Annotated in this window: 42 protein-coding genes and 2 pseudogenes; 28 read left to right on the top strand and 16 right to left on the bottom strand. The window is 59.3% G+C overall.

Going from position 1 to position 46801, the window contains the following annotated elements; genetic code table 11:
• Nucleotides 1-557, bottom strand: a pseudogene (locus ACIQVE_RS17700) (malate:quinone oxidoreductase); the annotation flags it as partial.
• Nucleotides 558-1092: 535 nt separating this feature from the next.
• Between ACIQVE_RS17700 and ACIQVE_RS17705 the strand changes: the two are divergent.
• The gene (locus ACIQVE_RS17705; protein ID WP_402810532.1) at nt 1093-1524 is read left to right on the top strand and encodes a nuclear transport factor 2 family protein; all 432 of its coding nucleotides are present in this window, start codon (nt 1093-1095) and stop codon (nt 1522-1524) included.
• 295 nt (nt 1525-1819) lie between these two features.
• Here the strand turns inward: ACIQVE_RS17705 and ACIQVE_RS17710 are convergent, their stop codons facing one another.
• The gene (locus ACIQVE_RS17710; RefSeq protein WP_402810597.1) at nt 1820-2683 is read right to left on the bottom strand and encodes a methyl-accepting chemotaxis protein; all 864 of its coding nucleotides are present in this window, start codon (nt 2681-2683) and stop codon (nt 1820-1822) included.
• Nucleotides 2678-3478: pseudogene (locus ACIQVE_RS17715) on the bottom strand (MCP four helix bundle domain-containing protein); the annotation flags it as partial. The pseudogene ACIQVE_RS17715 and the gene ACIQVE_RS17710, both read right to left, overlap by 6 nt.
• Before the next feature lie 201 nt (nt 3479-3679).
• Here ACIQVE_RS17715 and sodC point away from each other — a divergent pair.
• From sodC to ACIQVE_RS17740, 5 genes are all read left to right on the top strand, one after another.
• Nucleotides 3680-4201 carry a superoxide dismutase [Cu-Zn] SodC gene (gene sodC, locus ACIQVE_RS17720; RefSeq protein WP_402810534.1) on the top strand — a complete coding sequence of 174 codons (522 nt, stop codon included), beginning with the start codon at nt 3680-3682 and terminating at the stop codon, nt 4199-4201.
• A 154-nt stretch (nt 4202-4355) separates the two neighbouring features.
• Nucleotides 4356-5603, top strand: a complete 1248-nt coding sequence (locus tag ACIQVE_RS17725) for a hypothetical protein (protein WP_402810535.1) — start codon at nt 4356-4358, stop codon at nt 5601-5603.
• Nucleotides 5600-6091, top strand: coding sequence for a hypothetical protein (locus tag ACIQVE_RS17730; protein ID WP_402810537.1), 492 nt, complete (start codon nt 5600-5602; stop codon nt 6089-6091). The genes ACIQVE_RS17725 and ACIQVE_RS17730 overlap by 4 nt, the downstream gene beginning before the upstream one ends.
• 125 nt (nt 6092-6216) lie before the next feature.
• Nucleotides 6217-6531, top strand: a complete 315-nt coding sequence (locus tag ACIQVE_RS17735) for a DUF2388 domain-containing protein (RefSeq protein WP_402810538.1) — start codon at nt 6217-6219, stop codon at nt 6529-6531.
• Between the two features lie 80 nt (nt 6532-6611).
• Entirely contained in the window at nt 6612-7013 is a 402-nt protein-coding gene (locus tag ACIQVE_RS17740; protein WP_402810539.1) for a hypothetical protein, read from the top strand.
• On the opposite strand, the gene ligD is transcribed toward ACIQVE_RS17740, so the two are convergent.
• The 4 genes from ligD to ACIQVE_RS17760 all read right to left on the bottom strand — a co-directional run bounded on the left by ligD (nt 7014) and on the right by ACIQVE_RS17760 (nt 12882).
• Nucleotides 7014-9614, bottom strand: coding sequence for a DNA ligase D (gene ligD / locus ACIQVE_RS17745; protein ID WP_402810540.1), 2601 nt, complete (start codon nt 9612-9614; stop codon nt 7014-7016).
• A 17-nt stretch (nt 9615-9631) separates the two neighbouring features.
• Nucleotides 9632-10585, bottom strand: coding sequence for a methyltransferase (locus ACIQVE_RS17750; protein ID WP_402810541.1), 954 nt, complete (start codon nt 10583-10585; stop codon nt 9632-9634).
• A gap of 11 nt (nt 10586-10596) precedes the next feature.
• Nucleotides 10597-11976 (bottom strand): iron-containing redox enzyme family protein, encoded by a 1380-nt coding sequence (locus ACIQVE_RS17755; protein ID WP_402810542.1) that lies wholly within the window; start codon nt 11974-11976, stop codon nt 10597-10599.
• A 156-nt stretch (nt 11977-12132) separates the two neighbouring features.
• The gene (locus ACIQVE_RS17760; RefSeq protein WP_402810543.1) at nt 12133-12882 is read right to left on the bottom strand and encodes a tellurite resistance TerB family protein; all 750 of its coding nucleotides are present in this window, start codon (nt 12880-12882) and stop codon (nt 12133-12135) included.
• A gap of 260 nt (nt 12883-13142) precedes the next feature.
• Between ACIQVE_RS17760 and pcsA the strand changes: the two genes are divergently transcribed.
• Nucleotides 13143-13865: a phosphatidylcholine synthase gene (pcsA, locus tag ACIQVE_RS17765; RefSeq protein ID WP_402810545.1), complete on the top strand. Its 723-nt coding sequence runs from the start codon at nt 13143-13145 to the stop codon at nt 13863-13865.
• A gap of 150 nt (nt 13866-14015) precedes the next feature.
• Here the strand turns inward: pcsA and ACIQVE_RS17770 are convergent, their stop codons facing one another.
• The 3 genes from ACIQVE_RS17770 to ACIQVE_RS17780 all read right to left on the bottom strand — a co-directional run bounded on the left by ACIQVE_RS17770 (nt 14016) and on the right by ACIQVE_RS17780 (nt 16544).
• Nucleotides 14016-14828, bottom strand: a complete 813-nt coding sequence (locus ACIQVE_RS17770) for a class I SAM-dependent methyltransferase (protein ID WP_402810547.1) — start codon at nt 14826-14828, stop codon at nt 14016-14018.
• 161 nt (nt 14829-14989) lie between these two features.
• On the bottom strand, nt 14990-16207 hold the full coding sequence (locus ACIQVE_RS17775; RefSeq protein WP_402810549.1) for a cytochrome c biogenesis protein DipZ: 1218 nt from the start codon (nt 16205-16207) through the stop codon (nt 14990-14992).
• Between the two features lie 73 nt (nt 16208-16280).
• Complete coding sequence (locus ACIQVE_RS17780) at nt 16281-16544, bottom strand: DUF2790 domain-containing protein (protein WP_402810550.1); 264 nt, start codon at nt 16542-16544, stop codon at nt 16281-16283.
• A 296-nt stretch (nt 16545-16840) separates the two neighbouring features.
• Here ACIQVE_RS17780 and ACIQVE_RS17785 point away from each other — a divergent pair, with 296 nt between their 5' ends.
• Together ACIQVE_RS17785 and ACIQVE_RS17790 are read left to right on the top strand one after the other, a co-directional pair.
• Entirely contained in the window at nt 16841-17581 is a 741-nt protein-coding gene (locus tag ACIQVE_RS17785; protein WP_402810551.1) for a response regulator, read from the top strand.
• On the top strand, nt 17578-18879 hold the full coding sequence (locus ACIQVE_RS17790; protein WP_402810553.1) for an ATP-binding protein: 1302 nt from the start codon (nt 17578-17580) through the stop codon (nt 18877-18879). The genes ACIQVE_RS17785 and ACIQVE_RS17790 overlap by 4 nt, the downstream gene beginning before the upstream one ends.
• A gap of 256 nt (nt 18880-19135) precedes the next feature.
• Here the strand turns inward: ACIQVE_RS17790 and ACIQVE_RS17795 are convergent, their stop codons facing one another.
• Entirely contained in the window at nt 19136-19885 is a 750-nt protein-coding gene (locus ACIQVE_RS17795; protein WP_402810555.1) for a DUF2063 domain-containing protein, read from the bottom strand.
• On the bottom strand, nt 19878-20717 hold the full coding sequence (locus tag ACIQVE_RS17800; protein WP_402810557.1) for a DUF692 domain-containing protein: 840 nt from the start codon (nt 20715-20717) through the stop codon (nt 19878-19880). The genes ACIQVE_RS17795 and ACIQVE_RS17800 overlap by 8 nt, the downstream gene beginning before the upstream one ends.
• Before the next feature lie 444 nt (nt 20718-21161).
• On the opposite strand from ACIQVE_RS17800, the gene ACIQVE_RS17805 reads away from it, so the two are divergent.
• Both ACIQVE_RS17805 and ACIQVE_RS17810 read left to right on the top strand, forming a co-directional pair.
• Nucleotides 21162-22208 carry a class I SAM-dependent methyltransferase gene (locus ACIQVE_RS17805; protein ID WP_402810599.1) on the top strand — a complete coding sequence of 349 codons (1047 nt, stop codon included), beginning with the start codon at nt 21162-21164 and terminating at the stop codon, nt 22206-22208.
• A gap of 98 nt (nt 22209-22306) precedes the next feature.
• Nucleotides 22307-23149 carry an NAD-dependent protein deacetylase gene (locus ACIQVE_RS17810; RefSeq protein ID WP_402810559.1) on the top strand — a complete coding sequence of 281 codons (843 nt, stop codon included), beginning with the start codon at nt 22307-22309 and terminating at the stop codon, nt 23147-23149.
• Nucleotides 23150-23269: 120 nt separating this feature from the next.
• Here ACIQVE_RS17810 and ACIQVE_RS17815 read toward each other — a convergent pair whose 3' ends face one another.
• The gene (locus ACIQVE_RS17815; RefSeq protein ID WP_402810561.1) at nt 23270-24166 is read right to left on the bottom strand and encodes a LysR substrate-binding domain-containing protein; all 897 of its coding nucleotides are present in this window, start codon (nt 24164-24166) and stop codon (nt 23270-23272) included.
• Nucleotides 24167-24315: 149 nt separating this feature from the next.
• Between ACIQVE_RS17815 and ACIQVE_RS17820 the strand changes: the two genes are divergently transcribed.
• The 3 genes from ACIQVE_RS17820 to ACIQVE_RS17830 are packed head-to-tail and all read left to right on the top strand — an operon-like array spanning nt 24316 to nt 26897.
• A complete protein-coding gene (locus tag ACIQVE_RS17820) occupies nt 24316-25014 on the top strand; it encodes a CoA transferase subunit A (RefSeq protein ID WP_402810562.1) in 699 nt (232 codons plus the stop codon).
• Between the two features lie 24 nt (nt 25015-25038).
• Nucleotides 25039-25704 carry a CoA transferase subunit B gene (locus ACIQVE_RS17825; RefSeq protein WP_402810564.1) on the top strand — a complete coding sequence of 222 codons (666 nt, stop codon included), beginning with the start codon at nt 25039-25041 and terminating at the stop codon, nt 25702-25704.
• Between the two features lie 11 nt (nt 25705-25715).
• Entirely contained in the window at nt 25716-26897 is a 1182-nt protein-coding gene (locus tag ACIQVE_RS17830; protein ID WP_402810565.1) for an acetyl-CoA C-acetyltransferase, read from the top strand.
• A gap of 217 nt (nt 26898-27114) precedes the next feature.
• Here ACIQVE_RS17830 and cobF read toward each other — a convergent pair whose 3' ends face one another.
• Both cobF and ACIQVE_RS17840 read right to left on the bottom strand, forming a co-directional pair.
• The gene (gene cobF / locus ACIQVE_RS17835; protein ID WP_402810567.1) at nt 27115-27870 is read right to left on the bottom strand and encodes a precorrin-6A synthase (deacetylating); all 756 of its coding nucleotides are present in this window, start codon (nt 27868-27870) and stop codon (nt 27115-27117) included.
• The gene (locus ACIQVE_RS17840) at nt 27870-28439 is read right to left on the bottom strand and encodes a histidine phosphatase family protein (protein WP_402810569.1); all 570 of its coding nucleotides are present in this window, start codon (nt 28437-28439) and stop codon (nt 27870-27872) included. Before ACIQVE_RS17840 ends, cobF begins: the two co-directional genes overlap by 1 nt.
• 330 nt (nt 28440-28769) lie before the next feature.
• Here ACIQVE_RS17840 and ACIQVE_RS17845 point away from each other — a divergent pair, with 330 nt between their 5' ends.
• The 8 genes from ACIQVE_RS17845 to ACIQVE_RS17880 all read left to right on the top strand — a co-directional run bounded on the left by ACIQVE_RS17845 (nt 28770) and on the right by ACIQVE_RS17880 (nt 37262).
• Entirely contained in the window at nt 28770-29624 is an 855-nt protein-coding gene (locus ACIQVE_RS17845) for a MurR/RpiR family transcriptional regulator (RefSeq protein ID WP_402810570.1), read from the top strand.
• Between the two features lie 2 nt (nt 29625-29626).
• On the top strand, nt 29627-30271 hold the full coding sequence (locus tag ACIQVE_RS17850; RefSeq protein WP_402810571.1) for a cysteine hydrolase family protein: 645 nt from the start codon (nt 29627-29629) through the stop codon (nt 30269-30271).
• The gene (locus ACIQVE_RS17855; RefSeq protein WP_402810573.1) at nt 30268-31599 is read left to right on the top strand and encodes a glutamine synthetase; all 1332 of its coding nucleotides are present in this window, start codon (nt 30268-30270) and stop codon (nt 31597-31599) included. The genes ACIQVE_RS17850 and ACIQVE_RS17855 overlap by 4 nt, the downstream gene beginning before the upstream one ends.
• Nucleotides 31583-32335 carry an N-formylglutamate amidohydrolase gene (locus ACIQVE_RS17860; protein ID WP_402810601.1) on the top strand — a complete coding sequence of 251 codons (753 nt, stop codon included), beginning with the start codon at nt 31583-31585 and terminating at the stop codon, nt 32333-32335. The genes ACIQVE_RS17855 and ACIQVE_RS17860 overlap by 17 nt, the downstream gene beginning before the upstream one ends.
• Nucleotides 32336-32414: 79 nt before the next feature.
• Nucleotides 32415-33764, top strand: a complete 1350-nt coding sequence (locus ACIQVE_RS17865) for an APC family permease (protein ID WP_402810574.1) — start codon at nt 32415-32417, stop codon at nt 33762-33764.
• Nucleotides 33765-33882: 118 nt separating this feature from the next.
• Nucleotides 33883-34899, top strand: a complete 1017-nt coding sequence (locus ACIQVE_RS17870) for an arginine N-succinyltransferase (RefSeq protein ID WP_402810575.1) — start codon at nt 33883-33885, stop codon at nt 34897-34899.
• A 61-nt stretch (nt 34900-34960) separates the two neighbouring features.
• Nucleotides 34961-35995: an arginine N-succinyltransferase gene (astA, locus tag ACIQVE_RS17875; RefSeq protein ID WP_402810576.1), complete on the top strand. Its 1035-nt coding sequence runs from the start codon at nt 34961-34963 to the stop codon at nt 35993-35995.
• Between the two features lie 397 nt (nt 35996-36392).
• Nucleotides 36393-37262 (top strand): oxaloacetate decarboxylase, encoded by an 870-nt coding sequence (locus ACIQVE_RS17880; RefSeq protein WP_402810578.1) that lies wholly within the window; start codon nt 36393-36395, stop codon nt 37260-37262.
• A gap of 63 nt (nt 37263-37325) precedes the next feature.
• Here the strand turns inward: ACIQVE_RS17880 and ACIQVE_RS17885 are convergent, their stop codons facing one another.
• Entirely contained in the window at nt 37326-38399 is a 1074-nt protein-coding gene (locus ACIQVE_RS17885; protein WP_402810580.1) for a diguanylate cyclase, read from the bottom strand.
• Nucleotides 38400-38601: 202 nt separating this feature from the next.
• Between ACIQVE_RS17885 and ACIQVE_RS17890 the strand changes: the two genes are divergently transcribed.
• The 6 genes from ACIQVE_RS17890 to ACIQVE_RS17915 all read left to right on the top strand — a co-directional run bounded on the left by ACIQVE_RS17890 (nt 38602) and on the right by ACIQVE_RS17915 (nt 46418).
• Nucleotides 38602-40056, top strand: coding sequence for a flavin-containing monooxygenase (locus tag ACIQVE_RS17890; RefSeq protein ID WP_402810582.1), 1455 nt, complete (start codon nt 38602-38604; stop codon nt 40054-40056).
• A 21-nt stretch (nt 40057-40077) separates the two neighbouring features.
• Complete coding sequence (locus ACIQVE_RS17895; RefSeq protein ID WP_402810583.1) at nt 40078-41007, top strand: alpha/beta fold hydrolase; 930 nt, start codon at nt 40078-40080, stop codon at nt 41005-41007.
• A 162-nt stretch (nt 41008-41169) separates the two neighbouring features.
• Complete coding sequence (gene glcD / locus ACIQVE_RS17900; RefSeq protein ID WP_402810584.1) at nt 41170-42669, top strand: glycolate oxidase subunit GlcD; 1500 nt, start codon at nt 41170-41172, stop codon at nt 42667-42669.
• Nucleotides 42669-43718 (top strand): glycolate oxidase subunit GlcE, encoded by a 1050-nt coding sequence (glcE, locus tag ACIQVE_RS17905; protein WP_402810586.1) that lies wholly within the window; start codon nt 42669-42671, stop codon nt 43716-43718. The genes glcD and glcE overlap by 1 nt, the downstream gene beginning before the upstream one ends.
• Nucleotides 43719-43720: 2 nt before the next feature.
• Nucleotides 43721-44941: a glycolate oxidase subunit GlcF gene (gene glcF, locus ACIQVE_RS17910; protein WP_402810588.1), complete on the top strand. Its 1221-nt coding sequence runs from the start codon at nt 43721-43723 to the stop codon at nt 44939-44941.
• 88 nt (nt 44942-45029) lie between these two features.
• Nucleotides 45030-46418, top strand: a complete 1389-nt coding sequence (locus tag ACIQVE_RS17915) for a VOC family protein (protein WP_402810590.1) — start codon at nt 45030-45032, stop codon at nt 46416-46418.
• The last annotated feature ends 383 nt before the right edge of the window (nt 46419-46801 follow it).

Consider the following 46801-nt stretch of genomic DNA (forward strand, 5'->3'; position numbering starts at 1 on the left):
CGCCCTTCCATCATCAGCGGGACCCACTTCTTGATAACAGCCGGGTCTTCTGAGTACTGCATGCCGGCGAACAGCGGGCTCGCTTGCAGGGCTTCGTAACGCTTTTTCAGGAACTTGATGTTGTCATCGCCCCACACAAAGCTCATGTGCGGAGTGGTGTTGATGAACGAGCGAGGGTTCTTCAGAACGCCTTGCTGAACCTGCCAGGCCCAGAACTGACGGGAAACCTGGAACGCTTCGTTGATCTCGACGGCTTTCGGGATCGTGACGTTGCCTTTATCGTCTTCCGGGGTGTAGTTCAGCTCGGCCAGAGCCGAGTGACCGGTACCGGCGTTGTTCCAGCCGTTGGAGCTTTCCAGGGCGACACCATCAAGGCGCTCGACCATTTCCATCGACCAGGTCGGTTCCAGCTCATTGATCCACACACCCAGGGTGGTGCTCATGATGCCGCCGCCGATCAGCAGTACGTCGACTTTCTTGGCCTCTGCCGCATGAACGGAGGTCAGCCCCATCGACAAAGCCAGCCCTAGCAAGGCCGTGTTCACTTTTTTAAACATCTGTTGCACCTATGATAAAACGCCTTCCGCCCGCCGCTGTTATCTGTATGCGATCCGCTTTGATGACGCTCAGGCTGGCGTCGCAGATTCCGGCACACTTCAATTTTGACGGGTGGGCACACAAGGCCGACATGCCGCATCGACCTCAGTTAATGTCCCTTCTGAACTGACTTCTTATCATTATTGGCTCAGCTACTTGAGCGACAGGGATTCCGTCGGCCCGCCCGTAAGGCAAGCAAACTGAATAAGGTCAAACCAAGTTGGCGCGCAGAATATCACGTCAGGACAAACCCGCGCGTCTGTTCCCGACCTAAGAGTCTTTTTGCGCTCAGGGACTTATCGGCAGCCCGGTGCGGAACATGACCCTCATGACAGTGCTCGGCTGAAAGCTCTCTGCACTTAAGTGTAGTTACCTGTGTGATGAAGTGCCTTGAGCCGCTGTGTATCAATAAAGAATCTGCTAGGTTGTACGATGACTGATGAATGTTGCCAATGTAATCAGTCATCAACCCATAACAACAAGGAAACACCACTCATGACCAAGTCCCGCCTCCTGATCGGATTTCTTTGCGCCTTCAGCGGTTACGCCATGGCCGCCGCAGCCCCGGCCGAGAAGGATGTCGCCCAAGCGGTCGATCATCTGACCCAAGCGATGTTGCACAAAGACATCGCCGAGCTGAATGCGCTCACAGCGCCCAACCTGACTTACGGCCATTCCAGCGGCAAGATCCAGGACAAGAAAGCGTTCATCGCCGATATCGAAACCGGCAAGAGCGCATTCAAAACCCTGGAGATGCAGAACCAGACCATCACCCTGTCAGGCGACACCGCGCTGGTGCGCCACCACTTCTCCGCTCAGGCATTGAAGGGCACTGAAGTGATACCAACCGAGATCGAGAACTTTCAGATCTGGCAGAAGCAGGATGGCAAGTGGTTGCTGGTGGGGCGGCAGGCGTTCAAGTTTTGATGTCGTAAAGTCTGCTGAAACTGATGTTCGCTGAACGGCAGGCTCGCTCCCACAGGGATCGGTGTTGTTACATAGATTGCATTAACACCGCTAAACCTGTGGGAGCTGGCTTGCCAGCGATGAGGTCGGCACATTCACTATTGAGGCTGACTGATCCACCGCTATCGCTGGCAAGCCAGCTCCCACAGGGATTTGTGCTGGATGCAGAAAGAGTGTCTGACGCAGATCAAAACGGTGGGAGTGAGCCTGCTCGCGATGACGGCAGACCGGACACCACAAATCTCACGGCCAACTGTCACAACCGAAACCGATCCACAGACTGCGCCAACTGCCCCGCCAGGCTCGACAACTCATCCGTGGTATTCGCCGTCTGCCCAATCACCCGGCTATTGCCCTCGGACATCCCCGCAATCATTTCCACCTGATGGGCGATTTCGTTACTGGCCAGGCTCTGTTCACCGATCGTGCGGGTGATGTCGTTGACCAGTTGCGTGGTGCTCAACGTCGCCTCAAGGATTTCGCGAATAGCCCGTTCGACGTCAGCGGTCACCGCCATGCCCTTGTCGACCTGCGTCACGCCCGCCTCCATGCTGCTAACGGCCTCGCGCGTGCTGTGCTGGATGCGTGCGACCATCGCGGCAATTTCCTGGGTCGACGCACTGGTTCGCGCTGCCAGGCTGCGCACTTCATCCGCCACCACGGCAAAGCCCCTGCCCTGCTCACCCGCCCGCGCAGCTTCGATGGCGGCGTTGAGCGCCAGCAGATTGGTCTGGTCGGCAATGCCCTTGATCACCTGAATGATGTTGAAAATGCCTTCGGATTCCTGATCCAGCGTGCGAATCACCTGTGCCGACTGTTGCGCCGAACGAGCGATATCGTCCATGTCGCTCACCACTTGATGGATCACATGGCCGCCATTCTTCGCCAGGGATTGCGCCTGATTGGCCATGCCCAGCGCGCGCTCGGCGTGGCGGGTGATGTCCTCGATGCTCGCGGTCATCTGACTGGCAGCAGCAGCCATGGTCCCGGCGGCGGCGCTTTGCTGCTGGCTGCTGTCGGCAACCTGATGGCAGCCCTGGCTCAGTTGTTCGCTCATGCCGCTGACGCCGTGGGCATTGCGCCGAACCACATCGATCATGTTGCGCAGATCCCGCTGCATGGTTGCCAGCGTCCGAATCAATACGCTGGCCTCGTCCTTGCCCGACGGTTCGACAATCGGCTCGCTGAGATTGCCGTGGGCAATGCTTTCGGCGATACGGCTGGCGGACTTCAACGGCCCCATGATGCTCAGGATCACCCAGCGCCCCTGCGCCAGAAGCAACAGAAGGCTGGCGATCAATACCGCGCCGAGGGCGATATTGGCATTGTGGATCGCCGCTTCAGTGCCTTGGCTGGTCTGCGCCGTATTGGTTTCAATCAACTCGCTCAAAGCGCCCATTTGCTCTTCGAGCTGACTGAACGCGGCGTTGAACTGGGCGAGTTCCTGCTGCGCCGCCTCCGGGTTGTCCAGCGCCAGTCCGACAATGCGCTCACCGGCGGTGATATACGTATCGAGACTGGGCTTGATCTGCTCCAGCGCCGTGCGTAATGCCGGGTTGATCGGCAGTTGCAGATTCTCATTGAGCACGTCGTGAAAATGCCCCGCATGTTCACCAATCGAAGCGCGCACCTCGGCCGCCGTGCTGGTGCTTTTACCCAGGCCCACCAGCATTGCCGAATAGACATCGGCGCGAAGGGCGTCGTGCATCATGTCGGCTTCCATGTGGTTACGCAGGGCGCTCATGCTGACCGCGTTGTCGCTGACCGCCGTAGCCATCCGCAGGTTGCCGACGTAGCTGACCAGGCTGACGATCAATGCCGTCAGCAGACTGGTAACAATCAGCAACACTAAACGCAGTTTGATCGACACAATGGAATCCTCTCTGGGTGCGCTGGAAAAGGCCTTGTCAGACATTCAGTTAAGCCTGTTTGCGCCGTTCTGCCGCGCCAGAACGTGTCAGCAGTTGTCTGCGCGAGGACACAACCCCGGCAAAACTTTCGGAATGTGCGACGAGTCTCATTTTGTAACGTAGCCGAATCCAGCGTTCATCGCCGGTTAATGGGCAAAGGTTATTGGATCGGCCTTCTGAAAATCGTGCAGCAAAAGGAAACGCTTATGAAACGCGCACTCTGGTTGGGCCTGATCGGCACCTTCGCCATCGGCACCGCTCAGGCGGCAACGGAAAAAGTCGCCATCAATCTGGTTAGCGCTGACGGCGCGCCGCAGGCAATTGGCGCGGTGACGATCAGTGAAACGCCGTATGGCCTACTGTTTACGCCCGAACTGAAATCCTTGCCGGCGGGGGTTCATGGTTTTCATGTGCATGAAAACGGCAGTTGCGAGGCCGGTATGAAGGACGGCGTCAAAGGCGCGGCACTGGCCGCTGGTGGCCACTTCGATCCACAGAAAACCGGCAAGCACCTCGGGCCTTATGCCGACGGTCATTTGGGCGACCTGCCAGCGGTTTACGTGACCGCAGACGGTATCGCCAACTACCCGGTGCTGGCGCCGCGTTTGAAGACGATTGCCGAGATCAAAGGCCACGCACTGATGATCCACGCTGGTGGCGACAATCATGCCGACATGCCCAAGCCTTTGGGTGGTGGCGGCGACCGCATGGCGTGCGGCGTAATCTGAACAAAGGGTACTTGGCGCGTCGATAATACCTGGGTGATGCCATCGCCCAGGTCAGCCCTCTTCCAGATACGTTTCGACTTGCTTCTCCACTTTCTTGTCCTCCCTGATATGCTGCACCGAACTGCACGCATGCACATTCTTTTGGGAGTAATAAATGACCCGCCTACGCGTCAAGCATTTTGGACCTATCCGTGAAGGGATGAAGAATGATGGTTGGATAGAGTTCAAACGCGTGACCGTGTTTGTGGGCAATCAAGGCTCTGGCAAAAGCACTCTAGCGAAGCTTTACTCAACCTTTGCCTGGATTGAGAAGGCCTTGGTACGAGGTGATTTTGATCGGAAATGGTTCGAGCGCAAAAATCGTCTGACCAAGCCTTTTCTTACCTATCACCGACTCGAAAACTACATTTCTTCCGGCCAGACAGCATTAACTGAAATTGACTATGAAGGAGAAGCCTTCTCGATCAAGTACGCAAACGGCCAATTACATATCACCAAATCAAAGACTGATGGATACCACCTACCCCAGATCATGTACGTACCTGCTGAACGGAACTTCATTTCCTATGTGAAGCACACTCGAGAGTTGAAGCTCTCGTCTGATTCGCTGAAGGAGTTCCTTACAGAGTTCGATAACGCCAAGGCTAGTATCAAGGATCCCTTGCCGCTCCCTATCAACAATGCAGAGCTTGAATACGACAAGCTGAATGACACCTTGAACATCCGGGAGTCGGACTACAAATTAAAGTTGGCAGACGCTTCCAGTGGCTTCCAGTCCGCTGTCCCCCTTCACTTGGTCAGTCAATTTTTGGCCAATAGTGTCCAGGAGCGTATTGAAGATCGTCAGGAGTCCATGAGCGCCGGTGAACTCGAGCGTTTCCGCAAAGAGGCAGCGAAAATCCTCTCTCAACCTCTGACTGTAGAACAGCGGCGGGCACTCATTTCCACCCTCTCATCGCGCTTCAATAAAACTGCTTTTATTAACATTGTTGAAGAGCCGGAGCAGAACCTCTTTCCACAATCACAATGGAACGTTTTGCAAAGCCTTTTAAAATTCAATAATCAAGGTGAACATAATCGTCTGGTCCTGACTACACACAGTCCGTACGTAGTGAATTACCTGACGATTGCCGTACAAGGCAAGCTATTGCAAGACAAAATCACCAAAAACAAATGTGATGAGGCATGGCTCCCGAAACTTGATGCCGTTGTCCCTTTATATGCTTTGATCAACGCGAAAGACCTTGCAATCTATCAGGCTGACGAAAAGACCGGCGGCATTGAAAGATTGCCCGTTATCGAGGGTATACCTTCGGACAATAATTATCTGAACGGGTCATTACGTGAGGGTAATGATTTGTTTGACCGTCTACTCGATATTGATGAGGCACTAAAGGCGTGAATTTCCTTGATACCGGCTGCCAATCCGGGCCCTTCACGGAGGTTCAATTCGGGCTCTGTGATGATCAAAACACTCAAGCCTATGTTGACGTTACGGGTGAAAAAAAATGGAACGCCACAGTCAATAACCCACATCAAAAGGAAGTGACCTTCACAGCCATCGATAAATGCGTGATTAAAGACGGTGAGGAAGAAGGCAGAGGGCGCTGCGATTGTATGCTTTCGACTGAAACAGCTCTGTATCTGGTTGAACTGAAGGATTGGAGGCGGGGCGGCTGGAGGAATCATGCCTGCGATCAGTTGGAGTCAACCATCCAATTTCTTGTCGATACGCACGGGGAGCAGTTCCTGAAGGATTTCAGTCCAAAAAAAGCGTACGCATGCAACAGAAAAGGGCCATTCGTTGAGATTGATAATCAACTGAAGAAGCGCTTTTCCAATCTTCATCAGTTCCGCATCGACATTCAGAGCACTATCAAAATTGACTGAGCGCCGGCACGTTGCTGAGTGCCACTGAAGGGCTGCCGGAATCTCCACGGAACTCCCGCCCCTCGCGCGCCTCTCACATTATGTAGTACTTCCCTTTTGCTTCGCGCTTGTGGAGGAAAACCGTCATGCGCAAGTTAGTGCTCGTTTCTTCTTTACTCTTATGCCTGCCCGTTGGTTCAGCTTTGGCTAAAGTTGATGCCAAAGAGGTTGCTACTTCAGCAGGTGTCTCCGCGTCGCTGTATTCGACCTTCAAGGATCACAAAATGGTGATTCCGGCCCGAGACGACTTGTCTGCATTTGTCGCCAGTGGCGGGGCCATTCGTGGGGTTTATCTTGAATCGGTGCTGCAACAGGTTCGTCAGGATAATCCAGGCATCGATGCCAGCGATGAAGACCTGGCCAACGCGATTCTGGTGCACTACGAAGGGTTGAATCAGTAACTGTCAGCCATGACGCTGTCGATGGACGGCAACTGAAGGCGCATAGGCAAAACTGTCCGACGGCCTCTATGATGGAGGCCATGACGACTCCTGCGCCAATGCGCTCCCCCTGCCCACCCGGCGCCTGCATTTGCGGGCGCGACCCGTTGGTGGAGATGCCCGGCGCGGATTTGCGCATCCTGCTGTTGACCCGTGAGCAAGAGAAAATCTTGCTCACACGTCTGGAAAAAATCAAAGACCTCGCCGACCTCCAGCACCTGCAAAACCGCATGTATGAGCAGTTGGGTATTCGTGTCGAAATCTCGCCCGGTTTCCACGAAGTTCGCACCATGCAGGGCATCGACATTCAAATCGAGGAAATTCCGGGGCTCTGTCGCAAAACGCGCAAGGCGATACCGGCAGCGATTCGCCGGGGGCTCAACAATAACCCCGAGATCGCCTTCGAACTGCTCAACGCCCACGACTTGCTGGGCGGCACCTGATCACTTTTTCATGCCCACCCGTTTGCGCATCTCGGCAGTGATGCTCTGGCGGGTTTTCTTCATATCCGCCCACGGCTCGTCGCCGACCTCCGCCAGCCGCTCATGGACGTTGTGGATATTCCACTGATTACCGCCCTTGATCTCGGCGACTTCCTCCCGAAACAGCGGCACCGATACCGGCAGACCTTCGCGAGTACGCGCCGCATAGGTACAAATGGTCGTGGCACCGAGGCCGTTACGCAGATAATCAATGAAGATCTTGCCGACGCGATTTTTCGGCCCGGACACCGCCGAAAAGCGATCGGGCAACAACTTGGCCATATGACTGACAATCGCATGGCTGAAGTCCTTGACCTCGTCCCAACCCAGTTTGCGCGTCAGCGGTACCACCAAGTGGATGCCCTTGCCGCCACTGGTTTTGAGGAAGGCCTTGAGCCCCAGCTCATCCAGCGCCGTGAGGGTCAGCGCGGTGGCCTCGACCATGCTTTTCCACGGCAGCGCCGGGTCCGGATCGAGGTCTAGAACGAAGCGGTCGGGTTTGTCCAGGTCAACCGTGGTGGCATTCCAGGTGTGCAGTTCGACGGCGCTCATCTGCACCGCACCGATCAGCGCTTCAGCGTTGTTGATCAGCATCACCGGTTGGCCGGTGACGTCCTTGTCCAGCGTGCTGATACCGGGTATTGCCAGATGCTCGGCGTTTTTCTGGAAGAACAGCTCGCCGGCAATGCCTTCCGGCGCGCGTACCAAGGCGACCGGGCGATCCTTGAGTTGCGGCAGGATCCATTCGGCGACACTGGCGTAATACTCGGCCAATTGCATTTTGGTCGTGCCACTGACGGCGTCGATCACTCGATCGGGGTGAGTAATGCGCACTTTACCGTGGGCCAGGCCGAGTTGTGAGGGCGCGGTTTCGGCCTGCGAAGGTTTGCTCGCCACGGCTTTCTTCACCGGTTTCTTCGCAGTGGCTTTCTTCTCTGAAGTCTTCACGGACTTTGCTCGCTCCTCAGTGATGCCCTTCGCCGGTTTGTCATCGCGCAACCCATGGAACACCGCGTGGCGGACCGAGCCGTCCTTGGTCATTTCGGCAAATGCCACTTCGGCCAGCAACTTCGGCTTGAGCCAGTGCACGCCCTTGGCCTCGAAACCGCTTGGCGGGTTGACCACCGCAGCGGTCTTGACCTGCAACGGTTTAAGTTGCGCGAGGATGTTTTTCAGCGTCGTTTCGTTGAAACCGGTGCCAACCTTGCCGGCATAGTGCAGTTCACCACTGTCGCGGTCATGCAGGCCCAGCAACAATGCGCCAAACGCACTGCGCGCACCTTTGGGATCGGTGTAGCCGACGATGACGAATTCCTGGCGATGTTTGCACTTGAGCTTGATCCAGTCACCACTGCGTCGCGACACGTAGGGCGAACCGAGGCGTTTGCCGATCAGGCCTTCCATCTGCATCTGACACGCACTGTTGAGCAACGCATCCGGGGTTTCATCGAAGGCTTCGGAGAACCGCAACAAGGGCTGCTCATGGGCGCCGAGAACCGTGGACAATGCCGCGCGGCGCTCCTCCACCGCGACTTCACGCAGGTCGACGCCATTGAGATACGGCAAGTCGAACAGGTAATAGAGGATGTTGACGCTGCTGCCGGACTCAAAAGCATTTTGCAGCGCCTGAAAATCCGGCACGCCCTGTTCGTTGGCGACCACCATTTCACCATCGAGCCAGGCTGACTCCAGGCCCAACGCGGCAAGGGCTTGCGCCTGTTTCGGTAACTTGTGCGTCCAGTCGTGACCGTTGCGGGTGAGCAACTGCACTTGATCATGATCGATCCGCGCCATGATCCGGTACCCGTCGAACTTGATCTCGTAGCTCCAATCGCCGGCAGGTGCGCTGTCGACCAACGTCGCCAATTCCGGTTTGAGCTGCGCGGGGATTTTCGCCTTATGCGCGCCAGTCAGCGTACCCGAGGCCTTTTTGCTGGGCTTGGGTGCTGCCTTCTCAAGCGGTTTGACCTGCTTGGCCGCAAGCTTCGGTTTGTCGACCAACGTCCGCTCGCTTAGCACGCTGTCGGGCTCATCAACCAGCACGTCGTAGTCATCCTGAGGACGGGCGGCGTTGTCCTGATGTTTGATCAGGAACCAGTTCTCTTTCTTGCCCGGCATGTGCGTGCGCACCAAATTCCAGATACCGGCCAGTTTCTCGCCTTGCAGTTCGAATTTGAGCTTGCCTTTGACATAAGCCTTTTGCGGATCCTCCAGCGGAATCCAAACGCCACGATCCCAGACAATCACATCCCCGGCGCCGTAATGCCCTTCGGGAATGCTGCCCTCGAACGTCGCATAATCCAGCGGATGGTCTTCGACATGCACCGCCAGGCGCTTGACCTTGGGGTCGAGCGACGGCCCTTTCGGCACCGCCCAGCTCTTCAGCGCACCATCAAGTTCCAGGCGAAAATCGTAATGCAGGTGCGAGGCGTCGTGCTTCTGAATGCAGAACTGCAAGGCGTGATCGCCGGCAGTTTTCTTGCCCGAGCGCTTGACCGCCGCCGGTTCGGATGTCGCCGAGAAATCGCGCATTCGGTTGTAGTCATCGAGGTTCCTGCTCACGGCGCACCTACCTTATTTCAGCCTATACGGGTCACGGTCAATGCGACCACGGCGATCCGGTCGACGCGCTGATAACCGGGGTTCAAAAGTTCTTCACCGAACACATCCGGATCGAGCTCGCGGTAGGTCCAGCCGAAGCGCGATTCATCGAGGCGTGGCAATACGGTGTCGAGAAACGGGTCGCGGCCATCGACCATCGCCACGCCGGTGTACAACAGCAAGGAACCGCCCGGCGTCAGCCGATTGAGTGCCTGCTCGACGATGCGCAGCGACAGCCCGGCGCCCAGTGTGCCGCCGCCATGCCGGTAGGCGCGCGCGGCCGGATCAGCCATGTACGGAGGATTGGCGACGATCAGGTCGAACTCGCCATCGACGCCTTGCAGAATGTCGCTGTTACACGCTTCGACGTTGGCGACTTCCGCCAGCGCCGCGTTGATCGTGGTCAGGCGCAGCGCGGCGGGGTTGATGTCCAGCGCCAGCACTTGCGCTTCACGGCGGGCACGGGCGATCAGAATCGCACCGACGCCGGCGCCACACCCGATGTCGACTGCACGGCGAATCGGCGCGAAGTTCTGCTGCAAATGCGCGTGGATCAGTTGCGCGAAGCGGTAGGTGTCCGGGCCGAAAAACACCGAGTCGGCAGCGTCGGTGGGAAACGCCGAATGCACAAACAACAAATCATCCAGACTCGACCAGCGCACCCGACTCTTCAGGTGCCCTTCGTAGGCATCGATGACTTGAGCTTCCAGCAACTGCCGCTGCTCGTCGGCAGACAACAACCCCGATTCAAAGGGCCGTGACCAGCCAAAGACATCGCGCAGAGAATCGGCGAACTGGCCTTCGTCGCGCTGGTTGACGCGCTGATGGGTCAGCGGCGTCGGGGTGATGAAACGATAGCCGTCAGCCTGCAAGCGCCGGCCCAGTTGCAGCAGCGCGAGATCATGAATGGACAGTTGCTCTTCCTGATTCATTGGCGATTTCCTTAAGGCAAACGGGATTTGAGGTCGATGAACTGCCGGGTAGCGAGCAACCCGGCCGGGTGCGCATGCCGGGCCGGCGCGAGCCAGGGGATGAGCGTCGCCATTTGCGCGTGGCCCTCCTGCCCTTGCAGGGCCTCGTTGAGCTGCTGCACATCGGGGTCCTGTTCGGGCACCTCGATCGGTGAGTTGGCCGACGGGGAGTGTCGACGTAATGCAGTAGGCTTTTTCTCGGGTTTCCAGTCGCCGGCAATCCAGTCGTGCACCAGTTGTTTTTCGTAGGCGCTGAACACACCGAACATGGCCGCGCCATCGCCGTCGATCAACTGCCAGAAGCGGCTGGCCTGCGGGTCTTCGTGGCGTTTGATCCAGCCCTTATTCTGCAAGGCTTGCAGAAAACCGGGCAGATGCTCGGGCTCAGCCAGCCATTGGTTGACAGTTTTCCCTTCAAAGCGGCAATAGTCGGAGTGCATGTGCTGAGCGAACGGGCACTTGCGTTCCAGCATCGCCAGTAACTCGCGCTCAAGGTCGAAGCCTTCGATGATCGCGCGGCTGCCCTGCCCCAGATCATTGAGTCGATAACCCAGCGATACCCGACGTAGAAAGTCGGCGCGATCGGCCTCAAGTGGCAACAGATCCAAAACGGCCTGCACGGCTTTTTGCGCATGGCCGGTGCTGGCGTTGTCGATGGTCACGTGGAGGGTGAAATAGTACGGATCAATGCCCAATTCGCTGAGTTCGTAACTGCTGATCAGTAAATGCAGCGGCAGTTGTTCGTAGCCGAGGTTGTAACCGATCACCTCGGGCAGGAAATCATCGCCGCAGGCACCGAGCGCGAGTTGCAGCGCGCCTTGCAGATAGCGCTCGTCTTCGAGGGGACTGGCGTGTTCGAGATCATGTTCGGCCAGCAGTTTTCGGTAGATCACCACATGGTTTTGCGCCGGATTACCTTCGCCGAGCTCTTCTAGAAAGGTGCAGATCAAGCCGCTGAAACGCGGATCGCGCCAATGCTGCAACAAGCCATACAGCCACGCGCCGTCAACCAGCTTGGTCGGCGCCACCGTTTGCAGAAAGTACAGCGCATGGGCCTTGCTGGTGAAGAATTGCCGTGGCCCGCCGGCCTTGCGCTGTTGCAGGTAGTCGGCGTATTGGCGGGCGACATCGGCGCAATGTGCGGCGACCCAGGTATGCCAGGTCGACGGATCGTGCGGGAGTTCCCCGGGCAACGCTGCGGCGCGTTGCAGCTGTTCGTTCAAGAACGTTTGCGCGAGCGCTTGCGGGTTGTCCTCGCGCAACAGCGTTTCATAAATATCATGCAGGTTGCCGGCGGGATGGATCGCTTGGGCTTGGGCCGGCACAGATTGCAAACGTGTCAGGACAGTCATAACAGTATTCTCGGTCGATTGGCACGGCGCTGTTTCGCGCCTCTACAGCAGCAGAGAGGCCGCGCGTGCCAAAAATTCAATCGACCTCAAAAACGCCCTGACGGACGGCGATCTCTCCTTTATGTAAGCGCTGCCGAAGGCTGCGATCTGTCGACGCTATGCCGTGCCCTTGACCTGTTGCTCCAGATGCACCTGCAACTCTGGATCAATCCCCAACGCCGCCGCCAGTTCGTCCAGATAATTGCGCTCGGCGTCTTGCTGGTCGTCAACCAGCATCACGCTGGCCAGGTACATTTCGGCGGCCACCGCCGGGTCGTCGTTTGCGGACTGCGCGACTTCGTTGGGATCGAGCGGTTTTGCGACTTCGGCGTCCAGCCATTGCTGCATTTGCGGATCATCGGTGTGCTTGCCGATTTCACTGCTTATAAGATGCTTCTCCGAATCATCGATGCGCCCGTCAGCCTTGGCCGCTGCGATCAAGGCGCGCAGCACCGCATGGCTGTGCTCTTCGATTTCCGGGCCGGCGAGCAGATTGGCCGTCTGTGGCGTTTGTTGCGGTGCCGTGCTGGCCTGATTGCGCTGCCAGGCTTGATACGCCTGATAAGCCATCATCCCCAACGATGCCAGCGCTGCGTAATTGGTACCGCCGGACCGGCGTTGCGTGCCGCCACCCAGTGCGCCGCCCAACCCACCGCCACCACCGAGCAGCCCGCCGAGCAAGCCACCCAGTCCGCCAAGCCCGCCGGCCGCCGATCCGCCACGCGTGCCTGTGGAATCCGCGCCACCGAGCAAGCCGCCCAGCAAACCACCGAGACCGCCCAGACCGCCACCGGCTGCAGCGCCACTTTGTTGACCCGCCGAGCCTTGGCCCCGCAGCAGTTGTTCAAGCAAATCGCTGGTGTTCATGACGTCATCCTCAAGCATTGGGATTTACTGCGTCTGGCAACGATAGACCGCTGCGCACGTTGCGCCAACACCGTTTGGCCGATGCCGAAGCCACTGAGTTATTTCGCTCGCGTATTTTTTAGATGGACAGCTAAGATTCAGGGTGGGTGAACCTTATCCCGGCCCGACCGGTCGATAGCTGCAACCCCGACTCGGTTTGCCGACGCCCTTGCTGTCCAAGGGTGTTACACGGCTTGCTTTAATTTCTGGAGAACGCCCCCGTGATATCCACCGTCCACATTGCCAGGCTCAAGGCCTGGGGCGCCCATGGTTTTACCGCGACCGGCGTGGTCACCGCATTTCTGGCCACCCTCGCCCTGCTGGAAAACCAGCCCATCCACTGCCTGATGTGGCTGGGGGTGGCGCTGATCGTCGATGGACTTGACGGCGCACTGGCGCGAAAGGTCAATGTGCAATCGGTGCTGCCGAGCTTCGACGGTTCGATCCTCGATCTGGTGATCGATTACCTGACTTACGTGTTCATCCCGGCACTGTTCATCTATCGCTACATTCCGCTGCCGGATTACACGCTGTTGCTGACGGTGTCGCTGATTCTGGTGTCGTCGTTATTCTGTTTCTGCAACGTCAACATGAAGAGCAAGGACAACTATTTTGTCGGTTTCCCCGCGGCGTGGAACGTGGTCGCACTGTGCCTGTACATCATCGGCCCGGGGCCGTGGATCACCTTTCTGACGGTGATCGGCCTGGCCCTGCTGACGGTGACGCGGATGAAGTTCCTGCATCCGTTTCGCGTGCGCCGGTTCATGCCGATCAACATTGCCGTGACGGCGATCTGGCTGCTGTGCAGCATGTCGCTGGTGCTCAACCATCCGGTGATCAACCCGTTGGTGATGGGGTTGTGGTTGCTGATGTCGGCTTACTTTCTGGGGATCTGTATCTGGCGTACGGCGCTGGAGTGGTTTGATCGGTCTCAGGAGAAATAGGCCCCTACCGGCTCAGAAAATCATCCCTGTGGGAGCGAGCTTGCTCGCGAAAGCGCTGTGTCAGTCACTGTATTTTTGACTGACAGACCGTATTCGCGAGCAAGCTCGCTCCCACATTTGATGTCCAAAATTTACAAGATTGCATTTAGCTCAGCGCTTACTGATCACCACCTCCAGATACTCACTCGGCACCACCAGCGAGTCCTCCCCCGCCCGGTTCGACCGGTTGAGCAAATCCGCCAGATCACTCTCCAGCGCCTGACCGCTTTCCGGTGGCAGCGCCGCGAACGCCTTGTGCACCGGCCCGTACCAATGCCGGAAGATGCCGATAAAATGCGCCGCCGAGCGATAGCGGAAGTTGAATTCGCGCCGCGTCACCTGCACGACAAAATCATGATCACCGAAGTGTGTGTGCAACCACGCCTCCATGCCCCAGTTCGACGGCGGTTGTGCGCCGGCCGGCGGTGGCAGATGCCGGCCGAGGGTCTTGAACATCTGGCCGACAAAACCTTCCGGTGTCCAATTGGCCAGGCCGATCCGCCCACCACGTCGACAGACCCGCGCCAACTCGGCAGCCGCCTTGTCCTGATCCGGGGCAAACATCACCCCGAACGTCGACAGCACCGCTGCAAAATGGCCATCGGCGAACGGCAAGGCTTCGGCGTCGGCGACTTGAAAAGTCACGTCCAGATGTTCGGCGCGGGCCCGATCCTGGCCGCGCTCCAGCAGCGCCGCGACGTAATCGGTCGAGGTCACCAGACAACCGCGCCGTGCCGCCGCCAGCGTTGCATTGCCGTTGCCGGCAGCCACATCCAGCACGTCTTCATCGCAGCGCAGGTCGCAGGCTTCGGCGAGGTTTTCGCCAACGATTTGCAGTGTGGTGCCGATCACGGCGTAGTCGCCACTGGCCCAGGCGATTTTCTGGCGTTCCTTCAAGGCAGTGAGATCAATCGGGGTACTCATGAATTCGAGCTCCGTTCTTGTTATGTGGCGGCGTGGGCCAAGGTGCTGCTCGTCCACTATCGCGCCGACACGGGTTGGCGTCCCTCCCGATCGTCCGGCAACCCCATCAAACCGCCGCTTTGCCGATAAGTGGTGGAGATCTGTTAAGCGCGCGCAACAGATCAGCCATCAGCAGCCGGGGCCTTGGCCTCTTCCAGCAGCTGCTTGATCATCTGCTCCTGCGCTTCGTAGCGACCTTCGCCGAAGTGGCTGTAACGCATCTGCCCTTTGGCGTCGATCAGGTAGTGCGCCGGCCAGTACTGATTGTCGAAGTTGCGCCAGATCGCATAGTTGTTGTCGATGGCCACCGGGTAGGTGATGCCGAGTTTCTGCACTTGATCACGGACGTTGTCGATGATCCGCTCGTAGCCGTATTCCGGGGTGTGGACGCCGATCACCACCAGCCCATCCTTTTCATATTTCTTCGCCCAGTCTTTGACGTACGGCAGGGTGCGCTGGCAGTTGATGCAGTCGTAGGTCCAGAAGTCCACCAGCACGACTTTGCCACGTAGGGATTCGGCACTCAGCTCTGGCGAATTGAGCCATTGCACAGCACCGGACAGCGACGGCATCGCGCCTTTGCTGTCTTGCATCGTCGAATCTGCGCGGACTTTGCTGACGAGGAAATCGACCACTTTCGGCACGTTCTCCAGCACGCTTTTCTCGACGCTGGCGACGCCCTCGGAAGATGTGCCGGCCAGCAAGGTTTTATCGGCATCGGTGGAAATCACTGCCACGGCGGCAAGCACCGCGACACCGGCACCGCGACGCAACCACCCGGTGAACGGGATCGACGGTTTCAACCGATTGACCAAGCCACGGCCGGCGAAAATCAACGTCCCCAGCGACAGCGCACTGCCCGCGCCGTAGGCCAGCAACAACAGACTGGTCTGGACGTTGGCGCCTTGCAGCATGGCGCCAGTGAGGATCACGCCGAGGATCGGCCCGGCGCAGGGTGCCCACAGCAGGCCGGTGGCGACGCCGATCATCACCGAACCCATGGGTCCGGCCTTTTTCCGGGCATCCGGGTCGAGACGGTTGCCGAGCAACACAAACGGTCGCGCCAGCCAGTCACCCACCCGCGCAGAGATCAGCGACAGCGCAAACAGCGCCATGACCAGCAACGCGATGTGGCGACCCGTGTTGCTGGCGTGAATCACCCACTCTGTGCTGACCACGGCGAGGCTGGAGATCAGGGCAAAGGTCAGGGTCATGCCGCCGAGGGTCAGCAGGATCGATGAACGTTTACGGTCAGCGTTGGCGAACAGGAAAGGCACCACCGGCAGGATGCAGGGGCTGAGCACGGTCAACAAGCCGCCGAGGAAAGCGATCAAGTACATAAAATCACCTTGGGTTGTCGGGAAGGAACCGAGAGACGTTGTTCATAAGGTTCTGCCTGTAAAAAGTGATGACTCAGTTGCCGTCGTTGCAACCGTCAGCGAATTTGCTGTAATCGAGTACACGGGTTTTGCCTGCGGAATCCAGATAGGTCATGCGCGCATCGACAATCCCGCAGCTCACCGAGTCGTCCTGGGTCAGCGAAATTACTTTCTGGATATCCAGGTGGGTGCCGTAGTTGTAAGTTTGCGCGGCGACATCGGCTTCGGCACGGGCCGACAGGGTGCAGATGTTCAGGGCGGCAAACAGGCAGGCAGCGATAACGGACGAGTTTTTCATGGCGTGTTCCTCAAGGCTTCAATGGGTTTGAGCCGAGGCGTCATGGAGTGCCTCGATGGAGCCTATTTGAGGCTTGCGAGGTATCGCGCATGTGTCGGGAAATGGCGGCTAACCATCGCTGTGTATCTGCACCGCCCGGGGATACACAGCGATACAAAACCCTGGAAAAGTCGTGTTTTTGCGTCTGCGTGTATCGCTTGTAACGCCAGATACACTGCAATACAAAGGCAGGCAGGCGAGCACCTTAAGGCTCGGTAGACTGCGTGACATTCCCCCTTTTATAGAGGCCTGGCCCCATGGAACATGTCGATCACATTCTCATCGTCGACGACGACCGCGAGATCCGCGAACTGGTCGGCAACTATCTGAAAAAAAACGGTCTGCGCACCACCGTGGTCGCCGATGGCCGGCAGATGCGCAGTTTCCTCGAAGCCAACACGGTCGACCTGATCGTGCTCGACATCATGATGCCCGGCGACGATGGCCTGCAGCTGTGCCGCGAATTGCGCGTGGGCAAGCACAAGGCGACGCCGGTGCTGATGCTCACCGCACGCAACGATGAAACCGATCGCATCATCGGTCTGGAAATGGGTGCGGATGACTACCTGACCAAGCCCTTCGCCGCCCGCGAACTGCTGGCGCGGATCAACGCCGTGCTGCGCCGCACGCGGATGCTGCCGCCGAATCTGGTGGTCACCGAAGCCGGGCGGTTACTGGCGTTCGGTCGCTGGCAACTGGATACCTCGGCCCGGCACCTGCTGGACAAGGACGGCACCATGGTGGCGCTCAGCGGTGCCGAATATCGCTTGCTGCGGGTGTTTCTCGATCATCCGCAACGGGTACTCAGCCGCGATCAATTGCTCAACCTGACCCAGGGTCGCGACGCTGACCTGTTCGATCGCTCCATCGATTTGCTGGTCAGCCGTTTGCGCCAGCGCCTGCTCGACGACGCCCGCGAGCCGGCCTACATCAAGACCGTGCGCAGCGAAGGTTATGTGTTTTCGCTGCCGGTCGAGTTACTCGGTGCCCCGGGATGAGACTTAACCTGCACTGGCCGCGCACGCTGGCCTCGCGCTTGTCGCTGATTTTTCTGATCGGTCTGATTCTCGCCCAGGCGCTGTCGTTCGGTGCGCAGTATTACGAGCGTTATCAGAGTGCGAAAAGCACCATGCTGGGCAACCTGCAAACCGACGTCTCGACCTCAATTGCGATTCTTGATCGCCTGCCGGCCGAGGAGCGTCCGGCCTGGCTCGAGCGACTGGAGCGGAACAATTACGGCTACCTGCTGAGCGAGGGCGACGGCGGTATGCCTATCAAGTCCGCCGACGTGCCAATCGCGGTCACCTCAATCACTGAGGTCCTGGGCGATAAATATCCCCTGACCTTCAGCGATATACCCGGCCCGAAAAAGCATTTTCAGGGCCACCTGCGCCTGAGCGACGGCAGCCCGGTGACCATCGACGTGCGCCCCGCGATGACGCCACTGTCGCCGTGGTTGCCAGTGGTGCTGCTCGGCCAACTGGCGCTGATGATCGCCTGCACCTGGCTGGCGGTGCGCATCGCCATCCGGCCCCTGACGCGGCTGGCCAACGCAGTGGAAACCCTCGATCCCAACGCGCACCCGATTCAACTGGACGAGAAAGGTCCGAACGAAGTGGTCTACGCCGCCCGCGCCTTCAACACGATGCAGGCGCGGATTGCCACCTATCTCAAGGAGCGCATGCAACTGCTGGCCGCGATCTCCCATGACCTGCAAACCCCGATCACGCGGATGAAACTGCGGGCCGAGTTCATGGACGACTCAGCGGAAAAGGAAAAACTGTGCAACGACCTCGGCGAGATGGAACACCTGGTGCGCGAAGGTGTGGCCTACGCCCGCAGCATCCATGGCTCGACCGAAGAAAGTCGGCGCACCAACATGGATTCGTTTCTCGAAAGCCTGGTGTTCGACTATCAGGACATGGGCAAAGAGGTGCAGCTTGTCGGCAAGAGTGAGGTGGTCGTCGACACCCGTCCACACGCGTTGCGCCGGGTGCTGGTGAACCTGACCGACAACGCCTTGAAATTCGCTGGCACTGCCGAGGTGTGGGTCGAAGCGAGCAAGGGAAGACTGTCGATCAGCGTTATGGATCGCGGCCCGGGTATCGCCGAAGCCGAACTCGCACAGGTGATGGAGCCGTTCTACCGCGTGGAAAACTCGCGCAACCGCAGCACTGGCGGCACGGGGCTGGGCCTTGCCATCGCCCAGCAACTGGCGATAGCCCTCGGCGGCTCACTGACGTTAAGCAACCGCGAGGGTGGCGGGTTGTGCGCCGAACTCAAACTGCCGCTCTAAGCCAGCCCCCACAACCCCCCTGTAGGTGCTGCGGCACGCTGTGATCTTTTGATGTTGCTTTTAAAGATCAAAATCAAAAGATCGCAGCCTCGTTTCACTCGACAGCTACAGGTGTTTTCGCCACAAAACCCTGTGGGAGCGAGCTTGCTCGCGAAAGCGGTGTGTCAGTGCATGATGCGTTGACTGAAAAGACGCCTTCGCGAGCAAGCTCGCTCCCACAGGGTTGAGTGAAAACAGTGGTTGAGGTCACCCCTCATCAGGTGATGCCGATTACGCCGTCCTCATGCATTTGCTGCAACAGCGCGAGTCCGTTGTCCATGAACGACGCGTCTGCAAATTCGCCAGCCTCTTGCGCCAAGCCCTGCAACTGCTCGAGCCCGGTCAATGACGGCAACTCGTCGATCCGCTGTAGCAACCGCCACGCCAACGGGCTCAACTGCGAAAACTTCACGCTGAAATCCGCCTCCCGCCGTACCAGCAACAGCGTCGGATGTGCCGGGGCAGTCGAAGGCTGATGATCCGGCCCGAGCGACTGCACCGGCCAGGTGTAAGCCAAAGGCCAGGCCAGTGCCGACACCCGCAATGGGCGCTCCAGCAACAAGTCTTTGTCCGAGGGCGGTAACGGTTCGGCGTTGGATTGCTGCAAGACCATCTCCACCCATTCGTAATGCGCCAGTTCCAGCATAAACGCCGGCCACTGCCCCTCGCTCAACACCGCAGGCTGCGTGGCGAGATAGTCAAGGAACGCCTCGGCGATCTCACCGAACTTCGGCGTTTGCGACCGGTAGTCGCGCAAAAACCCACGAATCAACGTGTGCCAGCGTTGATCGCCGATGATCTGGATCAGCACTGGAAAGGTGCCACTCAACAACTGCGAGAGATTGTTGAACAGCACATCGCGGTACACATTGACCCGCGCAGTATTCATTTCAGCAGGCGGCACGTGGTGGTCGGGATCACGCAGATAGCGTGTCAGCGCCAGTTGTTGCCGTTCAAGATTATCCACGCTCGCCCCCTTTGTTTTGCAGACGGCGGATGGTCTGTAACTCGGCGACCAGCTCGGAAAACGCCGGGAAATTGAAATCCCGCTCGAGCAGCGTCGGCTGCGCGCCGAACCGTGCGTAGGCCTCGGCCAGCAACGACCACACCTGCGGTTTCACCGAGGCGCCATGGGTGTCGATCTTGAGGTTGTCGGACTCGTCGAAATGCCCGGCCACATGCATCCCGACCACCCTGCCCGGCTCGATACGGGCCAGAAAATCCTGCGGATCGAAACCGTGGTTGATGGCATTGACGTAGACATTGTTGACGTCCAGTAGCAGGTCGCAATCAGCCTCGCGCAACACCGCGTTGGTGAAGCTCACTTCGTCCATGTCTTGGCGCGGGGCGGCATAGTAGGAGACGTTTTCCACGGCAAGACGGCGACCAAGAATGTCCTGGGATTGGCGGATACGCGCGGCGACGTGGTGCACCGCTTCCTCGGTGAACGGCAAGGGCAGCAAATCGTAGAGATGGCCGTCGTCGCTGCAGTAACTCAAGTGTTCGCTGTAATGCTGTACCCGGTGATGATCGAGAAATCTGCGCACTTCTTGCAGAAAACCGATGTCGAGTGGCGTCGGACCGCCGAGCGATAACGACAAACCGTGACAGGACAATGGATAACGCTCGGCCAGTTCGCGTAACGCTGCGCCATGAGCGCCGCCGACGCCGATCCAGTTTTCCGGGGCGACTTCCAGAAAGTCGAAATCGCCGGTGGGAGCGGCTTGCAGGTCTTTCAACAGCCCACGGCGCAGACCCAGCCCGACGCTGGGTTGCCTTGATATTTGAGGGGTTTGCATGGTGGCTGACCTCGGTGGTTGACCAAGACAGTTCAACCGTTGGCTGTATCACTGCTGTGTTCGACTCACCCGAGATTTGCAGCCCCCTGTATCCCCCCGCCACAGCGATACACAGCGATACACACCCTTTGAATTCACTGATAAACCCTGTGGGGCTGGCTTGCCAGCGATGGCGACGGCACAGCCAACATCAATATCGACTGTGCCGGCCTCATCGCTGGCAAGCCAGCGCCCACAAGGATTAGCGGTGTTCACTCTTCTATCCACACTCCTGCATTTTGATCGTTGTTGGTCGCAAAATCCGGGCTAGACTCATTCATTACCCAGTCGAGGGGGCCGCAGGACTTTTGCCGTGCCCTGCCTGTTTCCATGACCACCGCCCGGTGGCGCATGCCTCGACGCTCAACGCCGCCGGACTGTGATCCTGTTTCAGGAGCACACATGATGGACGAGGCCCGACTCAACGAATTCATGGGCAAACTGGTCAACGACATGGGCGGCGCGGCAATGCTGGCCAATGTCATCGTCGGCGAAGAACTCGGGCTGTACCGGGCGATGGCCGACAGTCAGCCGATCAGCCCCGAAGCCCTCGCGGCAAAAACCACCTGCAACCCGCGTCTGGTGCGCGAATGGCTCAGCGCTCACGCCGCCTCCGGCTACATGGAGCACCACGATGGGCAGTTTCGCCTGCCAGAAGAACAGGCCATGGCGCTGGCCGTCGAGGACTCGCCGGTTTACGTCGCCGGCGGACTTGGGGTGGTGGCGTCGTTTTTCCATGACAAGGACAAACTGGTGAAAGCCATGCGCGGCAATGGCGCCCTGCCCTGGGGCGATCACCATCCCTGCATGTTCACCGGCACCGAACGGTTTTTCCGACCCGGCTACAAAGGCCACCTGATCGCCGAATGGTTGCCGGCGCTGGACGGTGTCGTCGCCAAACTCGAGCGCGGCGCGAAAGTCGCCGACATCGGCTGCGGCCACGGAGCCTCGACGGTGATCATGGCGCAGGCGTATCCAAACTCGCGTTTCTCCGGCTACGACTTTCACGCACCGTCGATCACCGTCGCCACACAGCGCGCAGAAGAAGGTGGGGTCAGCAGCCGGGCAACGTTTTACCAGGGTTCTGCGAAGAACTATCCCGGCAATGACTATGACCTGATCTGCTATTTCGACTGCCTGCACGACATGGGCGACCCGGTCGGTGCTGCGCGCCACGCTTACGATTCGCTTAAAGACGACGGCACGGTGTTGCTGGTCGAGCCGTTCGCCAACGATACACTGGACGACAATATCAACCCGGTGGGACGGCTTTTCTACGCGGCGTCGACGTTCATTTGCACGCCGAACTCGCTGTCACAGGAAGTCGGCCTGGGTCTCGGTGCGCAGGCCGGTGAAATGCGTCTGCGCAAAGTGTTTACCGAGGCCGGGTTCAAGCAATTCCGGCGCGCCACGCAAACGCCGTTCAACCTGATTCTGGAGGCTCGTAAATAAACCTTGGTGCTCACAAACCTGTGGCGAGGGAGCAGGCTCCCTCCCACAGGAGGTCAGTGCTAACCTGCATGGCACTCATCGCTACTGGAACGCCAACCATGCTCGATAGGCCGATTCGCGAACACCTCGACACGCTGCAACAGGCGATGGCCGAAGGCAACTTCCTGGTGCTAACCGGTGCTGGCATCAGCACCCCGTCGGGCATCCCCGACTACCGCGACAGCGAAGGCGTGCGACGTGGCCGACAACCGATGATGTATCAGGAATTCCTCGCCGCCCCCGAATCACGCCGCCGCTACTGGGCACGGGCGATGCTCGGCTGGCCACGCGTGCGTGTGGCGCAGCCGAATGCGGCGCATGAGGCGCTGGCCAGTTTGCAGCGTCACGGGAGGATCAGCGGCTTGATCACGCAGAACGTCGACACCTTGCACGATCAGGCCGGCAGTCAAGATGTGATCGAACTGCACGGCAGTTTGCATCGCGTCTTGTGTCTGGATTGTGGTCAGCGCAGCGAGCGCGATTCGATTCAGCAACTGATGGAACAGCAGAATCCGTATCTGGCAGGCATCGATGCGGTGCAGGCGCCGGACGGCGATACCCTGCTCGACCCGGCGTTCGAAGCACGGTTTCAGGTGCCACACTGCCCGTTTTGTGCGGGCGAACGAATGAAGCCGGATGTGGTGTTTTTCGGCGAAAACGTCGCGCAGCCTACGGCGGCTCGGGCCATGGCAGCGGCTGAAAGTGCAGCGGGGATGTTGGTGGTGGGCTCTTCGTTGATGGCCTATTCGGCGTTTCGTCTGTGCCGGGTGATTGCGGATCGCGGCAAACCGTTGATTGCGATCAATCTGGGCAAGACTCGGGCGGATGATTTGCTGGATTTGAAGATTGAGGGGTCTTGTGAAGCGTTGTTGCCGCTGTTGGCCCAACGTATCAGCGCCTGAACACGCATATCCCTTGTGGGAGCGAGCTTGCTCGCGAAGGCGGTGTGTCTGTACCAAGGAATTTGACAGGCAGGACGCTTTCGCGAGCAAGCTCGCTCCCACAAAGGAGTTTTGTTGGGGTCAGGGAGACAGGCGTTCGGTCAGGTTTTCCTGCTGGAGGATATCGAACAACGCCTGCGCCGCCGCCGACAGTTCATTCCCCGGTTCCGTCAGCACGCCAATCGCCCGCTCCACCGAATCATTCAACGTCAGGCACCGCGCACCCAATTCCTGCATCTGCTCGGCACACAGCGCCGGCACCGCGCTCACACCCAGTCCGCTAGCAACCATCCGCCCCACCGTTGCCAGTTGATGGCTTTCAAACTCCACCGGCAACTTCATGCCCCGCGCCTGCAAATGCTCTTCAAGCATTACCCGCACCGTGGACGGCCGCTGCAAGGTAATGAACGGTTCCTGCAACAACGTCTGCCAGTCGATCTCGGTGCGGGCGGCCAGCGGTGAATCCTGCGGCACTACCGCGACAAAGCGATCCATATAAAGAGGTGTGAACGTCATCGAGGTGTTCTGCATAGGTTCGAACGCCACGCCCAACTCCACTTGGCGGTCGCGCACCATTTCCAGCACTTGCTCGTTAATCACGTCATTAACCGTCACGTTGACGTTCGGATAGCGCGCGCGAAAGGTCTTGAGAATCGGCGGCAGCAGATTGCCGGCAAACGACGGCATCGCCGCCAGCGTCACCCGCCCGCGTTGGAGGCTGAAGCGCTGGCGCATTTCGTCTTCGGCGTTGTCCCAGTCGGCGATCAGGCGCCGGGCCAGCGGCAGCAGGGATTCACCTTCTGCGGTCAACGCCACATTGCGCGTGTTGCGGCTGAACAGCCGTCCACCCAGGCCCTCTTCCAGGGCTTTGATGGTCAGGCTCAAGGCCGATTGCGACAGGTGCAACCGCTCGCAGGCCACGGCGAAGCTCAGGCTCTGGGCCACGGCGAGAAAGGCACGGATTTGTTTGATGGTCATGGGCGCTATGCTTGCGTATCAGAATTAAATTGATTATTGAGTTTTATCTATCAATCAACCTTAAAAATCAACTTAACAAATATATTCCCCGGCGCGACACTCCAACCATTCGGCTAGCCAGCCGCCCGCAAATAATAAAAGAGGTGCATATGGCAGGTTTCGACAAGCGCGTGAGTTCCTACGAGGAAGCCCTCGCCGGGCTTGAAGACGGCATGACCGTTATCGCCGGCGGCTTTGGTCTGTGTGGGATTCCGGAAAACCTGATCGCCGAGATCAAGCGCAAAGGCACCCGCGACCTCACCGTCGTTTCCAACAACTGCGGCGTCGATGGTTTTGGCCTCGGCGCGCTGTTGACCGACCGCCAGATCAGCAAGGTCGTCGCCTCGTACGTCGGCGAGAACAAGCTGTTTGAAGAGCAACTGCTCAAAGGCGAAATCGAAGTCATCCTGACCCCTCAAGGCACCCTCGCCGAGAAAATGCGCGCGGGCGGCGCCGGTATTCCGGCCTTCTTCACGGCGACCGGCGTCGGCACTCCGGTGGCCGATGGCAAGGAAGTGCGTGAATTCAACGGTCGCAATTACCTGATGGAAGAATCCATCACCGGCGACTTCGCCATCGTCAAAGGCTGGAAAGCCGACCATTTCGGCAACGTCATCTACCGCCACACCGCGCAGAATTTCAATCCGCTGGCCGCCACCGCCGGCAAGATCACCGTGGTTGAAGTCGAAGAGATCGTCGAGCCCGGCGAACTGGACCCGGCGCACATCCACACTCCCGGCATCTACGTCGACCGGGTCATTTGCGGCACGTTCGAAAAACGCATCGAACAGCGCACCATCCGCAAATAATTCAGGCCTACGGAGAACAACAACATGGCACTTACCCGCGAACAAATGGCTCAGCGCGTCGCCCGCGAAATGCAGGACGGCTACTACGTGAACCTCGGCATCGGCATTCCGACCCTGGTCGCCAACTACATCCCCGAAGGCATGGAAGTCATGCTGCAATCGGAAAACGGGCTGCTCGGCATGGGTCCTTTTCCTACTGAGGAAACCATCGATGCCGACATGATCAACGCCGGCAAGCAAACCGTGACCGCGCGCATTGGCGCGTCGATTTTTTCCTCGGCCGAGTCCTTCGCGATGATCCGCGGCGGCCATGTCGACCTCACCGTGCTGGGCGCGTTTGAAGTCGACGTCGAAGGCAATATCGCCTCGTGGATGATCCCCGGCAAACTGGTCAAGGGCATGGGCGGCGCGATGGATCTGGTGGCCGGTGCGGACAACATCATCGTTATCATGACCCACGCGTCCAAGGACGGTGAGTCCAAACTGTTATCCAGATGCAGCCTGCCGCTGACCGGCGCCGGGTGCATCAAGCGTGTGCTGACCGACCTCGCCTATCTGGAAATCGAGAACGGTGCGTTCATTCTCAAAGAGCGCGCGCCGGGTGTCAGCGTTGAAGAGATTGTGGCCAAAACCGCCGGTAAACTGATCGTGCCCGATCACGTGCCGGAAATGCAGTTCACTGCCCAGTGAGGAATTTGAAAATGCAAGACGTCGTCATTGTTGCCGCTACGCGTACCGCGATCGGCAGTTTCCAGGGTTCCCTGGCCAGCGTGTCTGCGGTTGATCTGGGCGCAGCGGTGATTCGCCAGTTGCTCGAACAGACCGGTCTGGACGGTGCGCAGGTCGATGAAGTGATCATGGGCCAAGTGCTGACCGCCGGCGCCGGCCAGAACCCGGCGCGTCAGGCCGCGATCAAGGCTGGTCTGCCCCACGCGGTGCCGGCCATGACCCTGAACAAGGTCTGCGGCTCGGGCCTCAAGGCTTTGCACCTCGGCGCCCAAGCGATCCGTTGCGGCGACGCCGACGTGATTATCGCGGGCGGCCAGGAAAACATGAGCCTGTCCAACTACATCATGCCGGGCGCTCGCACCGGTCTGCGCATGGGTCACGCGCAAATCGTCGACACCATGATCAGCGATGGCCTGTGGGATGCGTTCAACGATTACCACATGGGCATCACCGCCGAAAACCTCGTCGACAAATATGAAATTAGCCGCGAGCAGCAGGACGCCTTCGCCGCCGCATCCCAGCAGAAAGCCGCCGCTGCCATCGAGGCCGGGCGTTTTGTTGATGAAATCACCCCGATCCTGATTCCGCAGCGCAAAGGCGATCCGGTCGCCTTCAAGGTCGACGAACAACCGCGTGGCGAGACCACCGCGGAATCACTGGGTAAACTGCGCCCGGCGTTCAAAAAGGATGGCAGCGTCACTGCTGGCAACGCTTCGTCGCTGAACGACGGCGCCGCCGCTGTGATCCTGATGAGCGCGGAAAAAGCCAAAGCCCTGGGCCTGCCGGTACTGGCGACAATCGCTGCTTACGCCAACGCCGGTGTTGACCCGGCGATCATGGGCATCGGCCCGGTGTCGGCCACTCGCCGCTGCCTGGACAAGGCAGGTTGGTCAATCGAGCAACTTGACCTGATCGAAGCCAACGAAGCCTTCGCCGCGCAATCGCTGGCTGTGGCCAAGGATCTGCAATGGGATCTGGACAAGGTCAACGTCAATGGCGGCGCCATCGCGCTGGGTCACCCGATCGGTGCGTCGGGTTGCCGGGTGCTGGTGACTTTGCTGCATGAAATGATCAAGCGTGATGCGAAAAAAGGTCTCGCGACCCTGTGCATCGGCGGAGGTCAGGGCGTGGCCCTGGCGCTGGAACGCGCGTAACCAGAGTTCAACAGCGTACGGCGGATCCACGACATCCTCCGCTCGCTGGTAACAAAAACCCGGGGCGACTTGCGTTGCACCGGGTCTTTTTTTGCCTATCCAAATCATCTGTGAATGTGATGACGCCATCGCGAGCAAGCTCGCTCCCACCTTTTGAAATGCATTCCTCTGTGGGAGCGAGCTTGCTCGCAAATGGGCCCATTCAAGCGACGAAGATCTAAGGCTTTCGCAGCAAATACATGTCCATGATCCAGCCATGCTCCAACCGCGCAGCCTTGCGCACCCGCTCGATTTCATCCGCCACATCGCCGAGTTTTCCGCTGATCAAAATCTCATCCGGCGTGCCCAGGTAGGCCCCCCAGTAAATCTCTGTCTGCGGATCAGCCACGTGGTGGTAAGAATCTTCGGCATCGAGCATCACCACCACACTGTCGGCATCACTCACCTGCCCTGCTGCCAAGCGCCGGCCCGTGGTGATTTCAACGGAGTTACCGATCGTGTTCAACGCCACCTTGTGCTGCGCCGCCAACGCCTGAACGCTGGTAATTCCGGGGATCACTTCAAACTCGAAGGCACAGCGGCCCGACGCCAATATTGCGTGAAGGATGCGAAGGGTGCTGTCGTACAACGCCGGATCGCCCCACACCAGAAAACCGCCGCACTCGCCATCAGACAATTCGTCGTTGATCAGCCGTTCGAAGGTGTGCTGCTTGGCGCGGTTCAGATCATCGACGCTGGCGGTGTAGTCCACGTCGCCGCGCGCGCGTTCCGGGCTGTGGGCTTCGACCAGGCGATATGTAGGATCGGTGATATAGCGCTGACAAATCTCGCGACGCAGATCGATCAGCTTGTCCTTGCTCTGGCCTTTATCCAGCAGAAAGAACACATCCACCCGATTAAGCGCTTTTACCGCCTGCATCGTGATGTAGTCCGGATTACCGGCGCCGATACCGATCACCAGCAGTTGTTTCATCAGCGTGCTCCTTCAACGTCGAGACCGGTCAAGCGTAGCCGCCAGCGCCCGGTGAAGCGCAATTCGACCGCCGACAATGGCTCGACATCAATGTCATGAAAGGCCGAGCCCTGCATAACGTGAATCAACGCAGCACGGATGATGAACGGATGCGTGACCGCCACCACATGCCCGGGCGTGGTTTGCAGACTGACCAGCCACTTCGACACACGCTTACACACCTGCGCGACGGACTCACCGCCATGGGGCGTGGCGTGTGGATCTTCCAGCCATGCTTGCAGTGCCGCGGCTTGCGAGTGTTGCAAATCCTTGATCGACTGGCCTTGCCACTGCCCCCAATCGCAATCGCGCAGCGCTTGATCAACGATTGCGTCGGCCCCCAACCACGCAGCCGTCTGACGCGAACGCAATTCAGGCGCACAGATCAGGCGCCGTGGGGCGTCATAGCGAGCGGCCAACACGTCAGACGCCACGCCTATATTTTCAACGGGCTCATCCGTAGGAAAACACGCCAGTTTTTGTGCGACGGTTCGCGCATGGCACATCAGGGTCAAACGGGTGGTCTGCACAATCAATCACTCTGTCGCGAGTCATGAACATCAACGGCGCAATGCCGATTTGTGGACAATTGTGCCGTATATCGAGGGCTTCAGGGCTGCTCAGTGCAACGCTCGGTCGTTGGGACATGGTGAAAAAACGGCAATATCTGACACGAGCATGGGCAATGGACTACAACGCTTGTCGCCTTCAGTGTAGCCCTTGTTACACGGGCATCTTGCGCCATTTTGGGGCCTTTTCAACACGCTAAAAAATTCACTAGACATGTAGCGCCAGTTACATAAATACTGTTTTAACGGATTATGAAGCGAATTCGACACACCCATCCAGCAGGAGCCAGGATGCCCCCTCTCAGAGACCTGATCACCGATCCCGGCCTCGATCTGACACCGTCAGAACGCAAAGTCGTTCGCGCCCTGCTTGACCAATACCCACGCAACGGTCTGGGACCGATGGCACGTCTGGCCGAACACGCCGGCGTCAGCGACCCGACCATCGTGCGACTGGTGAAAAAACTCGGTTTTGGCGGTTATTCCGAATTCCAGGATGCGCTGCTCAGCGACATGGATCATCGCCTGCGCTCACCACGCACCCTGCTGCAACCGCGTGCCCAGCAAAACAAGGATGACGCCTGGAGTCATTATCTGGCCGACAGCCATCGCCTGCTGGTTGAAACGCAATCGCTGACCCAACCCGAAGACGTACGCATCCTCACGGACTGGCTACTCGATACCCGGCATCAGGTGTACTGCTTCGGCGGACGCTTCAGCAGCCTGCTGGCGAGCTACTTGCTCAATCACTTGCGCCTGCTGCGCACCGGCTGCTTTGCACTGGAAGACAACGCGCAGCTGCCTGATCGCCTGTTCGATCTGCAACGCCAGGACGTGGTGCTGCTGTTTGATTATCGCCGTTACCAATCCCAGGCCCTGCGCGTGGCCAGTGCCGCGAAAAACAACAACGCGCGAGTGGTGCTCTTCACCGACATCTACGCCTCGCCATTGCGCGAACTGGCCGACCTGATTATCAGCGCCCCCGTAGAGTCAGCCTCACCGTTCGACACCATGGTGCCGGCGCTGGCACAAGTCGAAGCACTGATCGCCAGTATGACCCTGCGCAGCACCAATCTCGCCGATCGCCTGGAAGGCATCGACGCGCTGCGCAACGACTTCAATACGCACCTTCTGGAGGATAAATAAGGATGTTCACCCTTCCACACCGCTCGCCGCGGGACCTGCCCTTTGTCACCGACCACACGGCTTTGTTGTTGGTGGACATGCAGCGCGCCTGGCTCGATCCGCAGTTCGAACCTCACCTCACAGAGCCGGATGGCGAGTATTTTCTGCACCGCGTCCGTACGCAGGTCGTGCCCAATCAACAACGCCTGCTGAAAGGCTTTCGCGAGGCGCGGCAGAACGTGCTGCACACCGTTATCGAAAGCCTCACCGCTGATGGCCGCGACCGCTCGCTGGACCACAAACTGTCGAACCTGAACGTGCCCAAGGGCAGCCCGCAGGCGCAGATCATCGCCGAGCTGACACCGACAGAGAACGAAATTTTCTTGCCGAAAACCTCATCCGGCGTCTTCAACTCGACCAACATCGACTACGTACTACGCAACCTCTCCACCCGCCATCTGATCATTGCCGGCATCGTTACCGATCAGTGCGTGGACATGGCCGTGCGCGACGCTGCCGATCGCGGTTATCTGGTGACCCTGGTCGAAGACGCCTGCGCCACCCGCAATGCCGAACGCCATCACGCCTGTCTGAATGCGATCAAGGGTTACTGCTGGATCACCGACACCAACACCGTGCTCGGTCGGTTGCAGGAGATGCAGCCATGACCGCTCGCCTGACACCACTGCCAATGACCACTATCGTCACCACTGACCTGATCGGCATTACCCGTGGCCGCTCGTTTCCCACCGATGAACTTGAGCATTACCAGGCACCCGGTTGTGGTTGGGTGCCGGCCAACAGTGCGCTGACCCCGCAGGATTCCATTGCTTCGACCAGCCCGTGGGGCGCTTATGGCGACTTGCGCTTGGTTCCGGATCTGAGCAGCCGCGTGACCGTGAGCAACGGGCCGGATGCCGACGCCCCGCCGCTGGATTTCATCCACGGCGATCTGCGCGAAACCGATGGTCGGCCATTCGGTGCCTGTCCACGCACGCTGCTGCGCGATGAAGTCGAGCGTTACCGCGACGATTTGGGCCTGCAGGTCAACGCCGCGTTCGAACACGAATTCAACCTGCACGCAGACCTTGCACAACCCCCGGCGTTCTCGCTCGAAGCCCAGCGTCAGGGCGCCGAGTTCGGCGGTTGGCTGCTCAGCGCCCTGCGCGCCGGCGGTGTCGAGCCGGAGATGTTCCTGCCCGAGTACGGCAAGCATCAATTTGAAATCACTTGCCGACCAGCGCTGGGGGTCGCGGCAGCAGACCGCGCGGTGAACGTGCGTGAGATCGCCCGTGAGATCGCCCGGCAAATGGGCCTCGACCTGAGCTTCGCGCCAAAGACTGCCAATGATGCGATGTGCAACGGCGTGCACCTGCACGTCAGCCTGCTTGATCTGGACGGCCAGCCGATGCTCTACGACGCCGGCACCAGCAATGGTCTTTCGAGTCTCGGCCAGCATTGGGCGGCGGGAATCCTGCATTACTTGCCGGCACTGTGTGCAATCACCGCACCGACGCCGCTCTCTTACGAGCGCTTGCAGCCGCATCACTGGAGCGCCTCTTACGCCTGCCTGGGGCAACAGAACCGCGAAGCGGCATTGCGCATCTGCCCGACCTCGACGCTGGGCAGCAAATCCGTGGCGAAGCAGTTCAACCTGGAATTTCGCGCCATGGACGCCACCGCCTCGCCGCACTTGGCAATGGCTGCGCTGCTGATCGCCGGACGGCTGGGCATCGAACAGCGTCTGGCGCTGAACGCAATCACCAATGAAATCCCCGATTCACTCAATGACGAGCAACGTCAGGCGCGGGGCATCGTTGCCCTGCCCGCCTCGCTGGCACAGGCACTGGATTGCCTGCGCGACTGTGCAGCCCTTAACGAATGGCTGCCCAAACCGTTGCTCGACAGTTATTACGCCCTTAAAACCGAGGAACTGGCGCTGACGGAACAGCTCTCGATCGCTGAACTTTGTGAGCACTATGCACGCGTGTACTGAATCTGCCGAGCTTGGGTTGTTTACCAGACCGGTCTATAACCTGAGCCGCGCCGACTCGACGCACCCGTTGATTCTGGTGTGCGAGCACGCCAGTTGCTACATCCCCGAGGCCCTGAACAATCTGGGCCTGGACGATAAAGCCGCCCGCGAGCACATCGCCTGGGACATCGGCGCGCTGGAACTGGCCGAGCAATTGTCAGAAAAACTCGGCGCGACGCTGTTGAGCGCCAACTATTCGCGGCTGTTGATCGACCTCAATCGGCCACGGCATGCGCCCGACAGCATTCCGGCGCAGAGCGAGATCTATCAGGTGCCGGGCAACCGTGAGCTGGACGAAGCCACACGCGAGTACCGCCGGCAGGCGTTGTTCAAACCGTTTCATGCGCGCTTGCAGACGCTGATCGACGCACGCATCGCCAAGGGTCAACCGGTGCGCGTTGTAGGGATTCACAGCTTTACGCCGGTGTATTACGGCCAGCCGCGCGCCATAGAAGTCGGTGTGCTGTTTGGCCAGGCCAAGGCCTATGCCCAACGAGTGCTCGACGGCCTCGAAGCACATCCGCTGGTAGTCGCGGGCAATCAGCCGTACAGGATTGACCCGCTGGGCGACATGACCGTACCGGTGCATGGCGATGCCCGCGGTCTGGATTCAGTGCTGATCGAGGTGCGCAACGACTTGCTGCGCAGCCCGGAGGCGGTATCGCGCTGGGCTGGATACCTCGTGCCATTGCTGTAACAAACACTGCTGAAGCTGTAAACGATGGACCGATATAACAACTAAAACGACTGGATTGGCTTACAAGGAGTTGCGCTTCATGGAAATTGAACAATTCGGCTACAAGCAAGAGTTGAAACGTAGCCTGACACTCACTGACCTGGTGGTGTACGGGATGATCTTCATGATCCCCATCGCCCCCTTCGGTGTGTATGGCTACGTCAACGCCGAGGCACCGGGGATGGTGCCGCTGGCGTACATCATCGGCATGGTGGCGATGGTGTTTACCGCGTTGAGCTACGGCAGCATGGCCCGCGCTTTTCCGGTGGCAGGCTCGGTGTATTCCTACGCGCAACGCGGCCTCAACCCACACGTCGGTTTCATCGCCGGGTGGCTGATGCTGCTCGACTACCTGCTGATTCCACCGCTGCTGTATGTGTACGCGGCGATGGCGCTCAACCACTTGTATCCGGACATTCCTAAGGTCGGCTTCATTCTGGCATTCCTCGTCAGCGCCACCTTCGTCAACTTGCGCGGCATCACGTTTACCGCTCGGATGAATATCATTTTCCTGCTGGCGCAATTGGTCGTCCTAGGGATCTTCCTGTTCTATGCCTGGACCGCCCTGCACAACGGAAGCGGCAACGGTGAACTGACGTTGGCGCCGCTGTATCACCCGGAAACCTTCAACTTCGCGCTGCTGATGCAAGCGGTGTCGATTGCCGTGCTGTCGTTCCTCGGCTTCGATGCGATTTCTACCCTCGCCGAAGAGATTAAGGGTGACCCGGGACGTAGCGTTGGCAAAGCCGCGTTGATCACGCTGGCGGTGATGGGCACGCTTTTCGTCGTGCAAACCTGGATCGCTACCGATCTGGCGGCCGGTCTGGGCTTCAAGTCCGCCGACACCGCCTTCTATGAAATCGCCGAACTCGCTGCCGGCAGCTGGCTGGCGACGCTGACGGCTATCACCACAGCGCTGTCCTGGGGCATCGCCGTGGCGGTCACCTCACAATCTGCAGTCTCGCGCCTGCTGTTTGGCATGGCCCGAGACGGCAAGCTGCCGAAAATACTGGCCAAGGTTCATCCGAAGCACAACACGCCTTATGTGAGTATTTATCTGGTGGCGGTGCTGTCGCTGGTGATCTGCTACCTGTTCATCAACTCGGTCGACACCTTAACGTCGCTGGTCAACTTCGGCGCGCTCAGCGGTTTCATGCTGCTGCACCTGACAGTGATCAACTACTACTGGCGTCGGCAAAAGTCCGGTCAGGTCGTGCGCCATCTGATCTGCCCGGTGGTCGGCTTCATCATCGTCGCGGCGATCATGGTCAACATGGGTGTCGATGCGCAGAAACTCGGTCTGATCTGGATTGCTCTGGGCCTGGTGTATCTGTTCTTTCTCAACAAGCTCAGCGCCAATACTGCGTTGCCTGACCCGAGCAACGGCTGACAAGAAAAAGAGCGGCGTCTGACAACAAATCAGGCGACCGCCGATTTAACGCGTGGAAACCGACAGTGATAGTCAGGTTCGGCGAGTTCGCCGAACCTTTTGATACAGGAGTATATCCATGCTGGTCTTACGCCCAGTCGAGCAGACTGACCTGACCCAGCTCCAACAATTGGCCCGTGACAGTCTCGTGGGCGTAACCTCCCTGCCGGACGACAGCGAGCGGTTGCGCGAGAAAATCGCCGGTTCCTGTGCCTCGTTTGCCAGTGAAGCCACGGCCCACGGCCCGGAAAACTACTTCTTCGTGCTGGAAGACCTCGACAGTAAACGTCTGATCGGCTGCTCGGAGATTCTCGCCACCGCCGGTTTCAACGAGCCGTTCTACAGCCTGCGCAACCGTCACTTCACCAGCGCCTCGCGGGAATTGAACATCGAGCACGGCGTGCCGGCGCTGTCGTTGTGCCACGACCTGAACGACCACACGCTGCTGCGCGGTTTCCATATCGACGCCGCGCTGGTGCATACGCCGTTTTCCGAATTGCTCTCGCGGGCTCGATTACTGTTCATCGCCGCCCACGGGCAACGCTTCGCCGACTCTGTGATCACCGAAATCGTCGGCTACAGTGACGAGAACGGCCATTCGCCGTTCTGGGATGCGCTGGGCAAGCATTTCTTCGACCTGCCGTACGTCGAAGCCGAGCGGCTGTGCGGAATGCAGAGCCGCGCGTTTCTCGCCGAATTGTTTCCGCAATACCCGATCTACGTGCCGATGCTGCCGCAAGCGGCTCAGGACTGCATTGGCCGGATCCATCCAGACGGCCAGGAAGCCTTCGACATACTTGAGCGTGAAGGCTTTGAAACCAACAGCTACATCGATCTGTTCGACGCCGGCCCCACACTGTATGCGCGTACGACAACCATCCACTCGATCGTCCGCAGCCAGACCGCGCCTGTGCAGCAACAGCCACACATTGATGCCAGTGGCCGTTACCTGCTGAGCAACGATGCGCTGCACGGTTTCAGGGCCATCGTCGCCGAACTCGATTACCAACCCGATCAACCCCTGCCCCTCACCCCTGCAATGTGTGCGGCGCTGAACGTGACCAATGGCAGCCCGATCCGGCTGATTGCCCTGTGAACCACGCCCGGTTCCGCACCCAACGACAGTGCCCGAACTGGCGCGCAGAAGGAGTTACAGCATGATTGTCCGCCCGGTAAAAGTCAGCGACCTGCGAGCGTTAATGGCGCTGGTAGAACAGGCCGGCCCGGGGTTCACCACCCTGCCGGTCAACGAAGATCGCCTGTCCCACCGGGTGCGCTGGGCGCAACGTGCATTCGCCGAGCAAGTCGAACGTGCCGATGCCGACTACCTCTTCGTACTTGAGGACGACGACATGCGAGTAGTCGGTGTCAGCGCATTGTCCGGGGCGGTCGGCCTGCGCGAGCCCTGGTACAACTATCGGGTCGGGTTGACGGTGAGTTCGGCGCCGGATCTGGGCATTCAACGGCAGATCCCGACACTGTTCCTCAACAACGAACTGACCGGGCAATCGGAACTGTGCTCGTTGTTCCTGGGCCATGACCATCGCCACGGCAGTAACGGCCGTTTGTTGTCGCTGGGACGTTTGCTGTTCGTTGCCGAGTTTCCACATCTGTTTGGCGAGAAGATGATCGCCGAACTGCGCGGCAGTGCCGATGAACTGGGTTGCTCGCCGTTCTGGGACAGTCTTGGCCGGCATTTCTTCCAGATGGATTTCAGCCATGCCGATCACCTGTCGGGGCTGGGCAACAAATCGTTCATCGCCGAGCTGATGCCACGCCAACCGCTGTATACCTGTCTGCTCACCGAACAGGCGCAAGCGGCCATCGGTCAGGCGCACCCGAATACCGAGCCGGCGCTGAAGATCCTTCAGGCCGAGGGTTTCGCCCACAAAGGCTATATCGACATTTTCGACGGCGGGCCGGTGATCGAAGCGCCCATCCGCAACATCCGCACGGTGCGCGACAGCGTGGAGCTGTCCCTGAGCCTTGGCAGCCCGGACGAACAGGCGCCGCTGTGGCTGATTCACAACCGACGTCTGGAAAACTGCCGCATCACCGTCGCCCGGGCGCGTCGGGTCGGCAGCAGCCTGGTAATCGACCGCCTCACGGCCAAACGCCTGCAACTGCAACCGGGGAATTCGGTGCGGGCGGTGATGTTGCCGAATCAACAGCAGCAGGCCGTTGCTGCCTGAAACTCGGGATCACATTCTCCCTGTTATGGAAAATCACCTGTGGCGAGGGGATTTATCCCCGATCGGCTGCGCAGCAGTCGCAAAACCGGTAACCGCGATGTACCTGAAAGAAAATGAGTTGTGCAGATAAGGGGGCCGCTTCGCAGCCCATCGGGGATAAATCCCCTCGCCACAGGTAAATTCCCTGCCCTGAGAGATCTGCTCAACACAGATAAATCCTTCCCCACAGCCAAATCCCCGCACCAAAGATGAATCCTTTCAGCTAAAGAGCCATCTGAAAATGCCCCCCTCGAAAATTCGTCATGATCCTTGACCCATTCGCGTGATAGCCTTTTCATTCTTCGGCGTTGACACCTTTGCTCAAGCCTTTCCATTCCTTTGTATTGGTGGAACTCGTATGTCCAGGCTTTCTCATCAAGATTTGCGCCGTAACTTCCGTCAGCTGCTGGCCTCCGACACCTGCTACCACACGGCTTCGGTGTTTGACCCGATGTCCGCCCGGATCGCCGCTGACCTCGGTTTTGAAGTAGGTATTCTCGGTGGCTCCGTGGCCTCATTGCAGGTGCTGGGTGCGCCAGACTTTGCCCTGATCACCCTCAGCGAGTTCGCAGAACAAGCCACCCGCATCGGCCGCGTCGCCCAATTGCCGGTGATCGCCGATGCCGACCACGGCTATGGCAACGCCCTCAATGTGATGCGCACCATCGTCGAACTGGAACGCGCCGGCGTCGCCGCCCTGACCATCGAAGACACCTTGCTGCCCGCGCAATTCGGGCGCAAATCCACCGACCTGATCACCGTGGCCGAAGGCGTCGGCAAAATCCGCGCGGCACTGGAAGCCCGGGTTGATACAGAAATGGCGATCATCGCCCGCACCAACGCAGGGATCCTGCCAAACCAGGAAATCATCAGCCGTACACGCCAGTATCAAGCGGCCGGCGCCGATGGCATCTGCATGGTCGGGGTGCAGGATTTTGATCAGCTTGAACAGATCGCTGAACATCTGACCGTGCCACTGATGCTGGTCACCTACGGCAACCCGGCGCTGCGCGACGACAAACGTCTGGCCGAACTGGGTGTGCGCGTGACCATCGACGGCCACGGCGCTTACTTTGCGGCGATCAAGGCGACGTACGACAGCCTGCGCGAACAGCGACAGATTTTTACCCAGGCCTCCGACCTGAGCGCGACCGAGCTGACGCACACCTACACCCAGCCGGAGGAATACATTCTCTGGGCGAAGGAATATATGAGCGTCAAGGAGTGATGTGCCGACCGGGCTGACGTCATTGCGAGCAGGCTTACTCCTACAGGTGATTTGTAATGACAGTCAGACCGAGTCCAGCAACGGCTGCTTGGGCAAATTCTCGCTGTTGCAGATCACCCGATTCCTTCCACTCGCCTTGGCTTCATACAGCGCCTGATCCGCATCATTGAGCCAACGCGTCGCATCGGCGTGTGCCGGATCGTACGCCGCCAGGCCGATACTCAAACTGACCTTCAACGCCGGATTCTGCTCATAACCCAACGTCGCGAAGCGCTCGCGCAACGCCTCCATGGCCTGGGCGGCATTGAACAGCGGCAACTCCGGGAGAATCACGCAGAACTCATCGCCGCCGTAACGCCCGGCGACGTCAGTCGCACGCAGGTTCTGCTTGAGCATCTTGCTCAACTGTCGCAACACGATATCGCCGGCCACATGCCCGTAGGTGTCGTTGATTGCCTTGAAATGGTCGATGTCGATCAACGCAATCGCCGCGCCCTGCTTCTGTTGTTTGCAGTGTTGAAAGGCGATTTCCAGTTGATCCTTCCAGGCGCCGTGATTGAGCAGGCCGGTGAGGCTGTCGGTACGGCTCAGCGCCAGCAATTCACGTTTATGCACGCCCAGCGTGTAGGCCTGACGAAAACAGATCCAGCCCAACGCCAGCGGATACAGCATCAGCAGCGGCAGGCACGCATACAGCTGCAACGGCGAGGTTTGCGGAATGAACGCCGGGGCAAACACCACCAGCCCCAAGCCGACCCCGAGTAATTGCGCCGCAGAACCGGCCAGCAAAAACCGAAAACCGCCGATGGCGACGTTGTTCATCGCCATCATCGAGATGGTCGTGGCAGCGGGCAGCGGGTTGAACTGCATCGCGGCGACCCAGAAGCCGCCGAGAAAGGCGTCTATCAACAGGTTGCGGTGTTCGGCGTGGAAAGGCACTCGAGCGCGGCGCGCCCATTGAAACGCCAGATGTGGCCAGACCAGGCCATTGAACAGCATCAGCGCCCAGACCCACGGCGGCGGATCGAGCGAGTACATCGCCACGGACACACACAAAAGCCCAAGCAACAGCCCGAGGATGCGTGATTTATAAAGCCTCCTGGCCAGTGAAAGTCCCTTTCTTTCCGTGTTTCCCATAAGGGCCTCGACCACTCGACGGAACCTGCACACCGCAGGACGGATGTGCTCGGAGTCTAACAGGGCAACGTTAAATAGCCATCATCGGCCAGCGACCTCACCTGGCAACAAAATTCCAATGTGGAAGCGAGCTCCCACAACGCAAATATTTGGCTATACATGAAAGGAGGAAAACGGAAAAACAACTATAAGAAGGAGGCCCATGCAGACTTACCAAGTGTTGATCATCGGCAGCGGATTTGGCGGTCAGTGCGCGGCGATCAACCTGCTCAAGGCCGGGATCGACGATTTTCGCCTGCTGGAACGGCGCGATTTCTTTGGTGGCACCTGGTGCCAGAACACCTACCCCGGCGCGGCAGTGGACGTGCCCTCCCCCCTTTATTCGCTGTCGTTCGCGCCGTACCGCTGGTCACAGATGTTTGCCGAACAAGCGGAATTGCATCGCTACACCGAGCACGTCATCGATTCATTCGGCCTGCGTGAGCGCGTGGAACTGCAAGCCAACGTCGAACACGTTGAATGGGACGACATGGAAAAACGCTGGGCCGTCCACACCGCCACCAAGGGCACGTTCTACGCGCAGTTCCTGATCAATGCCAGTGGACCATTGAGCCAACCAGTGATCCCACAATTTCCCGGCCAGGATCGCTTTCAGGGCAAGACATTTCATACAAACAATTGGGATCACAGCTACGACTATCACGGTAAACGCGTGGCCATCGTCGGCAGCGGTGCCAGCGCCGCGCAGGTGATCCCGGTGATTGCCCCGCAGGTCGAGCAACTGCATGTATTCCAGCGCACTGCGCATTGGGTGCTGCCGCGCGCCGATCGCGTGTTCGGGCCGTTTCAGCGCTGGTTGCTCGGCTTGAAACCGGCCTACAAACTGCTGCGCTGGCTGATTTACTGGCAGTTCGAGACACGGGTGATCGCCTTCAAATACTCGAAACCGGCGATTAACCTGGTGCAGAAGCAAGCGCTGCGCTTCCTCAAGCGCCAGGTGCCTGATCCGGTGCTCCAGCAAAAACTTACACCGGACTTCACCATCGGCTGCAAACGGGTCTTGGTCTCCAGCACCTACTACCCGGCATTGACCCGGTCCAACGTCACCCTGCACAGCCGCGAGCAGGGCATCGCGTCAATTGACGAAAGCGGAATCAACACTCAGGACGGTGAGCACATCGATGTTGATCTGATCGTCTGGTCGACCGGTTACGACGCTACCGACGGCGTCATTTCCTACCCCGTCAGCGGAAAAAACGCCGTGCAGCTCAGAGATGTCTGGGCGGAATATCCCCGCGCCTACCTCGGCACCAGCCTGCCGGACTTTCCCAACCTGTTTATCGTCACGGGGCCCAATACCGGCATTGGCCACACTTCGGCGCTGTTCATCATCGAATCGCAGATGAACTACATCATCGACTGCATCCGCACTGTGCAAACCAAAGGTCTGCGCAGCATCGAAGTGCGCCCCGAGGCAGAACGTACCTACACTGCAATGATCCACAGGGAGATGGAGCGTACGGTCTGGAAGTCCGGCGGCTGCCACAGTTGGTATCAAAGCAAGAGCGGTCACGTAATCGCCATGTTTCCCGGCTTCAGTTTCAGCTATCACCGCTTGACCCGGGCGCTGAAACCGGCCGATCACATTTTGTCCTGACTACGTATAAGGAAGACGTCGATGCTTTTGCTGTTTGTCGCCCTCGCGGTGTTCGTGGCCTGGAGCTGGTTGAGTTATCCGGCGGTCGGCCATTGGCTGTATGACCTGAACATGGCCATTGAGGCCAAGTTGTACAAACTGCACAAGATCGAAGTGCCGATCGCCGAGATGACCGTCTCGACCTGGCAGGGCGGGCCGTATGAGGCGCCCAGTGCGATCCTGATGCTGCACGGCTACAGCGCCGACAAGAACCTGTGGCTGCGTTTCTCCCGGCATTTCGTCCGCCAGTATCGGGTGATCATTCCGGATCTGGCCGGCCACGGTGAAACTGGCTTCAAGGCTGGCGGCGGCTATGACATTGCGCTGCAGGCCAAGCGCATGATCCAGCTGCTCGACGTCTGCGGCGTGGAGAAAGTGCACGTGATCGGCAACTCCATGGGCGGTTACATCGCGGCCTGGCTGGCGGCGACATACCCCGAACGGATCGCCTCGTTGGCGCTGATCGACCCGGCCGGCGTCACCGCGCCCGAGGTCAGCGACATGGAGCGCCACCTCGCCCGTGGGCACAACCCGTTTCTGATCAACTCCCGGGAAGAATTCCAGCAGTTTTATGCAATGACCATGGCCTCGCCGCCGTGGGTGCCGAAGCTCGTACTGGATGCTATCGCCCAGCGTTATGAAAACCAGCGCGATGAACTGGAAGAGATCTTCCACGATTTCCGCGCCAGCCCGCCGATGGAGCCGAAGCTGGCCGACATAAAATGCCCGGCGCTGCTGCTGTGGGGGCGCAAGGACCGCTTGATCGATGTCAGCAGCGTGCCGATCTGGAGCAAAGGCATCGCCGATTTGCAGGTGGATGTGTGGGACCACGTTGGGCATATGCCGATGGTCGAACAACCGGGAGATACCGCGCGGTTGTATCGGGAGTTTTTGGGCAAGCAACGACCATGATCGACTACAGGTTTTTGTGGCGAGGGGATTTATCCCCGTTGGGCTGCGAAGCGGCCCCAGCCCTGACACTAGGTTGTATCAGAAAGCCCGCAGTGACTGGTTTGGGTCTGCTTCGCAGCCCAACGGGGATAAATCCCCTCGCCACAGAGGTTCAGGTGTGAGATGAACATTCTTTACGACGAACGCCTCGACGGGCCGCTACCTGACGTAAACAAGGCCGATCTGCTCAAGGCCCTGCAACACGCCATCCCCGACCTCGACATTCTCTGGCGCGAGGAAGAACTCAAACCCTACGAATGCGATGGTCTCTCCGCCTACCGCACCACGCCGATGCTGGTCGCCCTGCCCCGTCGGCTCGAGCAGGTGCAAACCCTGCTGAAACTCTGTCATCAACAAAACGTCCCAGTCGTTGCCCGTGGCGCCGGCACCGGTTTGTCTGGCGGTGCATTGCCGCTGGAAAAAGGCCTGTTGCTGGTGATGGCGCGCTTCAACACCATCCTCCACATCGACCCGGCCGCCCGCACTGCGCGGGTTCAGCCGGGCGTGCGCAATCTGGCGATTTCCCAGGCCGCCGCGCCGTTCGGGTTGTATTACGCGCCGGATCCGTCGTCGCAGATCGCCTGCTCGATTGGCGGCAACGTCGCCGAAAACGCCGGTGGCGTGCATTGCCTCAAGTACGGTCTGACCGTACACAACCTGCTGAAAATCGAAGTGTTGACGATTGAAGGCGAACGCCTGACCTTGGGCTCCGAAGCTTTCGATACGCCGGGTTTCGACTTGCTTGCGCTGTTTACCGGCTCCGAAGGCTTACTGGGGATCATCACCGAAGTCACGGTCAAACTGCTGCCCAAACCGCAGGTCGCGAAAGTGCTGCTGGCCAGTTTCGATTCTGTGGAAAAGGCCGGATGCGCCGTGGCCGAAATCATCGCCGCGGGCATCATTCCCGGCGGTTTGGAGATGATGGACAACCTCGCCATCCGCGCCGCTGAAGACTTTATTCACGCCGGTTACCCGGTCGACGCCGAAGCCATCCTGTTATGTGAACTCGATGGCGTCGAAGCCGATGTCCACGACGACTGTCAGCGGGTGCGCGAGGTTATGACCGAGGCCGGCGCGACCGAGGTGCGTCAGGCTCGCGACGAAGCCGAACGCGTGCGCTTCTGGGCCGGACGCAAAAACGCCTTTCCGGCCATCGGTCGCTTGTCACCTGACTATTACTGCATGGACGGCACCATCCCGCGTCGCGAATTGCCCGGCGTCTTGCAAGGCATCGCCCGCCTCAGCGAGGAATACGGTTTGCGCGTGGCCAACGTGTTCCATGCTGGCGACGGCAACATGCATCCGCTGATTCTGTTCGACGCCAACCAACCCGGCGAACTGCACCGCGCCGAAGCCCTGGGCGGCAAAATTCTCGAATTGTGCGTGCAGGTCGGTGGCAGCATCACCGGCGAACACGGGGTCGGGCGCGAAAAAATCAATCAGATGTGCGCTCAATTCAACAGCGAAGAATTGAGCTTGTTCCACGCCGTTAAAGCCGCGTTCGACCCGAAGGGCCTGCTCAACCCCGGCAAGAACATCCCGACGCTGCACCGCTGTGCCGAGTTTGGCGCGATGCACATTCATGCTGGGCAACTGCCGTTTCCCGAGCTGGAGCGCTTCTGATGACTGACTTCGACGGCGCCAGCGCTCTGCTCGATCAGGTCAATGAAGCGCGAGCCAATGCCACGCCACTGAAAATCCAGGGCGGCAACAGCAAAGTATTTCTTGGGCGCGAAGTGGCCGGTGAGGTGCTCGACACCCGCGTGCATCGCGGCATCGTGCGCTATGAGCCCACCGAGCTGGTGGTCAGCGTGCGCGCCGGGACGCCGTTGACCGAGCTACTCGCGGCACTGGATGCGGCCGGGCAAATGTTGCCGTGCGAGCCGCCAGCCTTCGGTGAAAGCGCCACAGTCGGTGGCATGATTGCAACGGGTTTGTCCGGGCCTCGGCGGCCGTGGTCGGGCTCGGTGCGCGATTTCGTCCTTGGCACGCGGGTAATCACCGGTCTCGGCCAACACCTGCGTTTCGGCGGCGAAGTGATGAAAAACGTTGCCGGTTATGACCTCTCGCGACTGATGGCCGGCAGTTACGGCTGCCTTGGTGTGCTCACCGAAGTCTCGCTCAAAGTCCTGCCCAAACCGCGCCAATGCCTGAGCATTCGCCTGGACATCGATTGCGCCCGCGCACTGGCCAATCTCGCCGAGTGGGGCCAGCAACCGCTACCAATCAGCGCCGCGTGCCACGATGGCGACAGCTTGTATCTGCGACTTGAGGGCGGTGAAGGCTCGGTGACAGCGGCGCATCAACGTCTGGGCGGTGAGCCGCTGGACTCGGGATTCTGGCGTGATTTGAACGAGCAACGTTTGCCATTCTTTGACGAAGGCGTGCCGTTGTGGCGCCTGTCGCTGCCGAACAATCTCGGCGTGTTGGATCTGCCCGGTGCGCAACTGATCGACTGGGCCGGCGCCCAACGCTGGCTGAAATCCGATAGCCAAGACATTCATAGCCTCGCCCAGGAACTCGGCGGCCACGCCACCTGCTTCACCCATGGCGCCAGCTCGTCACCGTTCCAGCCGCTGCCCGCAACGCTGCTGCGCTATCACCGGCAACTCAAGGCGCAACTCGACCCGCAAGGGCTGTTCAACCCCGGCCGGATGTACGCGGAGTTTTAGCCATGCAAACCACCCTCAGCGAGCAATCCCGACAGTTGCCCCGCGCCGCCGAGGCGGAAAAGATCCTTCGTAGCTGCGTGCATTGCGGTTTTTGCAATGCGACGTGTCCGACGTATCAATTGCTCGGCGATGAACTCGATGGTCCGCGCGGGCGCATCTATCTGATCAAGCAAGTGCTCGAAGGCGCAACGGCGACCGCACGGACGCAACTGCATCTGGATCGCTGCCTGTCGTGCCGCAACTGCGAAACCACCTGCCCGTCCGGCGTCGATTATCACAACTTGCTCGACATTGGTCGGGCCGTGGTTGATCAGGCAGTGCCGCGTCCGGCGGCGCAACGCTTGTTGCGTGAAGGCCTGCGCGCACTGGCGCCGAACCCTGGATTATTCAAAGGTTTGCTGCGGGTGGGGAGCACGTTCCGGCCACTATTGCCGCGAATGTTTGAGAGCAAATTGCCGCAGCACATGCCGACGTCGGGGTTGCGCCCCGCCCCTCGGCATGCGCGCCGCGTCATGTTGCTGGAAGGCTGCGTGCAGCCGGGTTTGTCGCCGAACACCAATGACGCCACGGCGCGGGTGCTCGACCGACTCGGGATCAGCGTCATCCCGGTAGCCGAGGCCGGTTGCTGTGGTGCGCTGGATTATCACCTGGACGCCCAGGCCAAAGGCCTCGACCGCGCCCGGCAGAACATCGACGCCTGGTGGCCACACCTGCAAAACGGCGCCGAAGCCATCGTGCAGACCGCCAGCGGCTGCGGCGCGTTCATCAAGGATTATGGACATTTGCTCGAGGCCGATCCGGTCTATGCCAACAAGGCGCGGCGGATCAGCGAAATGACCCTCGACCTGGTGCAGGTTCTCGCGCAAGAACCGCTGGAGCAGGTCTGCGCCGCCAGCGAACAGCGGATCGCCGTGCATTGCCCCTGCACCTTGCAGCACGCGCTGAAACTCGGCGGCGCGGTGGAAGCGGTGCTGACCCGCCTCGGTTTCAACCTGACGGCGGTGCCGGATGGCCACTTGTGCTGCGGCTCGGCGGGTACCTATTCCCTGACCCAACCGAAACTCGCCCGACAACTGCGCGACAACCGCCTCAACGCCTTGGAAAGCGGCCGCCCGCAGCTGATCGTCACCTCCAATATCGGTTGCCAGAGCCACTTGGCCAGCGCAGGACGCACACGGGTTATGCACTGGATCGAACTGGTGGATCAGTCGTTGGCAGAATGAAGTTCGTAGGATTCTTCGTTTGCCCGCGCCGGAGAAGGCTGCGATCTTTTCTCCTCTCCATTACGTGACCGTGGCAGGAATTTATTTCATGACCGTGCAGCCTTTCGTCAGCCCCGACCTGATCCGCCAACGCTTCTCCAAAGCGATGTCCGACATGTACCGCGAAGAAGTGCCGCTGTACGGCGCACTGATGGAACTGGTGGAACAGACCAACCGCGATGTACTTTCCCGCGAGCCAGACATTGCTCGGCAGCTCGACAGCACCGGCGAAATCGAACGCCTGGACATGGAACGCCATGGCGCGATCCGCGTCGGCACCGCCACGGAACTGGCCACCCTCGCCCGCTTGTTCGCGGTCATGGGCATGCAACCGGTGGGTTATTACGACCTGACCCCGGCCGGTGTGCCTGTGCATTCAACGGCGTTTCGCGCGGTGCATGAAGATGCGCTGCAAATCAGTCCGTTCCGGGTGTTCACGTCATTGTTGCGGCTGGAGTTGATTGAAGACCCTGAGCTGCGCGCTTTCGCCGATTCAGTCCTGGCCAAACGTTCGATCTTTACCGACGCAGCGTTGCGTTTGATCGCCCAGGCTGAAGCGGCTGGCGGACTCAACGAAACCGAATCGCAGGAATTCGTCCTACAGGCATTGGAAACCTTTCGTTGGCATCACAGCGCAACCGTTACCGCTGCGCAGTACCAGACACTGAGCGCCCAACACCGGTTGATCGCCGATGTCGTGGCTTTCAAAGGCCCACACATCAACCACCTGACCCCGCGCACACTGGACATCGATATCGTCCAGGACCAAATGCCGGCCCGTGGCATCACGCCCAAAGCGGTGATCGAAGGCCCACCGCGCCGGCAATGCCCGATCCTGCTACGCCAGACCAGTTTCAAGGCGCTGGACGAGCCAATCTCATTCACCGATCAAAGCGAAAACCGTGGCAGCCACAGCGCGCGTTTCGGCGAAATCGAACAACGCGGCGCCGCGCTAACACCCAAGGGCCGGGCACTGTATGACCGCTTACTGAATGCTGCCCGCGAAGAGCTCGGTGATTTCCCCAACGAAGGCAATGCCGCACGCTACAACACGCTAATGACTCAACACTTTGGCGAATTTCCTGACAGCGTTGAAGGTATGCGCGAACAGGATTTGGCGTACTTTCGCTATTTCGCTACGGAAAATGGCTTGGCCGCGGGTAGCCTCGGTGACGCCTCTCTGGAGGATTTGTTGCGAGATGGCTATGTGAAAGCAGAACCTTTGGTGTACGAAGATTTCCTGCCGGTCAGTGCGGCGGGGATTTTTCAGTCGAACCTTGGCGATGCGGCGCAGGCGCACTATGGCGAGCATTCCAATAGACAGGCGTTCGAACAGGCGCTGGGGCGCGCAACCATTGATGAGTTGGGGCTGTATGCCGAGACGCAGCGGCGCTCGATCGAAGAGTGCGCTGAAGTGATGGGACTCACGTCGATCTGACGCTTGGCCAAAAATATGTGACGGGGGGGAAAAATCCCCTCACCACAGGTCAATGCCATCATCTGGCCATACTGCGCAAGAAGTTGCGCAGCTGTACGTAATATTTTGCCTTTAAAATCGCTACAGCCCATACACCACGTGGCCTGTAGCCAAGTGCGCAAGAAGTTGCGCAGTACTGCGCAACTTCTTGCGCACTTTTGCCCTCGCTCCCCTGTGAAAAAACCTCAGAACCGCAGACCAGAGCGGTTTCACCCCCGCCCGCCGGGGACTTCACAAAACCTGGCACGCTCCTTGATAACAGTCAGGCACCCACCGGGCGATTTCGCCTCCCGGGCACCTTAAATTTATCCGCAAGGAGAGCACCCCATGGCAACACCAGCGTA

It is taken from the genome of Pseudomonas sp. NPDC098747, from assembly GCF_044760045.1.
GTDB lineage: Bacteria > Pseudomonadota > Gammaproteobacteria > Pseudomonadales > Pseudomonadaceae > Aquipseudomonas.

Excerpts from the sequence above, each read along its gene's own strand:
- ACIQVE_RS17865 (WP_402810574.1), top strand. The coding sequence starts at position 32,415 with ATGGAAATTGAACAATTCGGCTACAAGCAAGAGTTGAAACGTAGCCTG.
- ACIQVE_RS17850 (WP_402810571.1), top strand. The coding sequence starts at position 29,627 with ATGTTCACCCTTCCACACCGCTCGCCGCGGGACCTGCCCTTTGTCACC.
- ACIQVE_RS17735 (WP_402810538.1), top strand. The coding sequence starts at position 6,217 with ATGCGCAAGTTAGTGCTCGTTTCTTCTTTACTCTTATGCCTGCCCGTT.
- ACIQVE_RS17760 (WP_402810543.1), bottom strand. The coding sequence starts at position 12,882 with ATGAACACCAGCGATTTGCTTGAACAACTGCTGCGGGGCCAAGGCTCG.
- ACIQVE_RS17895 (WP_402810583.1), top strand. The coding sequence starts at position 40,078 with ATGCTTTTGCTGTTTGTCGCCCTCGCGGTGTTCGTGGCCTGGAGCTGG.
- ACIQVE_RS17705 (WP_402810532.1), top strand. The coding sequence starts at position 1,093 with ATGACCAAGTCCCGCCTCCTGATCGGATTTCTTTGCGCCTTCAGCGGT.
- astA (WP_402810576.1), top strand. The coding sequence starts at position 34,961 with ATGATTGTCCGCCCGGTAAAAGTCAGCGACCTGCGAGCGTTAATGGCG.
- ACIQVE_RS17780 (WP_402810550.1), bottom strand. The coding sequence starts at position 16,544 with ATGAAAAACTCGTCCGTTATCGCTGCCTGCCTGTTTGCCGCCCTGAAC.
- sodC (WP_402810534.1), top strand. The coding sequence starts at position 3,680 with ATGAAACGCGCACTCTGGTTGGGCCTGATCGGCACCTTCGCCATCGGC.
- ACIQVE_RS17710 (WP_402810597.1), bottom strand. The coding sequence starts at position 2,683 with ATGCAGCGGGATCTGCGCAACATGATCGATGTGGTTCGGCGCAATGCC.
- glcD (WP_402810584.1), top strand. The coding sequence starts at position 41,170 with ATGAACATTCTTTACGACGAACGCCTCGACGGGCCGCTACCTGACGTA.
- ACIQVE_RS17805 (WP_402810599.1), top strand. The coding sequence starts at position 21,162 with ATGGACGAGGCCCGACTCAACGAATTCATGGGCAAACTGGTCAACGAC.
- ACIQVE_RS17770 (WP_402810547.1), bottom strand. The coding sequence starts at position 14,828 with ATGAGTACCCCGATTGATCTCACTGCCTTGAAGGAACGCCAGAAAATC.
- ACIQVE_RS17815 (WP_402810561.1), bottom strand. The coding sequence starts at position 24,166 with ATGACCATCAAACAAATCCGTGCCTTTCTCGCCGTGGCCCAGAGCCTG.
- ACIQVE_RS17915 (WP_402810590.1), top strand. The coding sequence starts at position 45,030 with ATGACCGTGCAGCCTTTCGTCAGCCCCGACCTGATCCGCCAACGCTTC.
- ACIQVE_RS17825 (WP_402810564.1), top strand. The coding sequence starts at position 25,039 with ATGGCACTTACCCGCGAACAAATGGCTCAGCGCGTCGCCCGCGAAATG.
- ACIQVE_RS17890 (WP_402810582.1), top strand. The coding sequence starts at position 38,602 with ATGCAGACTTACCAAGTGTTGATCATCGGCAGCGGATTTGGCGGTCAG.
- ACIQVE_RS17775 (WP_402810549.1), bottom strand. The coding sequence starts at position 16,207 with ATGTACTTGATCGCTTTCCTCGGCGGCTTGTTGACCGTGCTCAGCCCC.
- ACIQVE_RS17750 (WP_402810541.1), bottom strand. The coding sequence starts at position 10,585 with ATGAATCAGGAAGAGCAACTGTCCATTCATGATCTCGCGCTGCTGCAA.
- ACIQVE_RS17800 (WP_402810557.1), bottom strand. The coding sequence starts at position 20,717 with ATGCAAACCCCTCAAATATCAAGGCAACCCAGCGTCGGGCTGGGTCTG.
- ACIQVE_RS17845 (WP_402810570.1), top strand. The coding sequence starts at position 28,770 with ATGCCCCCTCTCAGAGACCTGATCACCGATCCCGGCCTCGATCTGACA.
- ACIQVE_RS17885 (WP_402810580.1), bottom strand. The coding sequence starts at position 38,399 with ATGGGAAACACGGAAAGAAAGGGACTTTCACTGGCCAGGAGGCTTTAT.
- ACIQVE_RS17740 (WP_402810539.1), top strand. The coding sequence starts at position 6,612 with ATGACGACTCCTGCGCCAATGCGCTCCCCCTGCCCACCCGGCGCCTGC.
- ACIQVE_RS17755 (WP_402810542.1), bottom strand. The coding sequence starts at position 11,976 with ATGACTGTCCTGACACGTTTGCAATCTGTGCCGGCCCAAGCCCAAGCG.
- ACIQVE_RS17810 (WP_402810559.1), top strand. The coding sequence starts at position 22,307 with ATGCTCGATAGGCCGATTCGCGAACACCTCGACACGCTGCAACAGGCG.
- ACIQVE_RS17725 (WP_402810535.1), top strand. The coding sequence starts at position 4,356 with ATGACCCGCCTACGCGTCAAGCATTTTGGACCTATCCGTGAAGGGATG.
- ACIQVE_RS17785 (WP_402810551.1), top strand. The coding sequence starts at position 16,841 with ATGGAACATGTCGATCACATTCTCATCGTCGACGACGACCGCGAGATC.
- ACIQVE_RS17855 (WP_402810573.1), top strand. The coding sequence starts at position 30,268 with ATGACCGCTCGCCTGACACCACTGCCAATGACCACTATCGTCACCACT.
- ACIQVE_RS17790 (WP_402810553.1), top strand. The coding sequence starts at position 17,578 with ATGAGACTTAACCTGCACTGGCCGCGCACGCTGGCCTCGCGCTTGTCG.
- glcE (WP_402810586.1), top strand. The coding sequence starts at position 42,669 with ATGACTGACTTCGACGGCGCCAGCGCTCTGCTCGATCAGGTCAATGAA.
- ACIQVE_RS17860 (WP_402810601.1), top strand. The coding sequence starts at position 31,583 with ATGCACGCGTGTACTGAATCTGCCGAGCTTGGGTTGTTTACCAGACCG.
- ACIQVE_RS17830 (WP_402810565.1), top strand. The coding sequence starts at position 25,716 with ATGCAAGACGTCGTCATTGTTGCCGCTACGCGTACCGCGATCGGCAGT.
- ACIQVE_RS17870 (WP_402810575.1), top strand. The coding sequence starts at position 33,883 with ATGCTGGTCTTACGCCCAGTCGAGCAGACTGACCTGACCCAGCTCCAA.
- cobF (WP_402810567.1), bottom strand. The coding sequence starts at position 27,870 with ATGAAACAACTGCTGGTGATCGGTATCGGCGCCGGTAATCCGGACTAC.
- glcF (WP_402810588.1), top strand. The coding sequence starts at position 43,721 with ATGCAAACCACCCTCAGCGAGCAATCCCGACAGTTGCCCCGCGCCGCC.
- ACIQVE_RS17880 (WP_402810578.1), top strand. The coding sequence starts at position 36,393 with ATGTCCAGGCTTTCTCATCAAGATTTGCGCCGTAACTTCCGTCAGCTG.
- ACIQVE_RS17820 (WP_402810562.1), top strand. The coding sequence starts at position 24,316 with ATGGCAGGTTTCGACAAGCGCGTGAGTTCCTACGAGGAAGCCCTCGCC.